The 56,790-nt window shown below is 58.7% G+C and carries 57 protein-coding genes, 1 tRNA gene and 1 pseudogene (1 of these 59 only partly in view); 50 read left to right on the top strand and 9 right to left on the bottom strand.

Translation table 11 applies throughout. The features are described 5' to 3' along the window. The 4 genes from prxU to U5K34_RS02035 all read left to right on the top strand — a co-directional run. Positions 1-369, top strand: partial view of a thioredoxin-dependent peroxiredoxin gene (gene prxU / locus U5K34_RS02050; RefSeq protein ID WP_322566854.1) — the 3' portion only. Its footprint begins 351 nt before the window's first position; only the last 369 of its 720 coding nucleotides appear in the window; its start codon lies beyond the left edge, outside the window; its stop codon occupies positions 367-369. Positions 370-498: 129 nt separating this feature from the next. Continuing rightward, entirely contained in the window at positions 499-1,920 is a 1,422-nt protein-coding gene (selA, locus tag U5K34_RS02045) for an L-seryl-tRNA(Sec) selenium transferase (RefSeq protein WP_322566853.1), read from the top strand. A gap of 10 nt (positions 1,921-1,930) precedes the next feature. Further along, positions 1,931-3,859, top strand: coding sequence for a selenocysteine-specific translation elongation factor (selB, locus tag U5K34_RS02040; protein WP_322566852.1), 1,929 nt, complete (start codon positions 1,931-1,933; stop codon positions 3,857-3,859). Positions 3,860-3,864: 5 nt separating this feature from the next. Next, positions 3,865-3,960: transfer RNA gene (locus U5K34_RS02035), tRNA-Sec, on the top strand. Positions 3,961-4,125: 165 nt separating this feature from the next. Here U5K34_RS02035 and U5K34_RS02030 read toward each other — a convergent pair. Next, a complete protein-coding gene (locus U5K34_RS02030; protein ID WP_322566851.1) occupies positions 4,126-5,439 on the bottom strand; it encodes a sigma-54-dependent Fis family transcriptional regulator in 1,314 nt (437 codons plus the stop codon). Between the two features lie 229 nt (positions 5,440-5,668). Here U5K34_RS02030 and U5K34_RS02025 point away from each other — a divergent pair, with 229 nt between their 5' ends. The 16 genes from U5K34_RS02025 (at position 5,669) to U5K34_RS01950 (ending at position 22,311) form a co-directional block, all read left to right on the top strand. Further along, a complete protein-coding gene (locus tag U5K34_RS02025) occupies positions 5,669-5,851 on the top strand; it encodes a hypothetical protein (protein WP_322566850.1) in 183 nt (60 codons plus the stop codon). A 370-nt stretch (positions 5,852-6,221) separates the two neighbouring features. After that, entirely contained in the window at positions 6,222-7,625 is a 1,404-nt protein-coding gene (locus U5K34_RS02020; protein WP_322566849.1) for a hypothetical protein, read from the top strand. Positions 7,626-7,628: 3 nt separating this feature from the next. Continuing rightward, complete coding sequence (locus tag U5K34_RS02015; RefSeq protein ID WP_322566848.1) at positions 7,629-8,849, top strand: hypothetical protein; 1,221 nt, start codon at positions 7,629-7,631, stop codon at positions 8,847-8,849. 13 nt (positions 8,850-8,862) lie between these two features. Beyond that, entirely contained in the window at positions 8,863-9,207 is a 345-nt protein-coding gene (locus tag U5K34_RS02010; RefSeq protein WP_322566847.1) for a c-type cytochrome, read from the top strand. Between the two features lie 9 nt (positions 9,208-9,216). Continuing rightward, entirely contained in the window at positions 9,217-10,521 is a 1,305-nt protein-coding gene (locus U5K34_RS02005; RefSeq protein ID WP_322566846.1) for an FCSD flavin-binding domain-containing protein, read from the top strand. Positions 10,522-10,531: 10 nt separating this feature from the next. Then, positions 10,532-11,242 (top strand): c-type cytochrome, encoded by a 711-nt coding sequence (locus tag U5K34_RS02000; protein ID WP_322566845.1) that lies wholly within the window; start codon positions 10,532-10,534, stop codon positions 11,240-11,242. A 296-nt stretch (positions 11,243-11,538) separates the two neighbouring features. Next, a complete protein-coding gene (locus U5K34_RS01995) occupies positions 11,539-12,516 on the top strand; it encodes an SLAC1 anion channel family protein (protein WP_322566844.1) in 978 nt (325 codons plus the stop codon). Between the two features lie 626 nt (positions 12,517-13,142). Beyond that, on the top strand, positions 13,143-13,682 hold the full coding sequence (locus U5K34_RS01990) for a macro domain-containing protein (RefSeq protein WP_322566843.1): 540 nt from the start codon (positions 13,143-13,145) through the stop codon (positions 13,680-13,682). Between the two features lie 124 nt (positions 13,683-13,806). Then, positions 13,807-15,873: a HelD family protein gene (locus U5K34_RS01985; RefSeq protein ID WP_416224000.1), complete on the top strand. Its 2,067-nt coding sequence runs from the start codon at positions 13,807-13,809 to the stop codon at positions 15,871-15,873. 48 nt (positions 15,874-15,921) lie between these two features. Next, positions 15,922-16,563 (top strand): methyltransferase domain-containing protein, encoded by a 642-nt coding sequence (locus U5K34_RS01980; protein ID WP_322566841.1) that lies wholly within the window; start codon positions 15,922-15,924, stop codon positions 16,561-16,563. 191 nt (positions 16,564-16,754) lie between these two features. After that, on the top strand, positions 16,755-17,666 hold the full coding sequence (locus tag U5K34_RS01975) for a D-hexose-6-phosphate mutarotase (protein ID WP_322566840.1): 912 nt from the start codon (positions 16,755-16,757) through the stop codon (positions 17,664-17,666). 268 nt (positions 17,667-17,934) lie between these two features. Continuing rightward, a complete protein-coding gene (locus U5K34_RS01970; protein WP_322566839.1) occupies positions 17,935-18,627 on the top strand; it encodes an ABC transporter ATP-binding protein in 693 nt (230 codons plus the stop codon). Further along, entirely contained in the window at positions 18,624-19,865 is a 1,242-nt protein-coding gene (locus U5K34_RS01965; protein WP_322566838.1) for an ABC transporter permease, read from the top strand. Before U5K34_RS01970 ends, U5K34_RS01965 begins: the two co-directional genes overlap by 4 nt. A gap of 10 nt (positions 19,866-19,875) precedes the next feature. Beyond that, positions 19,876-20,265 carry a NifB/NifX family molybdenum-iron cluster-binding protein gene (locus U5K34_RS01960; RefSeq protein ID WP_322566837.1) on the top strand — a complete coding sequence of 130 codons (390 nt, stop codon included), beginning with the start codon at positions 19,876-19,878 and terminating at the stop codon, positions 20,263-20,265. A gap of 44 nt (positions 20,266-20,309) precedes the next feature. After that, positions 20,310-21,026: an outer membrane lipoprotein-sorting protein gene (locus U5K34_RS01955; RefSeq protein WP_322566836.1), complete on the top strand. Its 717-nt coding sequence runs from the start codon at positions 20,310-20,312 to the stop codon at positions 21,024-21,026. Between the two features lie 7 nt (positions 21,027-21,033). Further along, entirely contained in the window at positions 21,034-22,311 is a 1,278-nt protein-coding gene (locus U5K34_RS01950) for a hypothetical protein (RefSeq protein ID WP_322566835.1), read from the top strand. On the opposite strand, the gene U5K34_RS01945 is transcribed toward U5K34_RS01950, so the two are convergent. Both U5K34_RS01945 and U5K34_RS01940 read right to left on the bottom strand, forming a co-directional pair. Further along, a complete protein-coding gene (locus tag U5K34_RS01945) occupies positions 22,299-22,493 on the bottom strand; it encodes a hypothetical protein (RefSeq protein WP_322566834.1) in 195 nt (64 codons plus the stop codon). The two genes, U5K34_RS01950 and U5K34_RS01945, sit on opposite strands and share 13 nt — an antisense overlap. Before the next feature lie 57 nt (positions 22,494-22,550). After that, positions 22,551-22,946, bottom strand: a complete 396-nt coding sequence (locus U5K34_RS01940; RefSeq protein ID WP_322566833.1) for a cyclic nucleotide-binding domain-containing protein — start codon at positions 22,944-22,946, stop codon at positions 22,551-22,553. A gap of 115 nt (positions 22,947-23,061) precedes the next feature. On the opposite strand from U5K34_RS01940, the gene U5K34_RS01935 reads away from it, so the two are divergent. From U5K34_RS01935 to U5K34_RS01895, 10 genes and pseudogenes are all read left to right on the top strand, one after another. Next, positions 23,062-23,559 (top strand): hypothetical protein, encoded by a 498-nt coding sequence (locus U5K34_RS01935; RefSeq protein WP_322566832.1) that lies wholly within the window; start codon positions 23,062-23,064, stop codon positions 23,557-23,559. 10 nt (positions 23,560-23,569) lie between these two features. After that, the gene (locus tag U5K34_RS01930; RefSeq protein WP_322566831.1) at positions 23,570-24,511 is read left to right on the top strand and encodes an MBL fold metallo-hydrolase; all 942 of its coding nucleotides are present in this window, start codon (positions 23,570-23,572) and stop codon (positions 24,509-24,511) included. A 45-nt stretch (positions 24,512-24,556) separates the two neighbouring features. Next, a pseudogene (locus U5K34_RS15995) lies at positions 24,557-24,778 on the top strand (ATP-binding protein); the annotation flags it as partial. 188 nt (positions 24,779-24,966) lie between these two features. Beyond that, a complete protein-coding gene (locus tag U5K34_RS01925) occupies positions 24,967-25,602 on the top strand; it encodes a Crp/Fnr family transcriptional regulator (protein WP_322566830.1) in 636 nt (211 codons plus the stop codon). A 98-nt stretch (positions 25,603-25,700) separates the two neighbouring features. After that, on the top strand, positions 25,701-26,738 hold the full coding sequence (locus U5K34_RS01920; RefSeq protein ID WP_322566829.1) for a porin: 1,038 nt from the start codon (positions 25,701-25,703) through the stop codon (positions 26,736-26,738). Beyond that, positions 26,719-26,859: a hypothetical protein gene (locus U5K34_RS01915; protein ID WP_322566828.1), complete on the top strand. Its 141-nt coding sequence runs from the start codon at positions 26,719-26,721 to the stop codon at positions 26,857-26,859. The genes U5K34_RS01920 and U5K34_RS01915 overlap by 20 nt, the downstream gene beginning before the upstream one ends. Positions 26,860-26,905: 46 nt before the next feature. Next, positions 26,906-27,808 carry a sulfurtransferase gene (locus U5K34_RS01910; protein WP_416223995.1) on the top strand — a complete coding sequence of 301 codons (903 nt, stop codon included), beginning with the start codon at positions 26,906-26,908 and terminating at the stop codon, positions 27,806-27,808. 513 nt (positions 27,809-28,321) lie between these two features. Beyond that, positions 28,322-29,233 (top strand): phosphate/phosphite/phosphonate ABC transporter substrate-binding protein, encoded by a 912-nt coding sequence (phnD, locus tag U5K34_RS01905; protein WP_322566826.1) that lies wholly within the window; start codon positions 28,322-28,324, stop codon positions 29,231-29,233. Next, the gene (locus U5K34_RS01900; RefSeq protein ID WP_322566825.1) at positions 29,227-30,636 is read left to right on the top strand and encodes a HAMP domain-containing sensor histidine kinase; all 1,410 of its coding nucleotides are present in this window, start codon (positions 29,227-29,229) and stop codon (positions 30,634-30,636) included. The genes phnD and U5K34_RS01900 overlap by 7 nt, the downstream gene beginning before the upstream one ends. Continuing rightward, positions 30,633-31,976: a sigma-54 dependent transcriptional regulator gene (locus tag U5K34_RS01895; RefSeq protein WP_322566824.1), complete on the top strand. Its 1,344-nt coding sequence runs from the start codon at positions 30,633-30,635 to the stop codon at positions 31,974-31,976. The genes U5K34_RS01900 and U5K34_RS01895 overlap by 4 nt, the downstream gene beginning before the upstream one ends. A 123-nt stretch (positions 31,977-32,099) precedes the next feature. Here the strand turns inward: U5K34_RS01895 and U5K34_RS01890 are convergent, their stop codons facing one another. The 6 genes from U5K34_RS01890 to U5K34_RS01865 form a co-directional block, all read right to left on the bottom strand. After that, on the bottom strand, positions 32,100-34,571 hold the full coding sequence (locus U5K34_RS01890) for an arsenate reductase (azurin) large subunit (protein ID WP_322566823.1): 2,472 nt from the start codon (positions 34,569-34,571) through the stop codon (positions 32,100-32,102). A 23-nt stretch (positions 34,572-34,594) separates the two neighbouring features. Next, positions 34,595-35,122, bottom strand: a complete 528-nt coding sequence (locus tag U5K34_RS01885) for an arsenate reductase (azurin) small subunit (RefSeq protein WP_322566822.1) — start codon at positions 35,120-35,122, stop codon at positions 34,595-34,597. Between the two features lie 29 nt (positions 35,123-35,151). Beyond that, positions 35,152-36,219, bottom strand: coding sequence for a porin (locus U5K34_RS01880; protein ID WP_322566821.1), 1,068 nt, complete (start codon positions 36,217-36,219; stop codon positions 35,152-35,154). 390 nt (positions 36,220-36,609) lie between these two features. Then, entirely contained in the window at positions 36,610-37,908 is a 1,299-nt protein-coding gene (locus tag U5K34_RS01875) for a sigma-54 dependent transcriptional regulator (protein ID WP_322566820.1), read from the bottom strand. Positions 37,909-37,910: 2 nt separating this feature from the next. Beyond that, positions 37,911-39,347: a HAMP domain-containing sensor histidine kinase gene (locus U5K34_RS01870; protein WP_322566819.1), complete on the bottom strand. Its 1,437-nt coding sequence runs from the start codon at positions 39,345-39,347 to the stop codon at positions 37,911-37,913. Beyond that, positions 39,344-40,222 carry a PhnD/SsuA/transferrin family substrate-binding protein gene (locus tag U5K34_RS01865; RefSeq protein ID WP_322566818.1) on the bottom strand — a complete coding sequence of 293 codons (879 nt, stop codon included), beginning with the start codon at positions 40,220-40,222 and terminating at the stop codon, positions 39,344-39,346. Before U5K34_RS01865 ends, U5K34_RS01870 begins: the two co-directional genes overlap by 4 nt. A gap of 263 nt (positions 40,223-40,485) precedes the next feature. On the opposite strand from U5K34_RS01865, the gene U5K34_RS01860 reads away from it, so the two are divergent. The 20 genes from U5K34_RS01860 to U5K34_RS01770 all read left to right on the top strand — a co-directional run bounded on the left by U5K34_RS01860 (position 40,486) and on the right by U5K34_RS01770 (position 56,715). Continuing rightward, positions 40,486-41,760 carry a 4Fe-4S binding protein gene (locus U5K34_RS01860; protein WP_322566817.1) on the top strand — a complete coding sequence of 425 codons (1,275 nt, stop codon included), beginning with the start codon at positions 40,486-40,488 and terminating at the stop codon, positions 41,758-41,760. Positions 41,761-41,838: 78 nt separating this feature from the next. Further along, positions 41,839-44,334: a molybdopterin-dependent oxidoreductase gene (locus tag U5K34_RS01855; protein ID WP_322566099.1), complete on the top strand. Its 2,496-nt coding sequence runs from the start codon at positions 41,839-41,841 to the stop codon at positions 44,332-44,334. A gap of 20 nt (positions 44,335-44,354) precedes the next feature. Continuing rightward, positions 44,355-45,113 (top strand): 4Fe-4S dicluster domain-containing protein, encoded by a 759-nt coding sequence (locus U5K34_RS01850; RefSeq protein ID WP_322566098.1) that lies wholly within the window; start codon positions 44,355-44,357, stop codon positions 45,111-45,113. Between the two features lie 11 nt (positions 45,114-45,124). Next, on the top strand, positions 45,125-46,261 hold the full coding sequence (gene nrfD, locus U5K34_RS01845; protein WP_322566816.1) for an NrfD/PsrC family molybdoenzyme membrane anchor subunit: 1,137 nt from the start codon (positions 45,125-45,127) through the stop codon (positions 46,259-46,261). A gap of 33 nt (positions 46,262-46,294) precedes the next feature. Continuing rightward, a complete protein-coding gene (locus U5K34_RS01840) occupies positions 46,295-47,113 on the top strand; it encodes a molecular chaperone TorD family protein (RefSeq protein WP_322566815.1) in 819 nt (272 codons plus the stop codon). 8 nt (positions 47,114-47,121) lie between these two features. Further along, a complete protein-coding gene (locus U5K34_RS01835) occupies positions 47,122-47,679 on the top strand; it encodes a hypothetical protein (RefSeq protein WP_322566814.1) in 558 nt (185 codons plus the stop codon). A gap of 10 nt (positions 47,680-47,689) precedes the next feature. Then, a complete protein-coding gene (gene moaA, locus U5K34_RS01830; RefSeq protein WP_322566813.1) occupies positions 47,690-48,679 on the top strand; it encodes a GTP 3',8-cyclase MoaA in 990 nt (329 codons plus the stop codon). Positions 48,680-49,099: 420 nt separating this feature from the next. Next, positions 49,100-49,453, top strand: a complete 354-nt coding sequence (locus U5K34_RS01825; RefSeq protein ID WP_322566812.1) for a metalloregulator ArsR/SmtB family transcription factor — start codon at positions 49,100-49,102, stop codon at positions 49,451-49,453. Positions 49,454-49,493: 40 nt separating this feature from the next. Further along, the gene (gene arsC, locus U5K34_RS01820; RefSeq protein WP_322566811.1) at positions 49,494-49,913 is read left to right on the top strand and encodes an arsenate reductase (thioredoxin); all 420 of its coding nucleotides are present in this window, start codon (positions 49,494-49,496) and stop codon (positions 49,911-49,913) included. Between the two features lie 44 nt (positions 49,914-49,957). Further along, positions 49,958-51,043 (top strand): ACR3 family arsenite efflux transporter, encoded by a 1,086-nt coding sequence (gene arsB, locus U5K34_RS01815; protein WP_416223999.1) that lies wholly within the window; start codon positions 49,958-49,960, stop codon positions 51,041-51,043. Positions 51,044-51,048: 5 nt separating this feature from the next. After that, complete coding sequence (locus U5K34_RS01810; RefSeq protein WP_322566809.1) at positions 51,049-52,008, top strand: permease; 960 nt, start codon at positions 51,049-51,051, stop codon at positions 52,006-52,008. A gap of 18 nt (positions 52,009-52,026) precedes the next feature. Continuing rightward, positions 52,027-52,488 carry a rhodanese-like domain-containing protein gene (locus U5K34_RS01805; RefSeq protein ID WP_322566808.1) on the top strand — a complete coding sequence of 154 codons (462 nt, stop codon included), beginning with the start codon at positions 52,027-52,029 and terminating at the stop codon, positions 52,486-52,488. 39 nt (positions 52,489-52,527) lie between these two features. Further along, on the top strand, positions 52,528-52,863 hold the full coding sequence (locus tag U5K34_RS01800) for a hypothetical protein (protein WP_322566807.1): 336 nt from the start codon (positions 52,528-52,530) through the stop codon (positions 52,861-52,863). Positions 52,864-52,895: 32 nt separating this feature from the next. After that, positions 52,896-53,018: a sigma factor gene (locus tag U5K34_RS15990; RefSeq protein ID WP_416223994.1), complete on the top strand. Its 123-nt coding sequence runs from the start codon at positions 52,896-52,898 to the stop codon at positions 53,016-53,018. Positions 53,019-53,047: 29 nt separating this feature from the next. Further along, a complete protein-coding gene (locus U5K34_RS01795) occupies positions 53,048-53,833 on the top strand; it encodes an arsenite methyltransferase (protein WP_322566806.1) in 786 nt (261 codons plus the stop codon). 103 nt (positions 53,834-53,936) lie between these two features. After that, positions 53,937-54,170 carry a thioredoxin family protein gene (locus U5K34_RS01790; protein WP_322566086.1) on the top strand — a complete coding sequence of 78 codons (234 nt, stop codon included), beginning with the start codon at positions 53,937-53,939 and terminating at the stop codon, positions 54,168-54,170. Positions 54,171-54,198: 28 nt separating this feature from the next. Continuing rightward, positions 54,199-54,624 carry an arsenate reductase ArsC gene (locus U5K34_RS01785; RefSeq protein ID WP_322566805.1) on the top strand — a complete coding sequence of 142 codons (426 nt, stop codon included), beginning with the start codon at positions 54,199-54,201 and terminating at the stop codon, positions 54,622-54,624. Between the two features lie 32 nt (positions 54,625-54,656). Beyond that, complete coding sequence (locus tag U5K34_RS01780; RefSeq protein ID WP_322566804.1) at positions 54,657-55,064, top strand: OsmC family protein; 408 nt, start codon at positions 54,657-54,659, stop codon at positions 55,062-55,064. Positions 55,065-55,067: 3 nt separating this feature from the next. After that, entirely contained in the window at positions 55,068-55,787 is a 720-nt protein-coding gene (locus U5K34_RS01775; protein ID WP_322566803.1) for an ABC transporter ATP-binding protein, read from the top strand. Beyond that, positions 55,780-56,715 (top strand): SufB/SufD family protein, encoded by a 936-nt coding sequence (locus tag U5K34_RS01770; RefSeq protein WP_322566802.1) that lies wholly within the window; start codon positions 55,780-55,782, stop codon positions 56,713-56,715. Before U5K34_RS01775 ends, U5K34_RS01770 begins: the two co-directional genes overlap by 8 nt. Positions 56,716-56,790 lie beyond the last annotated feature (75 nt).

The raw sequence follows: 56,790 nt of genomic DNA, 5'->3' as shown, positions 1-56,790 counted from the left end.
CATAAAGTCTGGAACGACGAGGAATTGAGCAAAATGGTGGATGGCGGGGTGCCATTCCATATGGTAGCTGATCAGGCCGGGAATGTCGGTCGCGCCTATGGCTGTTGGGACGAGACCCAGGGGGTCGAGCTCCGCGGACGTTTCATCATCGATCCGGATGGTGTGATTCAGGCGATGGAGGTGCTGACGCCGCCGGTCGGGCGCAAGCTTGCTGAAACGATCCGCCAGATTCAGGCCTATCAGCATGTACGCGCCACTGAAGGGAAGGAAGCCTGTCCCGCAGGCTGGGAGCCGGGCAAGCCGACTCTCAAACCTGGACCGGATCTGGTGGGGAAAGTCTGGGAGGTATGGAACCCTTCCATGGAATAGTCGAGTCCTTATCCGGCTATCTCAAACCCCGCCCTTCGTGGCGGGGTTTTTATTTTACGAGTGGGCAGGAAAAGACCACACAGCGGTTCGTCGCTTAACCTTGGGGATAAACAGTTGGATACTAAAATAATGAATCAACTCTCCAGACTCCCCTCTGTCAGTCGTCTGTTGTCTGACGCCGTGGTTGCGGAGCTGGTGGATAGCCACGGCCACGCGGTGATTACACAGATGATCCGTGACACGCTGGCCGAGGTCCGTGCGGCGGCCCAGGCTGGCGCCCCGATTCCCGATAACGAAAACCTGATCGAAAAAATCACCGCCAATGCAAAGGCGCTCGCTCTGCCCAGGCTGCGCCCGGTCTTCAATCTCACCGGCACCGTGCTGCACACCAATCTCGGCCGCGCCTCCCTGCCCGAAGAAGCTGTCGAGGCGCTGGTGACGGCCGCCCGCAATCCCTGTGCTTTGGAATACGATATCGAGGACGGCGGACGGGGTGACCGGGATGACATCGTCAGCGATTTGCTCTGCGAGTTGACGGGAGCCGAGGCGGCCACCGTGGTCAACAACAATGCTGCTGCCGTCTTCCTGTTGCTCAACACATTGGCATGGAAGAAGAAAGTTGTTGTCTCCCGCGGGGAATTGATCGAGATCGGCGGGGCCTTTCGGGTACCCGATATCATGAAGCGGGCCGGTGCCAAACTGGTCGAGGTCGGCACGACCAATCGCACGCATCGGAAGGATTTCAGCGAAGCGATCTCCTCACGCACGGCGATGCTGATGAAAATCCACACCAGCAATTACACGATCCAGGGGTTTACTCATGCCGTACCGGAAAAAGAACTGGCCGAGCTGGCACATCAACATGAACTGCCCTTTGTCGTCGATCTCGGCTCCGGTACATTGACCGACCTCGAGCGCTGGGGACTGCCCCACGAACCGACACCACGCGAGAGCATCGCCGCCGGGGTCGACCTGGTAACCTTTTCCGGTGATAAACTGCTTGGCGGCCCGCAGGCCGGGTTGCTGGTTGGTCGCAAAGATCTGATTGATCAGATCAAGAAAAATCCACTGAAGCGCGCACTGCGCGTCGGCAAGATCACCCTTGCCGCCCTCGAAGCGGTGCTGCGTCTCTATCGCGATCCCGATCGCCTGCCCGAACGCCTGACGGCATTGCAGCAACTGACCCGTCCCGAAGCCGACATCCATGCCGTGGCGCAACGCCTGTTGCCCGCACTGCAGCGTGCCCTGGCCTCGCAGCCGGTAACCGTGGAAATCGTGCCACTGCGATCGCAGATCGGCTCCGGGTCACTACCGGTCGATCGTCTGCCGTCTGCCGGGCTTGCTGTTCACCCGCAGAGCAGGAAAAGCGGCGTACTGCATCGCATCGAGGCCAGATTACGCGAGTTGCCGCGTCCGGTGATCGGCCGCATCGAGAACGACGCGTTGCTGCTGGATCTGCGCTGCCTTGCGACGGATGAGGAAAGTGAATTCGCTGCCCAGCTTTCGATCCTGGACACACGTCAATCGGATGCATCAGGTCGGATGGCATGAGATACGTGAGATGTTGATCGGCACTGCAGGGCATATCGACCATGGCAAAACCGCGCTGGTGAAGGCGCTTACCGGCGTGGATGCCGATCGGTTGCCGCAGGAACAGGCGCGCGGCATTACGCTCGATCTCGGCTACGCCTATACCCCCTTATCGGATGGTTCAGTACTCGGTTTTGTGGATGTCCCCGGCCATGAAAAACTGATCCGCAACATGCTGGCCGGCGCCACCGCTATCGATTTCGTTCTGCTGGTGATTGCCGCCGATGACGGACCGATGCCGCAAACACGTGAACATCTCGAGTTACTGGAACTGCTGGGTAGGACCCGGGGCACAGTCGCCCTTACCAAAATCGATGTGGTTTCAGCCGAGCGGCTCGAGGCGGTCCGCCAGGAAGTCAAACAACTTCTGGCGGATACCGGACTGTCAGGTAGTCCGATCTTTTCCGTATCGGGGCGAACGGGGGAGGGGATCGAGCCCCTGCGCATTCATCTGGAGACGATGGCGACTTTATTTCACCCGCGTTCAGCGACAGGGCGTTTCCGTCTCGCCATCGATCGCTGTTTCTCGCTCACCGGTGTTGGCACCGTAGTAACCGGTACCGCCCATGCCGGAGCAGTCAATGTCGGCGAGATGCTCACCCTGTCCCCGTTGGGGGTCAAGGCCCGTGTGCGTGAACTGCATGTCCAGGACCGCTCTGCCGAACGTGGTCAGGCGGGTGAACGTTGTGCCCTGGCACTCAAGGGTGATTTTGACAAACAGGATATTGCCCGGGGGATGTGGCTGGTCGATCCGGCGCTGGCCCTGCCCCTGTCCCGTTTTCAGGGTGAGGTGCGCATTCCCGCCGGTCAGAAACCGGTGACGCACATGCAAAACGTGCATGTGCATCTTGGTAGCGATGACATAGTCGGCCGGGTGGCGTTGCTCGATTGCAAGGAGATCAATGCCGGAGATACCGCGCTGGTAGAGATCCTGCTCGAACGCGAAACTCTGGCCCTGCACGGCGACCGATTCATCCTGCGCGATGCCGGTGCGCAACGGACTGTTGCCGGAGGCAGGGTGCTGGATATCTTTCCGCCTACCCGCCACAAGCGGACACCGCAACGGCTGGCCCTGCTCAACAAACTGCGTGACGTGGATCCTGCCGTTGCGCTTGAATGTCTGGCCGACCAGGTGGAAGCCGGCATCGATCTCAATCGATTCGCGATGAGCTGGAACCTCAGCGAGGCAGACGCCGAGATGCTCTGGCAACGGGTCGGCCTGCGCGTGATCCGCGAGGGCGAAACAACAACCGGTATTACCCCGGCGGCCTGGACCGCGTTGCGAAGTAAACTGCTTGAGGCGCTGACTGCGGAACATGAGCGTGCGCCCGATATGATCGGCGTGGAAGTCGAACGGCTGCGGCGCATGACCTCCAGCAGGCTGTCGCGTCCTGTTTTTCAGGCACTGAGTGAGGAATTACTGGCAAATGGTGCCATTGTACAGACGCGCTCCTGGCTGCATCTGCCGGAGCATCGCGCCACTGTCACTGCCGACGACCGGGAACTTTTTGCCGAGCTTAAGCCTTTGCTGGATGCCAGTCCCTATAATCCGCCGCGAGTGCGTGATGTATTCAGGGCAACAGGCACGCCCGAGCATGTGGTACGCCAGTTATTCAAGCGGCTCGCCCGGACGGGGGAGCTCTATCCGGTAGCCCATGATCATTATTTCACCGCCAGGGCGGTCGAGGAGCTGGCCGAACATGTCCGCCAGCTCAATGAGCAACAGGGCGCGGCGCGTGCCGCCCCGTTTCGAGACATTATCTTTCCCGATGGTAGCGGCGGTCGTAAGGTGGCGATTCGGATCCTCGAGTTCTTCGATCGTATCGGTTACACTCGACGGGTACGCGATGATCATGTCTTGCGTCACGACAGCGCTTTGCAGCACTGGAGCGCACAATGAACTCTGGAAGAGATCGTTCCCCGGTGGGGCGCCCGGTCTTCAAAACCGGGAGGGGCCGCCAGGCGGTCCCTGGTAGGTTCGACTCCTGCTCTCTTCCGCCATTTTCTCTGGTCGTTCCCGGACCACGATGAACCTGCTAATCACTGATGGGCTGTTGCTGTGCGTTTCACTCTGACGAGAGCTTCCCGGGGGCACTGCATCGAGATTGTTTAGTGAAATCTTACTGTCAGAGTTCAGATGCTCGTATGTTACGCAGGAACGTCACCTTATTTTTCAATGGCCAGTAACTTCAGCTTGCGGTACAGGGTCCGTTCACTGATCCCGAGCTGGCGAGCCAGTTCGCGTTTGTCCCCTTCGAAACGGGCGAGTACTCGCTGCAGGTACTGTCGTTCCACTTCCACCAGCGGAAGAATGTTTGTGTCAGTGACCTCTGTCAGCTTGCTGTCAGTGGGACAGCGACACTCGGCCGGCAGGTGATTGATGGTAATGGTCTCACCGTCGGCCATCAGGTTTGCCCGCTCGAGTATATTGCGTAGCTCGCGAATATTCCCCGGAAAAGCATAATTTCGCAGGCAGTGTAACGCCTGGCGATCCAGCCGGCGGGGTTTGTCCGAGGCGATGCGCTGTACAATGGTTTCGATCAGCAAGGGTAGGTCTTCGATTCGTTCGCGCAGGGACGGCAGGGCAATGGGAAAGGAACTGATCCGGTAATAGAGATCCTCGCGAAAGCTCCCTTCGGCCACCATCTGTTTCAGGTCACGGTGCGTGGCGCAGACCAGTCGAAACTCGGCCTTGTGCGATTCCACACTGCCAACACGCCGATACGTCCCGGTCTCCAGCAGACGCAGCAGTTTCACCTGCATGGCCAGCGGGATATCACCCACTTCGTCCAGAAACAGGGTGCCGCCGCGGGCGATTTCAACCAGCCCGGGCTTGCGCTGGGTGGCGCCGGTGAACGCCCCTTTTTCATGACCAAACAGTTCGCTCTCGAACAGGGTTTCTGTCAGGCCGGAGCATTCGACCGGGACGAATGGCCCGGTATTTCGATTGCTGGCCTCGTGTACAGCTCTGGCAACCAGTTCCTTGCCGGTGCCGGTCTCGCCCAGCAGCAGGACGGTGGTTTCAGCGGGGGCGGCCCGTTGTACCAGTTCCAGCATGCGCAGAAAGGCCGGGGCACGGCCGACCAGCCCCTCTCCGGCGGGGCGGGCGCTCGCCACCGTACTGTGGCGCATCACTTCAACAAAATAGAGAATCTCGCCGGCTTCATTGTGGATGGGATGAATTTCGACATCCACGTGTTCTTCTCCACGCGGGGTGTGGTGCAGGTGCAGGACCCGCTGGGTTTCTCCGGAGGTAAGGCTCGCTTTCAGCGGACAGCTCTCACCGGCCTGATCGCAAGGAACCTGGTAGTGATGAGAAACCTCGTAACAGTGCCGTGCCCGTAGTGGCTGTTCGTCGCCGTAAATGGCCCGGTATGGCTGATTGGCGGCCAGAATCAGGTAGTCCTGACTCAGCAATACCGCCGGTTCATCGTAGACGTCGAGCAGGGCAGCGATTTCGGCAGGAACGGGAGTCGGCATGGCGGTCCACAAGTTGTCATTAATGGCAGTATTATGGGTTAATTTTGACAAAAAGACAGTAAATTCGAATAACGTGAGTCTGGCTTATATTTTAAGCATGCAGAAAAGAATTAATAAAAACAGTAGGATAGAGATGAATCTCGATGAAAAGAAGGTGGAGCACAGTCTGGCACGTTACTTGCCATATATTTCATAACCATGTTTGATTCAGTTACTTGAGGAGACGACGATGAAATCATTAATGAATGTTCTGGCCTTTGTTTTCGCCATTGCCGCGCTGCCGGCGGGTGCCATGGCGGCAGAAGAAATCCCTGCCTGGACCTGGGATGATCAGATGATTGTTCCCCTGACTGTCCAGAACGCGGACACCGATTCGCAAGAAGACGAGGATGAACCTGACCTGGGCTGGTAACTCCGGCGTATCAGCTTGCCGTAACCTGTTCGAAGAGCAGGTTGCGGCATTTATTTGTAAATTTCGTAAATTCTTCTTTAATTATTCAGATAGTTCTGACGTGGAATAGAACAAGTATTGTATTTCCGCGCATTTCTTGGGTCTTTATTTGTGGATGGATTCATTGAGTTAATTCTATCAAGATTAGCGGACAATGATGTCCCTGCTTATCCGAACGCGTATTCAAGTAAAAAAGCAGAGGAAAGTGATCAGAAGGGTAAGGGTATTACCTGGCACCGCCAATTTGAGTAATTCATTGGTACCGCCACGGATTCAACACTGAACTACAGCAAGGTACTGGGGGAAAGATACTTCAGACGGGAGCCTGATTATGGATTTAATTGGTTTGTACCCAACATGGTATGAATCCACAGTAGGCAGTGGCTGGGTAGTCGCGATTATCGCGACGATACATGTATTGACATCGCATTTGTCAGTTGGTGCTGCAATATTTTTTGCCTACCTGGCTACCCGTGCCTACCGGGACAATCGGCCGGAATTGGTGGAATTTATCAAGCGCTATGGCCTTTTCTTGCTGGTTTTTGCTTACGTAGTCGGTTCGATTACCGGGGTGGGTATCTGGTATTCCACCACAGTAGCCAGTCCGCGCGGGATTTCGGCGTTGATCCACAGCTTCGTTTGGAAATGGGCCACTGAATGGGTTTTCTTTGTGATCGAGGTCGTCGGGGTATACATGATCGTCTACCTGGTGGGTAAGGTGGACCGACGCACCCACATGATGATCACCTGGGTGTTTGGCCTGGCATCTTACACCACGATGTTGATCATCATCGGTATTCTTTCTTTCATGTTGTGGCCGGGCAAGGAGGCATGGTTTACAGAAGGTGGTTATTTGAATGGCTTCTATGGTTCAAATACTTTTGCCCACCTGGCTATGCGCACCGCATTTATGTTCACGATCACTGCCGTGGTGGGCGGGATTATTATCGCCGGCACCAAGGATCAGGTCTTTAAGAAAGAGATGACTCGCAAACTCTCCTGGTTGGGTATAGCCTCGGTTCTGATTGGTGCTGCTTTGTTCCAGTGGTATATCCGTACCTTGCCGGACTCGGCCCATCTGGTCATGGATAATCGCTTGCCGAATTATTTTGTACCTTCACTGATTGCTGTTTTGAGCGCTTGTTTGGTCTATTTCATTGTTACCATGCTGCAACCACGTATCCTGGTGACTGCGCTGGCCAGCATTATGACCGTGGCCATTCTGGTATTCGGTCTCTGGCCTGAAGAAGTGGCACGTGAGTCGATTCGCAAACCGTATGTAGCCGGCCAATATCTTTATTCAAATCAGGTGATCGGGCGGGATGTGCCGGGCATGGGAATCCGGTCGGAAATTCCATTGTTGCAGGAGAAGGGGGTCCTCAAGACACACCCCTTCCTGCCCGAGGATTTGCGTGAAGTTACATCGGAGAACGTGGTTCGCGCCGGCAGGGCAATCGCGATTATCATGTGTTCCAATTGCCACAGTCTGGACCGGACCGGCATACGTCCCATGCATCACTATCTCGGCGGTAATTCGGATTACAAACGGATAAAAACCTACCTGCTTGGCGCTTTGGCGACAGGTAACACCCTGTATATGCCACAGATCCCGCTCACCGAGGAAGAGGCCGAAGCGCTTGCGGTGTATCTGGCAAGCATGAGTGACGAAACGGTGGCTGAGCGATATGCTCGGGACAAAAGCGCCCTGGCTCTGGTCGACGAAGAAGAGGAGTAGGGAATGGAAGCTGAAGCCTTGTATGCATTGCGCGATCCTGCCGGTATTCCATTTTATCCGGTGGTATTCATGATTCTCGGGGTGCTGACCTTTGCCATGCATATCTTTGCCGTCCAGTTGATGCTGGGGGCCACTGGCATGACCCTGTTTGGTAGCTTCGCCGGTCACGATCATTGGCGACGCTTGTCAGGGGCAATGCTGGATGTAGCCAAAATCTCGGTCTCGGTGGCGATAGTACTCGGGGTCGCGCCGTTATTGTTTGTCCAGGTAACTTATGATCCCTTCTGGTACACCTCCAACGTGCTTTCGGCATCGTGGGTAATTGGCTTTGTGGTGATCCTGATTGTCGGCTACTGGTCGATGTATCTCTATTATTTCCGCAACAAGGGCAGAGAACCTGGATCGATACCCCGTTCGCGCTGGGCGATGGCGGTGTCACTGGCGCTGTTACTGGTGGTGGGGTTTATCATGCATGTACTGACGGTGCAGATGTTATACCCGGAACAATGGATGCAATGGTATGCGCCGCAGGATCGGTTGGATACCAGCGGTAGTGGCCTGTATGCCTTTAATCTATTGCGTTTCCTGTTCTTTATCAGTTTTGCCGTACCGGTGGTCGGTTCCTGGCTCGTAGCCTATCGGCGCTACTTCAGTGTGCGCCAGGATGTGGATCGCGAATATCTTGAGTGGGTCGGACAACTTGGTGGACGTCTGATGCAATTCGGTATGGTGGTCACTCTGATTCTGGGTATTTTGTGGATGACATCCCTGCCGGATAAGGTGGCCGACTTTGCCACTTCACCGTGGGTATGGATTTCGGCACTGGCGCTGGTGGGTTTGCTTGGCATCGGTGCATTGATACGCCGACAACTGCATGCCTGGGGCTACTGGGCGATCGGTCTGACCGCCGTGGCGGGTCTGGTCGTCGCTGTTTCGCGTGAAGCATTGCGCTGGGTCAATCTCAAGGGCGTACATGGCTACAACATCCTGGACTACAAGGTGAATATGGATTGGTACAGTACCATTCTGTTTTTTGCCACCTTTGCCATTGTCGGTGGTTCGGTCCTGGCTTATCTGATAACCGTTGCCTGGCGGGCCGGTCAGACTGAAGGAGTGTATACACCGGGTCCGGTGGTAAGACGCATGGGAGCCATCAGTGCCGGTCTGATTGTGTTGTGGATCGTGCAGTATTTTGTGGTTGGCTTTGTGGTCTGGGCACGATGAAGGGAGGCTGGCGATGAACCGACAAGTAAAGCGCCTGTTACAGGACAGGTTCACGGTGATTGGTTTATTGGTCCTGATGTCGGTTGGCACAGTGGCCCAGGCGGAAAATCTGCCGCGTGCACAGTTGCTGGCGCAGAATTGCGCGGCTTGCCATGGCGTTAACGGCCGTGAGTTCAAGGAATCAATGCCGCCATTGGCAGGAATGAAGACTGAGCAGTTTATAGAAGCCATGAATTCTTTCAAGGATGGCACGCGGCCGGCCATTATCATGGATCGAGTTGCGCGGGGCTACAGTCAGGACGAGATCAAGGCGATGGCACAGTTTTTTGCTACACAACCGGCGACCCAGTACCGATAGAGGAATACCATGAGCAAGCTGACACGACGCGATTTCATCAAGCTATTTGGTGCGGGTGCCGCTGCAGGGACGGGATTGTTTGGTTTGACGGCCCGTGCTGTAGCGGCGAATGCGCCCCACGTCGTAGTGCTCGGCGGTGGTATAGGAGGCTCAACCTTCGCCAAATATTTACGCATCGCTGATCCTAATGTGCGAATTACCTTGATCGAACGAGATGCGCAGTATATTACCTGCCCGCGTAGTAATGATGTGATAGTCGGTTTTCACACGCTAGAAGATATAACCTTTGATCACGATACCATTCGCGATAAATATGATATTAATGTGTTGATCGACGAGGTGGCCGGCGTGGATGCCGATCGCCGACAGGTGCGTACCGCCGGCGGACAGAATCTGAGTTATGACAGACTGCTGGTGTCACCGGGCATCGATTTCCGCTGGGAGGCGATAGACGGTTATACGCCCGAGCTCGCGGATACCCGCATACCCCATGCCTGGAAGGCCGGCCCGCAAACCCTGCTGCTTAAGCAGCAACTGAAGAATCTGCCCCGGGGCGGTCGGGTCCTCATCGCGCCACCGGTCGATCCATTCCGCTGTCCGCCGGGGCCCTACGAGCGCGCCTCGATGATCGCCGAGTATCTGCAAAAACATAATCCGAGTGCCAAGGTATTGATCCTCGATCCCAAGGACCATTTCACCAAGGATGGTCCGTTCAAGAAAGGGTGGGAACGGTTGTACGGTTACGGGACTGATAATAGCTTGATCGAATGGGTAGCCGGTTCCGAAGGTGGACGAATACTCGCCGTTGAACCGAAGAATATGACAGTTGAAGCGGAGGCGGATCGTTTCCAGGCGGATCTGATTAACATCATTCCGCCGCAAAAGGCGGGCAAGCTGGCCTTTGCGATGGGCCTGACAGATTCCAGTGGCTGGTGCCCGGTGGATCGACAGACTTTTGAATCAAAAAAGATGCCGGGTGTGCATGTGATCGGTGATGCCTGTATCGCCGACGAAATGCCCAAATCCGGTTATGCTGCCAACACCCAGGCCAAGGTGGCGGCCTGGGCTATTTCTGATCTGCTCAATGGGCGTCAGCCTGGAGAGCCCACCTTGTCCAATACCTGTTACAGCCTGGTCGGCAGCCGCTACGGGGTGTCGATTTCCTCGGTTTATGAGCTGCACGAAGGCCACATACGTAACGTTCCGGACAGCGGTGGCCTGTCTCCCATCGATGACAATCCTGCAAGGCCGGTACTTGAAGCGGTGTATCAGAAAAACTGGCACAGAACGTTCGTCAAGGACGTGTTCAGTTGAGGGGGTAAGAATGAATTGCGTGTTGAAGACACTGGGAGCAACATTTGCCATGAGCCTTGTGGCGGGTCTGACCATGGCCGGTAGTGAGCCGACACTTGAAGCAGAAGCCTGGACTCCTCGCTCATTGCACCAGACCCTGGCCAGCATGCCCGCGGGGAATGCAAGCCGGGGTAAGATCATTCATCAGCGACTGATGTGCGTTTCCTGTCACGGCGAAGCCGGGGTAGCGCCGAGCCGCAACTATCCGAGTCTGGCCGGACAACGCGAGGCCTACACCTACAAGATGCTGCATGATTATCGCAGCGCCCGGCGCAATGAAAAGACCGGTCAGTCCAAAGTGATGTTGGAAATCGTTCGGCTCATGAATGACCAGGATATGGCGGATGTGGCGGCCTTTTATGCCAGGCAGCCGTTGCCAGCATCCGGCCAGAGCGGGGTACCTCTCGAGGATATAGTGCGTCTGGTGCGCAAGGGCGATCCTGCCCGTTTGCTCACACCCTGCGCCTCATGTCACGGTGCCACCGGTGCAGGTGGGAAAAACGAAACACCGGCACTGGCTGGACAGGTTGAAGCATACCTGGTTCGCACCCTGCAGGCATATAAATCAGGTGCGCGGGATAACGATGTGTACGAAGGCATGTCACAATTCGCTACTGTCCTGTCACAACATGAAATTGAAGCGCTCGCGCAATATTACTCTTCATTGCCGGCGACGAGGTAAACCTGATAGTCAAAGCGTGCTCGCTTTTGGTTCGGAAATGTTATTCAACCAATGTGGCAACTTGCAGTTTATCGTTACGATTATCTGATGGTCTCACTTTTATTGTCAGTGTTTGAATGCAGATGATGCTGTAATTTTCCATGGCATTTTCCTGAACAAAAAGCTGTTGTTGCGGTCGGTGAGTTTCTATCCGGAAATCCATCTCGATTTTTTGGTAGACAGATAAACGGGGTATTTTTCGTGCTTGATTATCTATGGCTGATGTTGCATGGGATACTTTAATGCGGGGTAGACGAATGAAGGAACAACAGAAAAAGATTCAGCCTGCGCGCCTGGAGAATTTTCCCATTTCCTGGTTTGCTACAGTGATGGGGCTGGCCGGATTTTCTATCGCCTGGCATCGAGCTGAAACTATTATGTCACTGCCGTTCAGGGTGAGTCATTTTATTTTGGGGCTGACAATCGTGATTTTTATTCTTCTAGGGGTGTTGTACCTTGGAAAGCTGATTAAATATCGTACACAGGTGTTTGTCGAAATAAGTCATCCTGTCAAACTGAACTTTTTTCCGACTATATCTATTGGGTTGTTACTAGTCAGTATCGCCTTATTGCATCATCAGCTCATGGTTGCCTACTGGCTGTGGGTTATTGGTGCGGTACTTCACTTGTTGATTACACTTTATGTGCTTTCAATCTGGATTCACCACTCCCGTTTTGAAATTCATCATATCAATCCAGCCTGGTTTATACCGATTGTCGGGAATATACTGGTGCCGATTGCCGGAGTAAAATTCGCCTCGGTCGAGATTTCCTGGTTCTATTTTAGTATTGGTCTGTTGTTCTGGCTTGTATTGTTTGCGATAATTTTTTACAGGGTCATTTTTCATCAGCCACTGCCGGGCAAGCTTACGCCGACTCTGTTTATCCTTGTTGCTCCACCCGCTGTCGGTTTCATCTCCTGGATTCAACTAACAGGCACTCTGGATTCTTTTGCCAGGATACTGTATTACACGGCATTGTTTCTTACTTTGATGCTGGCAACCCAGACAAGTCACTTTGTGCGGCTGAAGTTCTTTTTATCCTGGTGGGCTTATTCTTTTCCCCTGGCTGCGGTGACAATTGCCAGTCTGTTGATGTATCAGAATACTGAACTGGTTTTTTTTGCGGGGCTATCCTGGTTTTTGCTGGTAATACTTAGCCTGGTAATTCTGCTTCTGGTATACAAAACTCTGGCTGCAGTGTCGCGTAAAGAGATTTGTATCGAAGAAGACTGAAAATTCAGCAAGAAAGTTTTCGGAAAAAGTCGTTGCTTGACGGATATGACTCAGTCGCGATCAGCTTTCTTACACTTTATTATACAGGCTGGTCAGTACTTGATGCGTTTGGTAGGCCGCTGGCTATAAGTAGCTACAGGGTAATCAAACCTTATTTCTGACTGTCGAGTAACAATTCGGGTGTCTCGTCATCGTCGAGATGGCGCCTGGTGAAGAAGCCGGTAGTTTCCGTCGGAGAAATCTGATGGAAGCCCTGAGGGAGGAGTATGGATGCAGTTGCGTCCGCCCAGGATTATCTCAGGATCCTGAAAGAGTACTGTCCGTCGCCAATCATACAGGCATAGTCATGTTGTTACGCCCTCGCCAGCCCGGCCGGTTGCTGTATGCCGTCGAAGAACTCATCGAAATAGCTGTTGACGTTGCCGTATGAGGCCTGCCTGTTCCAGTGCCCCCCATGGCCCGCTACTCACGTTCGCTCTTATTGATCCCGCCGAAATTCCACACTCTACGGGTTGATATAAGGCATGTATAGCTGCGATTGGGCGCCAAAGAAGCCGCGCGCCCTACAAATTCCGGGTCAGACATGCTAGTTTTGCGCTGCGAACGACGAAGCGGTGGCAGGTGGTATGAGCGAACGGGTTCTACACGGCGTGCGCCTTGAATGTATTCAGGGCGATATTGCCAGCCAGTCGGATATGGACGCGGTGATCAACGCGGCCAATGCCGAGCTGCGCATCGGCGGCGGCGTGGCCGGGGCGCTGCACCGGGCCGCGGGGCCGGGGCTGGAAGACGAGGGCCGGCCGCTGGCGCCGATTCGCCCGGGGCAGGCGGTGATCACCGGGGCCCATAATCTGCCCAACCGCTATGTGATCCATTGCCTGGGCCCGGTGTACGGGATGGACGAGCCGGCCGAGGAATTGCTGGCGGCCTGTTACCGTAACGCCCTGGCCCTGGCCGAGGAACACGGTATCGCCTCCGTGGCGTTTCCGGCTATCTCCACCGGGGCGTTCGGTTATCCGCTGGAGGCGGCGACCCGGGTGGCGTTAACCACCGTCGCCGGGCAACTGCCGCAGCTGAGCGCCGTGCAGCACATCCGTTTCGTGTTGCACGAGCCGCACAGTCTGCAGGTGCACGAGCAGGCACTGGCCTCCCTGCCCGGGGCGTGAGCCGCGCCCCTGTCCCGGGTGGATGAATCCGGCGGCATTCGCCCGCCGATTACCGCAGGCGTATTATGAGTTTGACCGGTTGCTTCGGTAACCGGGCAAGAAAGTTGTAGTGTATTTGACAGACGTGATGATGATTCAGACCGAAGCCGACGAACAGGCCCATCTTGAAGAAGTAAAAACCCGCCTGCACCGCGCCCTGGCCGATATCGATGCCCGGGTGCAACGCTATGCCGAGGAGATCCAGACCCAGAAGGACTATTCCTGGGAGCATCGCGCCGAGATGGATCACGTGGAGAAGATCGCCAACCGCGAATCCATCGCCCAGGCGATGTTCACCGGAGAGGCGGCGCTGGATAAGAAAAAGCGTATCCAGAAGCTGCTCGCCTCGCCCTATTTCGGCCGCATCGATTTTATCGAGCAGGGCGGAGACAACCCGTTGCCGATCTATATCGGCATGCATTCCTTTTTTGATGAGGAGCTCAAACGTAACCGGGTGTTCGACTGGCGCGCGCCCATCGCCAGCCTGTTTTACGACTATGAACTGGGTGAAGCCCGTTACGCAGCCCCCGAAGGCGAGGTTGCCGGCGAGATCGCCCTCAAGCGCCAGTACCGGATCCGCCACGGTAAAATGGAATTCATGCTCGATACCGAGCTGAATATCGTCGATGACGTGCTGCAGGAGGCGCTGGGCCAGGCCGCCGACGATCGGATGAAGAACATCGTCGCCACCATCCAGCGGGATCAGAACGCCATCATTCGCAACGAACACTCCTCGGTGCTGATCATCCAGGGGGTGGCCGGCTCGGGCAAGACGTCCATCGCCCTGCATCGTATCGCCTATCTGCTGTACCGCTTCAAGGAGTCGTTAAGTTCCGAGGATATTCTGATCATCTCGCCCAATCGGGTGTTTGCCGATTACATCTCCAACGTGCTGCCCGAGCTGGGCGAGGAGCAGGTGGCCGAAACCGAGATCGAGACCCTGGCGGCGGAACTGCTCGAACACCAGTACAAATTCGAAAGCTTTCATGAACAAAACGCCCGGCTGCTGAAAAACGATGATCCGGCACTGCCGCAGCGCATTCGTGCCAAGGCCTCGCTCGATTTTCTCAAACAGCTGGATAAATATATCGCCCACCTGGAAGATAATCGCTTCACACCGCACGAACTGCGCATCAACACCAAGCCGGTGCCGGTCTGGTTTCTCGAGGAGTCTTATGAAAAACATCGCGCCTCGCCGGTGGCCGAGCGCATTAACCGCATTGCCCGGGATGTCGAGAGCAAGGTGGGGATTTACTACAACTACACCCTGAGCACCCGGGAGCGGCGCGAGCTCAAAGAGTCCCTCAAAGGCATGATGCAGACCACCACGTTACGCAATGCCTACAAGGACTTTTTCACCTGGCTGGGCGAGCCGGATCTGTTTCAGCCGGCAAAGAACGCGCGCCTGGAATACTCGGACGTGTTTCCGCTGATCTATATGAAGATGCGCCTGGAGGGGATCCGCAAGAATTACCGCAACGTTAAACACCTGCTGGTGGATGAGATGCAGGATTACACGCCGGTGCAGTACGCGGTACTGTCACGCCTGTTTCCGTGCAAGAAAACCATCCTCGGCGACGCCAGCCAGTCGGTAAATCCGTTCAGCTCCACCACGGCCGAGGGGATCCGCGAGGTCTTCACCCATGCCTTTTGCGCCAGTCTGAACAAGAGCTATCGCTCGACTTACGAAATTATCCAGTTCGTACAGCGTATCGCTCCCAACGCGGCGATCGAACCGATCGAGCGCCATGGCGAGGCGCCGCAGGTACTCGGTTTTGCCAGTCGCAAGAAAGAGCTGGAACAGATCCGCGCCCTGATGCAGGAATTCGATGCCTCCGAACATCATACCCTGGGGATCATCTGCAAGACCCAGCAGCAGGCCGATCGGTTATACAAGGCGGTACAGGATGAACTGCCCAACGTGTACCGGTTGAACCTGCAAAGCAGCCATTTTTCCCAGGGCGTGGTAATCTGTCCGGCGTCCCTGGCCAAGGGGCTGGAGTTCGACCGGGTGATCGTGCCCCAGGCCGATACCGACAACTATGCCGCCGAGATGGATCGAAGCCTGCTGTATATCGCCTGCACCCGCGCCATGCACCGGCTGACGTTGACGCACGTCGGTGAAGCCAGCCCGTTTATCGCCGCAGCGTAACCGGCATGTACCATTACGATTTATATTCAACCTTGAGATCGCGTATTGATGGACATTGATGCACTGACGGCCCCGTCGATGATGGGCCGCATGACCCCGCTGCACGAGACCCGGCTGGATCAGGTACTGCGCCGTCTCAAGGGCAGCGGCGCGCGCCGGGTGCTGGATCTCGGCTGCGGTTCGGGGCACCTGCTTTATCGCCTGGCCGGCGAGCCACAGTTCGAGCAGATCGTCGGGCTGGAGACCTGCGCGCACTCGCTGCGACAGGCCAGAGAGTTGCTGGCCGATCATCTGCAGGGTGATTTACCCCGGCTGGATCTGATCAACGGCTCCTATACCGAATCGCAGCATAACCTTGAGGGTTATGATGCCGCCGCCATGGTGGAGACCATCGAACATCTCAAGCCAGGTGCGCTCTCGGCGGCCGAGCAGGTGGTGTTTGGCCAGATGCGCCCGGCCGTGGTGTACATGACCACACCCAATCGGGAATACAATCCGCTGTATGGTTTACGCCCCGGGGAATTTCGCGAAGCCGATCATGAATTTGAATGGGATCGCGACAAGTTCCGCCACTGGTCGCAGGGCGTCGCCCGGCGCAACGGCTATCGCGTTACCCTGGGCGGGATCGGCGAGGCCGATCCGGAATTCGGCCAACCGACCCAGACAGCCTGGTTTACGCGCCTTGATTAACTCTCGCGGCGCAGCCGCTCCTACACATTTATATGGAATCTGCAGGAGCGCCTCTGGCGCGATTGTTGAAATTTATCGTGATCTTATTTGCTGTTATCACGGTACCCGGATGTGATCGGGTACACGCAAGACCTGTTCAGGCGTCGTTCAATCGCGCCATTTTTTAACTGTTAACCCGAGGAGCCCATTCCATGCTCGAAGAACTCAACCAGCGCTTTGCCCATCCCGATGTTCGTTTCAGCCAAAAAGATCAACTGATCATGATCGAGCTGAGCAATCGTCACGGCTCGGCCACACTCACCACCCATGGCGGTACCTTGCTCAGTTATCAGCCCGCCAACGGCGACGAGGTGATCTGGCTGAGCGAGACGGCGATCTATGATGGCAGCAAGCCGGTGCGCGGCGGTGTGCCGATCTGCTGGCCGTGGTTTGGCCCGTATGATCCCGACACCCTGGGCGCGGATCCGACCGATGCGGCCAAAAAAGGCCACGGCGTCGCCCGGTATGAACTGTGGGATGTGGCCGGCGTGCGCAGCGTGGATAACGAGGCCACCGAACTGGTATTGCAGCTCGAACCCAATGACTCGATTCGCCAGGCCTGGCCGCTGCCATTCATGCTCAAACTGATCGTGACCCTGGGCGAAAAACTGACCCTGGAACTGGTCGGCGAGAACCACAGCGAACGTGACTGGGTGGTGTCCGAGGCGTTTCATACCTACTTCAATGTCGCCCGGGCCGACGGGCTGACCATCGAGGGACTGGACAACACCGCGTATATCGACAAGGGCCGGGACGGCCAGCGCTTCACCCAGGAAGGGCCCTTGCCGCTGACCCTGCCGATGGAATGCATTTTTGTCGATCATAACAACGACGTGGTCATCGACGACGAGGGCCACGGGCGGCGGATCGTGATGGAAAAAATTAACAGCGCGAGCACCGTGGTCTGGAATCCGGGCCCCGAAGGCGCGAAAAGTTTCGCCGACATGCCCGACGATCAATACGACCACATGGTCTGCGTCGAGGCCGCCAATGCCCTGGACAACGCCTATACCCTCAAGGCTGGTGAATCGCATTCGATGAAAATGACGATCGCCGTCAACTGAAGCGAATGATCCCGCTGTGTGCTAAATAGCTGTTCAAAATTCGCGCACACCTTATACTCTGGCTAATCCGGTAGGTCACGCTGGCGTCAGCCTGCGTGACACCCCTGCCGATACGAAGCGTGTCAGGTAGCGCTGTGCGCAACCTGACCTACGCCTCTGTGCACCTTTTAGGGACAGTTATTTAGCCACCCGGCGGGCCTTGCATTCCGGCGTGCCGGGTATATGCTCTGATCGTGACGAACGGTCACGCAGGGAAGGTACCCGACTTATGAGCCTGATTGCGGCCAGCGGACTGGTCAAAACCTATCGCGCGGGAGATGTCGATGTCCCGGCGGTGTGCGGGGTCGACTTTACCATCGAGGCGGGGGCTTTCGTTGCCTTCGTCGGGCCCTCCGGCAGCGGCAAGAGCACCTTGCTGAACATGATCGGCGGTCTGGATCATCCGACCAGGGGCACGCTCAAGGTGCTCGATACCGATATCGCGCAACTGGATCGCAGCGCCGCGGCGGCATTTCGCGGTGCGAATCTTGGTTTTATCTTTCAGGATTTTAATCTGATCCCGGTGCTCTCGGCCTGCGAGAACATCGAATACCCGTTGCTGATGGTGCAGGACTGGCCGGCGGACAAACGCGCGGCGCGGGTTAACGAACTGCTCGAGGCGGTGGGCATGGCCGACCAGGCGAACAAACGCCCCGATCAGCTTTCCGGGGGACAGAAACAGCGCGTCGCTGTGGCGCGCGCGCTGGCCACCAATCCCAAACTGGTGCTGGCCGACGAGCCTACCGCCAATCTCGATCACGATACCGCCTTTCGTATCATCGATCTGATGAAAAAAATGCGCGACGAGTTCGGCACCACGTTCATCTTCTCCACCCACGATCCCAAGATCATGGACGCCGCCGAGATCACCTTCACCCTGGAAGACGGCCATCTGAGTGATCATCCGGGAGGTGCGCAATGATCCGCATCTTCAAACTCGCTGCGCGCAACCTGGCCCGTTACTGGCGGCGCACGCTGCTGACCTCGGGGTTGATCATCCTGGGCATTGTTGCGGTGCTGTCGTTCGTCGCGGTGTCCGGCTCGTTCAAGAACATCATGGTGGGGCAGATTACCGACTCGATGCTCGGCCACCTGCAGGTGCACCGCAAGGGCTATGTCGCCTCCATCGAGAACCTGCCGCTGAATCTCAACATCAAGCCCGCCGCGCTGGCGAAGATCGAACAGGCGCTGGACCTGCCCGAGGTCGAGGCGATCTCGCCGCGGCTCAAGTTCGGCGCCATGTTCAGCAACTTCACCGAGACCACTAGCATTCGCCTCAACGGCATCGTACCGCAGCGCGAGGCCGCCGCCATGCCGGCGCTGGCCGAACGGCTGGTGGACGGCACGCTGGCCAACGGACTGATCGAGCCGGGCAAGCTGCTGATCCCGGAATTGCTGGCGAAGGGCATGAAGATCAAACCGGGTGACACCGTGGTACTGGTGGCGACCAACGTCGACGGCTCGGTCAACGGCCAGACCTTCGAGGTGCAGGGTATACTCGAGGCGGTCACCGGCCCCGGCGGGCGCGACGGTTATCTGCACATGGACGATGCGCGCACGCTGCTGCGCATTACCGATAATGAAGTCAACGAGATCGCCGTGCGTCTGAAGGACATCGACAAGGTCGATCAGGTCGCGGCCCAACTGCGCAAGGCCCTGGCTGAGATTAAAAATCCCAAAGGCGAGGCGATGCTGGACGTGCACAGCTGGGATCAGCTCTCACCGTTCGCCAATATCGCGCGCATGATCGATCTGCTGGATCTGTTCATTCGCATCATGCTGGTGGGCATCGTGCTCATCGCCATCATGAACGTGATGATCATGGCGGTCTACGAGCGCATCCGCGAGATCGGCACCATCGCCGCCATTGGCACGCCGCCGCGGCGTATCCTCGGCCTGTTCGTCGCCGAGGGCCTGCTGCTCGGGCTGGTGGGCACGGTGATCGGTACTGTGTTGAGCCTGTTGCTGGTCTGGGCGCTCAACCTGCGGCCGGTGAGTTTCAATTTCGGTCGCCAGGTAATCGAACTGGCACCGGCGATCGCGTTGAGCGAGGTGTTGTGGATCGGCGCCATCGTGATCCTGGTGGCGGTGATCGCCAGCCTGCAACCGGCCTGGAAAGCGGCGCGCATGGATCCCATTACGGCGCTGCGTCACGTATAGGAGAAATAACATGCACCTGATTAAACGACTGACCCCCTGGCTGCTGGCCACGTTGTTGGCTGCAACAACCGTCCTTGCCGGGGCCGGTGAGGCGCGGATTGCCGTGGCCGCCGACGGGGCTGACGCCAACGCCACCGTGAGTGCGGTGGCCGCACGGGCGCCTTACATATTGATCTTCGATACGCATGGAACCTTGCTGGAATCGCATCCGAACCCGGTTGCCGCTAACCCCGGTAGCGCCGGTCCGGCCCTGGCTACCTGGCTGGGTGAGAAAAAAATCGACATGCTGATTGCCGGTGACTTCGGCGCCAAGCTGTCCCCGGCACTGGCCGAACAGAACATCAACACCGTCGTGGCCAGGGGGCCCGCCAATGAGGCGGTGAAAGAGGTCGGGCAATGACGACAGTGCGTAAAGAATGTAACAGGCCGGTTATCCTCGTAGCGATGCTATTTATATTACTGGGCGGCATTGCACCGGCGCTGGCCTTCGACGCTACCGCCATCCTCAAGGAAGTCGATGAACGCATGGCGCCGGCGTCCTACGAGATGTACCGCAAGCTGATCAACATCGAGCCCGACGGCAAGCGCAAGGAGTTTGTGCTCTACACGGTGAAAAAGGGCACGGACAAGATGGTCGCGCTGTTTCTCGATCCGCCCAGCGAGAAGGGCCGCAGTACCCTGCGCCTGGGCGATAACCTGTGGCTGTACATTCCCAACGTGGGCAAGCCGATCCGCATCACCAGTCTGCAATCGGTGGTGGGTGGCGTCTTCAACAACGCCGACATCATGCGTCTGGACTTCAGCGATGAGTACACTGCCAGCGCCGCCGGCGAGGAAGACGGCCGGTACATTCTCGAGCTCAAGGCGCGCGGCCCGGCGGTGGCCTACGACCGGCTGAAGATGTGGGTGGACAAACAGACCCGCGTGCCGCTGACCATCGAGGCCTACGCCGCCAGCGGGCTGCTGATCAAGACCCTGCACTACAACGACATCAAGGACTTTGGCCACGGCATCGTGCGCCCGGCGAAACTGATCACCGACAGCCCGTTATACAAAGGCTATCAATCGGTGATGCTGTTCGACGGGATCCGCCCGCGCGAATTCGCCGACGAGGTGTTCACCCTCGATTACCTGCCGCGGGTGGGCGAGCTGCGTCAATGAAGCGCTTATGCTGAGAGGGGCGTGGTTGGCGTTCTGGATCGCGGCGATGCCGGCCATGAACGTATCGGCCGCCGACGAGTTCAGTTTCGATCTCAGTCAGTACGGGAAAAAAGCGTACGAGTTCGGCGGCTACCTGCAGGGCAGTGCCGAGCACATCGAGGTCGACAGAGATGCCGCGCTCAGCGCCCTGAGTTTTCCCGACGGCGCCCCGGACAGTTATCAACGCTATCGCGGCGTACTGGAATTGACCGGCAAGTACCGCTGGGACAGCGCGAGCCTCAACGCCCTGTGGCACGGCGAGACCCTCGACGAGTACACCGGCAACCGCCATAACACACGCTTCTACGAACTCTACGTTGATGCTGATCCCGGCGAACGCTGGACGCTGCTGGCCGGCAAGCGCGCGCTGCGCTGGGGCAAGGGCTACGCCTTCAATCCCGTCGGCTTCCTCGAGCGGCCCAAGGATGCCACCGATCCGGAGCTGTCGCGCGAAGGCTTTGTGCTGGCCTCCGCCGAGTACGTGCGCAGTTTCGACGGACCGCTGCAGACCGTCTCGTTCACACCGGTGATCGTCCCGGTCAGTGATGACATCAATGACGACTTCGGCAGCGAGAAAGACACTAATCTCGCGGCGCGGCTGTACCTGCTCTACCGCGATACCGACATCGATATCCTGCTGCGCAGCGGTGACAGTCGAGCCGATGCGTTCGGAGTCGACTTCGCCCGCAACCTTACCACCAACTTCGAGATCCACGGCGAACTGGCCTGGTTCGATGAGCGAACCCAATCCGTGCTTGATGCCGGCAACACCCTGGTGACGCGCGAGACCGAAGCCTTTGACTGGCTGCTCGGCCTGCGCTATCTCACCGCGGCCGAGACCACCTGGATCACCGAGGTCTACCACAACGGCGCCGGTTACACCCGGGACGAGATGCAGCGCTTTTATGATCTGGCACGCGCGACGCCGACCACGCCCGCCCTGCGACCCACCGCGCTGGCCGCGCGCCAGGCAGGCTACGGCACACCCCAGCCGATGCGCGATTACTTATATATAAAGGTGTCACAAAAAGAGCCCTTCGAGGCCCTGTACTGGAATGCCGGCGCCACCACGATCATCAACCTGCACGACAGCAGCTATACCCTGATCCCCGAGGTTAGCTACTCCGGCATCACCAATCTGGAATTGCGCGGGCGGCTTTCGCTACTCGACGGCGGGCGCGATACCGACTTCGGCGAACGGCCCAATGACTGGCGGGCGGAGTTGCGGCTGCGCTATTTTTTCTGAGCCGGCTTCGGCGAAGCCGCGGTTATCAGCCACAGCCGCTGACCCTCCTGCCAGAGCATGCCGCTATCCTGCATCCGGCGCAGAGTCCGGTAGAGCGCTTCATGGGAGAGTCCCAGCTCGGCGGCCCAGGCCTTGCGCGACTGCTCCAGGATCACCACGCCATCGACGCCTTCTGATTCCATATAATGTAAAACCCGCTCGGTGGCGCTGTTGAGGCTGAGCCGTTCGGCGCGGGCGCGCTAGCGGCGCACCTCGGATGCCAGCAGCGTGATCCAGGTGCGGTTGAAGGCGGCGTCGTTTTGCAGTGCGTCGGCAAATGCCTTGCGGGGAAAGGCCAGTAGCTGGCCATCAGCGGCGGCGACCACGTCGCAGTGGTAATGCCGGGCGTCCAGACTCGCCTCGGCGATAAAACCACCCCGTGAACGTTGCAGGATGATCTCCTCACCACCGGCGCTGCGCCGCAACAGGCGGAGCTCGCCACGTAATACGAACAGCATGAAGCGGGGTTTGTCACCCTGATGGTAAAGCGCTTGCCCGCGGACAAACTGATCCAGCCGGGCAGCATTGCGCAATACAACGGGGATGGCCGACAACGCCGGGTGTTGCGGGTCGATGGTTTTCCAGTCTATAGCCATGGGGTGCTTTGTTTGTCGCGGTATTCCAGTGTAGAAAGTCGAATATGATTTGAATCATACCCGCTGTCCCGGCTGCCGGCTAGCATACCGGGAAAATGTGACAGGAGTGGATCCGATGTTCAAACCAATCCGATGGGGCTTAATGGCCGCCGGTCTGCTGGCCGTCGTGATGCTCGCTGCCCGTGCCGAGCCGACGCACCAGCACGCTATGCACGAGCAACACGAAGGCGACGCACAGGCCACAGACAACCGCACGCTGGTCACCTTGCCGCAGCAGATGCGTATCCACACCCTGGCCAACATGCGCGATCATCTGCTCAGCCTGCAGGAGATCCAGACGGCCCTGGCCGAGGGCCGCTTTGACGAGGCCGGCGAGATCGCCGAGCAACGCTTGGGGATGACCTCGCTCGAATTGCACGGCGCCCATGAGGTGGGGCAGTTCATGCCCGAAAAGATGCGCCAACTGGGTACCGACATGCATCGCGCCGCCAGCCGCTTTGCCGTGGTGGCTAAAGATGCCGGCGTGGAAGATGATGTAAGACCGGCGCTGGCAGCCCTGTCGCGGGTCACGCAATCGTGCGTGGCCTGTCACAGTACGTTTCGTTATCAATGAGGATGGGTATATGAAACTCATTAACCGGATGAGCCGTGTCGCCGGGTTGTTTTGTTTGCTCGCACTTGGCGGCACGGGGGTACAGGCCGACGAGGCCCCATTGCATCTGCAGCAGGTCAATGATCACGTTTATGCCATCGTCGGCCCCTTCGGCAATCGCACGCCGGCGAATCTGGGCAATAACGCCACCTTCGGTTTCGTGGTGACGAACGACGGCGTGGTGCTGATCGATTCCGGCGGCAGTTATCAAGGCGCGGCCGCCATCGAGACATTGATCAAACAGGTTACTGACCAGCCGGTGAAGGTCGTGATCAACAGCGGCGGGCAGGATCACCGCTGGTTCGGTAACGGTTACTTCAAGGAACGGGGCGCGCGCATTATCGCCAGTGCGGCGGCGGTGGCCGATCAGAAGGCTCGCCTGCAGGACCAGATGTTTATGCTGGGTAACCTGATGGGCAAAGCGGCATTGGACAGTACCGAAGCCGTGTATGCAGATGAGACCTTCACCGGCAAACACACCTTCACGTTTGGCGGCGTGACCTTCGAGCTGCGCAAGGTTGGCCCGGCGCACACCCCCGGCGACAGCCTTGTCTGGTTGCCCGGGGAGCGTATCGTATTTGCCGGTGATGTGGTGTTCGTGGGGCGATTGCTGGGGGTTTTACCCTATTCCGATAGTCAGGGCTGGATCGAGGCCTTTAACGCGATGGCGGCGCTGGAGCCGAAAGTGGTGGTCCCCGGTCACGGTCCGGCCACCGACCCGGGCCTCGCGCGCCGGGATACCCTGGACTATCTGGTTTTCCTGCGCGAGAAGGTGGGGACGTTCATGGACAGCGGCGGCGACATTACCCGGATCGGTACCCTGGAACAGTCGCGTTTCAAGTGTCTACAGGACTACGATGTGCTCAAGGGACGCAACGCCCAGCAGGTTTATCAACAAATGGAATGGGAGTAGCCACAGGTAGAAGGGACGCCGCCTGTCCGTACTGTCTGTGATTATTCAGGTCCGGGCATACGGTTAGTCCAACATGCAACATGTTACAGAGCCTTTCTATCGTGTCGAAAAATCCCGCTCGCGCGAAACGGGCGGGTCGGTCTGGGGCTTTCAATTGCCCGGAATATTGTTGATTTCCATGGGGGCGAGATGACGCTGCGTAACCACCCGAAAGGTGGGCTGGAAATCGTCATTCGACTTGCCCGCGAATCCGGAAACGGTGTGTAGCCAACCGTGGCATTTTGCCAGTGTCCTTGCAATTTGCCAGAGTCGTGGGCTGTTCCAGAGGCTTTATTCCCCATAAGTTATTGATTCTTTAATTGGCATGGGCCTTGTAAAGGATTGCTCTGCAAACAGCAAATCAGGGAATTTCTCCTGATCCTGACAACAAAGAGAATTAAACAATGTCCCAGCCCATGCCTCAGAAATTAATCAATGAACTGCCCGCCTATTTTCCGGAAAGTCTGGCCCAGCGTGGCAAGATCATGCGTCTCAGGCGCGGTGAATATCTGTTCCATCGTGGCGAGGCGGTTACCTGGCTGAGCTATATACTCGAAGGCGAGCTCAAGGCCGTACGCGCGCAACCGGAGGGCGCCGAGTGTGTGATGGTCCGGGGCGTCTCCGGCGAGTTCTTTGCCGAGTCCTCACTCGCAACAGATCGTTATGTGTGTGACGGTATCGCGGTCTGCGCCACCCGCCTGTTGCTGGTACCGGCCGATGAAGTTCGGCAAACCCTCTGTCAGTCGAATGATTTTGCGCTCGGTTTTGCCCTGGCCATTGCTCGCCAGGCGCGCAAGCAGTGCTCGCGCTACGAGCGGGTGCGGCTCAAACGGGCCCGCGACAGGGTCTTGCACTTTCTGGCCTGTGAATCCTCGCCGGAGGGCATTATCAACCTCTCGGCGCCGATGGTGGACCTGGCCTGCGAGCTGGCCCTGGAGCCGGAGACCCTGTACCGGACTCTGGCGGAGCTCGAAACAGAAGGGTTTCTCGAGCGCAACAACCGCCAGTTACGCGTGATCGGAATGCAAAGCCATGAGGTGGCCGGATCCTGATCGTAATCATGTTTTCCCGAGCATGACTTGCTTAAGGTTCGTAATCGGTGGATCGCGTCAGCGTTATCACCGTATTACTCAACCATTGGGAGGAAAACATGAAAAAGACAACAATCGCGACGCTGGTAGCAGCCATGATGGCAGTGCCGGCCATGTCGGCACAGGCGGCGGATAATGAAGTCAACGTCTACGGGCAGATTCGCCTGTCGGTCGATAACAACTCGGATGATTTTGGTGCTGGCAGCGAAGGTACCGGTATGAAAAGCAACTCGTCACGTCTGGGTGTGAAAGGCAGCATGCCGACCACACTGAGCGGGACCGATCTGATCTACAAGGCGGAAATCCGTTATGGGGCGGCGGATGAAAAAACTGCCGAGATCGAATGGCGTGAAGGTTATGGCGGCCTCAAAGGTAGCTGGGGCAAGCTGCGTGCCGGACGTCTGAGCGTGCATTACAAGACCAGCGGGACAAAAATCGATCCCTGGACGGATAATATTCCGCAGGGTCGGCAAAGCAGTAAACAGGGTATGTCTTCGTTGCATTCCAGTTATTTTAATAACGCACTGGAATATATTACCCCGAAATTCGGCAACCTGAGCGCCGGTGTCTGGCATTCCATGCAGTTTGATGGCGAGACTGGTGCCCCCACCGATAAAGTCGGCACGATTCATAATGCCGGCCCGATTAACAAATATAAGGGCGGCACGGCGTCCGGCGCCGGCGTGCGGTATACCGACAAGAACTGGTTCGTATCCGCGGATGTGCTGGATATCGACGCCGATAGCGTGACCTCGGCGAATATGGCCAATGGGTCGGGTTCGCAACTGGCTGTGCGCTACAAGTCCGGGCCGTTTTCCATTGCCGCATTTTATGAGGACGTGGAAGATCTGGGGTTGGGAACCAACACCTATCTGAACGGTATCTATCGGGTCGGTCACACACGCCTGATCGCAACGCTGGGCAGTAACAGCGATGCCACCCAGTTTGGTAACCAGGATATCGACACCTGGAGCCTGGGCGCCAAATACGATCTGACCAAAAAATCCGAGCTGTTTGCCGCATTCAACAGCCGCGATGAAGGTGCCAACACTTTCGATACGTTCACGGTTGGGTTGAATGCCAAGTTCGGCTATTGATGAACCGGGCATCATCCTGACCGCCAATGCGGTCTCCCATGAGCGGTGCGGCATCCTGTCGCGCCGTTTTTTTATTGCAGCACAGGGAAGAACATGGTTTTATGGAAAAATGTGGTTATGATATTAACTGGAGGTAACGAATAATGCTTTCTGGCGGTGCTCGTTTAATGTTCGGTGTTTTGCTTTTCGCATTGGCCTCGCTTTCTCATGCCGAACGCGATTTTCTGGTCGATTCGGTCTGGCTTGAATCAAATATCGACGATCCGGACATGGTCTTGCTGGAGGTGCGTTATCACCCGCATCGCTATTATACGGTAGGCCACATTCCCGGGGCGGTGCAGGTGCAGCGTTTCAAGGACCTGGGTGACAATCGTGCGGTTCCCCTGATGCGGTTTCCCTCAAAAGCCGATTTTCAGTCAACATTGCGTGGCTGGGGCGTGAATAACGACTCGCTGGTGGTTATCTACGACGATTCGCGCACGGCGCTGGCCTCCAGAGTCTATTTTCTGCTCGAGCTGTACGGTTTTGATATGTCCAGGGTGAAAATCCTGGAAGGCGGGACCATCGAATGGACGGCATTTAATGAGCTGAGCAAGGACAAAGCCAAAGTCAATCCAGGCAATGTGACACTCAAACCCGCCAATCCGCGACTTTTCGTGGAATGGGAAGATGTTTATGAAGATGTTCTCTCACGCCGTGATCCCGATGTGGTGTTGCTGGATGCCCGCCCGCAGGATATGTACACCGGCGAGGTGATTCGTCATTCGATCCGCGGCGGGCATATTCCCGGTGCTGTCAATATCGTCAGTCTGGAGGGTACCGACGGCCAGAGCCAGAAATGGCTTTCAAATGAAAAACTGGCATACCTGTATCGATCCATTCCAAAAGACAAGCGGGTCTATGTTTATTGTCATGATGGTTTTCGTATGAGCCTGGCGTATATGCAGCTCAAGAAACTGGGGTATAAGGATGTGAGACTTTACAATGGCGGCTGGTCTCACTGGGGGAACGCACTGACCTTGCCGGTTGTGGAAGGGGAGGAACCCTACGATGCCGAGTATGCCCTGTAGGCTAATATCGAGCTATAGGCTGATTGCCGGACACCGCTTGCGCTTTGTCCGGCCTACGCCCTGCTTGTCAGGTAGGCCCGATTAAGCGCAGCGGTATCGGGCAGATTGCCGGACACCGTTTGCACTTTGTCCGGCCTACGCCCTGCTTGTCAGGTAGGCCCGATTAAGCGCAGCGGTATCGGGCAGATTGCCGGACACCGTTTGCACTCTGTCCGGCCTACGCCCTGCTTGTCAGGTAGGCCCGATTAAGCGCAGCGGTATCGGGCAGATTGCCGGACACCGTTTGCGCTCTGTCCGGCCTACGCCCTGCTTGTCAGGTAGGCCCGATTAAGCGCAGCGGTATCGGGCAGATTGCCGGACACCGTTTGCGCTCTGTCCGGCCTGCTCCCCGCTCTAAGCCCCGGCCGGGCCTGGAAGTACCGATGGCTTTATCTTATTCTTGTTGACGGGAAACCTGTTGCTTTTAAGGTGTTATGTTTACGTTCTTGCACAAGGCCAAAAGCGTGAGTCGCGATGGGGTGGATTAAACGCCTGATAGTGATATTGCTGGCAACCGCCCTGATCGGTTGTGGCGACGAGACGGTTCCGCCGGTGAATGTCGGGGAGGTTTCTTCCGAAGCCGATCCGTCGGCCCTGGTCTTGATCGTACATCCTTATGATACCCCGAGCCGGATCATCAGTCGTTTTCAACCGCTGGCCGATTATCTTCAACAGCAGACGGGTCGCCAGGTAAAGATCGAGGTGGCGCTGTCCTACCGGGATCAAATCCGTCGGCTTGCCCGTAACGAGGCGGATCTGGCCTATATCGGTCCCACGCCCTATCTGCGGGCGCACGATCACTATCTGAAGGGCGCCGAGCGCAATCTTCAGCTAATAGCGGCCGAGGTCGGTGGGGACAAAACCGGCTACCACAGCGTGCTCGTGGTTCGCTCCGGCAGTGAGATCCGCGCAGTGGATGATGTGCGCCATCATACCGTGGCTTTTGGATCGCCCCATTCATTCAGCAGTCACTATGTACCACGCGTGATGCTGGCCCGAGCCGGTATACAACTCAGTGATCTGAAGGATTATGCCTTTTTGCGTCGCCATGAGCGGGTTGCCCTGGCGGTGTTACATGGTGATTTTGACATGGGCGGATTGCGCAAGGCGATTGCCGAACGTTACCTGGATCGGGGGTTGCGTATCGTGGAAGAGTCCCCGAGCCTGCCCGCCCATGTGATTGCCGCCGCGCCGGATTTTGATACAGAACTGGCAAAGCGCCTGCGGGAAATACTGATTTCGGCAAGCGAGGATATTGCAAAGGATTTTCAGCCCTTCGGTCAGCCGGTCCGGTTTATTCCTGTCGAGGACAGCGACTTTTCCCTGGCGCGCGCGGTGGTGCGTACCGTTGAAGACGGTTGCCCACAGGAGGCCTTGCCGTGGTAAGGCAACGCCGCATCACTTTGTCCGGGCTGATCAGCCTCTATGCGGGCGGGGCCCTGGTGGTTCTGGCCCTGATTTTGGGCGTGGTGATGCAACAAAGCATCAGTCGCGTACTGGACGATGCCTTGCGTGACAAGGCCGGCGCCCTGGCCCGGCAACTGGCGATCGTCTCCCTGGATTCGGTGCTGACCTACGATTACGGTACCCTCGAACGTTATGTCAATGATCTCGGTGCCGGGCGGGACATGGTTTATGTCCGGGTGCAACGCGAGGACGGTGAGTTGCTGGCCGAGGCAGGCAACCGTGAGCGGGCGGGGGATAGTTCGGTTATCACGATTGCCGAACCCGTCAACCTGGCCGGGCGCGATATTGGTGAAGTGCTGGTGGCCTATGATCGCCGGGCAGTCGATCAGACTGTCGGGCTGCTGACCCTGGCCGGTCTTGTCGGCTTGCTGGTATTGACGGTGATCCTGTTCTATTTGTTACGTCAACTGCTGCGCGAGCGACTGGTCGAACCGGTCCGCGCCCTGGCCAACAGTGTCAACCCGATGTACAGCGATGCACCCTTGGCCATGCCGTTGAAACAAAATGTGCCCGAGGAGATCGAGCAACTGGCGGAAATGTTTTCGCGCCTGCAAAGTGACATTCACCGTCATATTGACGAACTGGAACAGGCCAACCGCCTGGCCCGCAGCGCCACGGCGCGCTTGTGCCAGGAACAGCGGCTGGCCACTATCGGGCAGATGGCGGCCGGGCTGGCCCACGGGTTGAATACCCCGCTGGGTAATATCATCGGCTATGCCCAGCAGGGCAGCCGGGAAATTCCGGATGAACGCGGCGCGCATCGTTTCCAGGTCATCGAACGTCAGGCGCGTAAATGCTCGCAGATCGTCGGCGATCTGCTGGCTTCCGCGCGAGCGCCCAAGACGGTGATTCAGCGGCTGGATCTGGATAATCTGGTGCGTTCCACTGTTACCCTGATTCGTCCGGTGATTCGCGATCATGGTGTGACGACTGTCGAAATCAATAGCTATGGCCCATGCTGGGTCTATGGGGATGTCAGTGGGCTGGAGCAGATTCTTTTTAATTTATTTAACAATGCGGCCCAGGCCGGTGCCACGGCATTGCAGCTCACGCTGCAGTGTAACGAAGACGAAGGGGTACTGCTGGTACAGGATAACGGTTCGGGCATTGACAACGCGCACCGTAAAAAAATATTCGAACCCTTTTTTACCACCAAGGATGCCGGGACCGGAACCGGGCTGGGCCTGTATCTGTGCCGGACCCTGCTGCAATCCATGAACGGCAATATTGAACTGGTCGAGGATACCGCCGGCCAGACGCTGTTTCGTTTACAATTACCCGTCGCCGAAACCCGGACCAGCGAAAAGGCAAATCAGGCATGAAATTCGATATTCTTATTGCCGAGGACGATCCGGATATGGCCGACTTGCTGGAGGAACTGGCCAGTGAAGCCGGGTTTCGTGTCACTGTGCTGTATACCGGCAGCGAGGCGCGACAGCGTTTGCACCGTGATCTGCCTGATGTGTTGTTCACCGATTTGCGCCTGCCACAACCCGACGGCCTGCAGTTACTGAACGAGGCGCGTGGATTGAATCCCGGCATGCCGGTGGTGATGATCACCGGCTATGCCACGGTTCAGGATGCTGTTGAGGGATTTCGTAATGGTTTGTTTGATCTGATCACCAAGCCGTTTGATACCGAACAGGTGCGCGGCCTGCTGGAGCGGGTGCGAAACCTGCTGACCCACGAACGGCGTATCGAGCAGCTGGATGCCCGGCTGGCACAGCTGGACGAGGAACCCGCGCCGATCATCGAGAGCCGCGCCGCGCAGCGCATGCTGGAGCTGGCTGAACAGGTGGCGCAGCTCGAACTGCCCGTGTTGCTGAGCGGCGAGACCGGCACCGGCAAGGGCGTGCTCGCCCGCTGGATTCACGATGCCAGTCCTCGTTGCGAGGGCCCGTATCTGGCGCTCAACTGCGCGGCGGTACCGGAAACCCTGATCGAGAATGAACTGTTCGGTCATGAAAAAGGCGCATTTACCGGCGCCACGTCGCGTAAACGCGGCCTGCTGGAACTGGCCGACGGCGGCACCCTGCTGCTGGATGAGATCAACAGTACCCGCCCCGAAGTGCAGGCCCGTCTGCTGCAATTCGTCCAGGAGCGCACCCTGTTGCGGGTGGGCGGGGAGCGGCCGGTCGACGTGGATGTCCGGCTGGTTGTCGCGGCCAATGAGGATCTGGCCAAACTGGTGGAAGAGGGCCGTTTTCGGCGGGATCTCTTCTATCGGCTGAATGTCTATCCCATTGAATTACCCCCCCTGCGCGAACGTCGTGAAGATATCGCGCCGCTGGCCGAGCGTTTCATGCTGCGCTACGCGCGTGAGCTGGCGCGCGACGTGCGCGGTTTTTCCGCCGGGACGCTCGACGCCCTGCAGGGTTATGACTGGCCGGGGAATGTCCGGGAACTGGAGAATATTGTTCAGCGTGCCGTGGTTCTGGCCAACGGTGAACATATCGAGCGCCATCATTTGCCGCGGGAGTTGATAGCCGGTTCCAGCGCCAGTCCGTCCGAACCTTGGCCGATTCCACCGGATGCCACACTGCTCGAAGTCGAGCGCTACTGGATGGAGCACATGCTCAGGCGTTGCCAGGGGAACAAAACCGAAGCCGCCCGGCGGCTGAGGATCGACCCTTCCACCTTACACCGACGGCTACGGGATTAGCGGCAGTCGTACAGAATGCGGCAGTTCCCAGGTACCAATATAATATTACGCTCGGGCAGATAAAAAAGCCTGATCCAACTGGACCAGGCAATGCTATTCTCACTTACAATGAGGAGCGTGTTTTTAAATATACCGTCTGCGCTTGAACGAGACATTCTTCTTGTAGTATGGCATTGTTGAGACCTTTTGAATGTTGGCCCACGTTCCCTTGTAGAACGGAACCACGTTTCGATCTGTCCAGTCAGTAACAACGTCGCCAACGTTACCGTTATAATAACCAAACATCATAAAGGTATGACCGCGTTTCATGTCTGGTTCAACATAGGCCATGGCAAAGGTTGAGCCATAGTCGTTATAAACCTCAACGACGTCACCAGACTTGATGCCGAGGTCCGCGGCGTCATTCGGGTTGATCTCAATTGGCGCCATCGGATAGCGATTGGTTCGAAAGTCAATATGTCGATCATGGTAAGCGGTTTGCCATATGTGGTTGGTGCGGCCGTTGTTGATCCAGAAGCGGTATTTCCTGCGTTGTTCGGCTACGGTTTCAGGGAATCCGTTCCATGGGGCGGGAAGGAAATGCGCCTTGCCATCACCGGTATTGAATTTGTTGTCACTGTAGATAATTTCAGTGCCAATCAGTTTGTTATCCCTGTATTCCTTGACGGGTAGTTGCACGCCGTTATTGCCCATGTCGCGAAGTCGGGAATAGGTCACCAGATGACCGGTGGCGCCACCCTGACTATCGATCTCCTTTTTGTGCGCCATGCGGAAACCATCGTTGAAAGCATCTTCCTCTGTTTTCCAATCATAGCCTGAAAAACGCTCGGCCATTTTTTTGTTGCCTTCCTTTTCATACATGGCTTTGAGAGTGTTGGCAATATCAGCGGCAATCAAACAGTCCGGCTTGGCTACACCTGGTGGTGACATAAATTTTTCTGACAGGCGCATCCTGCGTTCACCATTCATTGACGTCAGGTTCATTTCCCCCGGATGCGCGGCGGGTAACATAAGAAGAGATGCTTCGGCGAATTTCGTCGGGTAGAGATCCACGGTAGTTGTAAACAGCCCACCATGGTTTCTTACTGCGTCGTAAATCGCGTCGACAAGCCGTTCCATTGAACCGCCGCGGACTCGGGACATGGCCTCACGAACGATATTTGCCCGGCGATATAATGTAGCCCGATATTCCTGTGCGTTGAGCGTTGTCTGAAAAGCATTGCAACCCCAGACTGTCAGGCTTTGTCCGTTATTGTTCATGATTTCCTGATCAATGAACGGTGCAGGGCGCGGTCCGGGATAAGGCGGGCGTGTGTACCCTTCCTGATGTCCGCCAAGCCGGCAAACGCCGGTGCCACGACGGCCAACATTATGAGTGGCGAGTACCAGATCGACCAATGCTGACTGGATTCGATAATTGTCATTGCCCCAGATGATGCCCTTCTCGTATAAATGGGCTGTACGAGGGCGGTGGCCGGAGGGCTTCGGTTTGTAGGCCCATTCGGCGGCTTTTTTCAAATCCTCGACGGATATGCCCGTGATCCGGCTGCATTCAGACAGACTCATTCGATTGGCATCCAGTGCTTCGTCAAAGCCCGATGTATGACTGGCGATAAACTCTTTATCATGCCAGCCTTGATCCACGACATAAGTCAGTAGGCCATTGAACAATGCGGTGTCCGTACCAGGTTCGATGCGCAAATGCATGACTCTGTCTTTCCCGACGGTCTCCTCACATACGGCGACAGTCAGGGAGCGGCGTGGGTCAATGAAAATAAACCGGCCTGGCGCGGCGGTTTCACCCTTGAACCACTGTTTTTTCTTGTCCACGGTGGCACCCCGGAGATTGGGCAAGGCGTGCGCAAGAAAGAAGTTGCTCTGGGTCTCGTAAGCGTTGGCGCCGATAAAAACAATGGTATCTGCGACTTCGCTGTCTTCATAGCTGTTGTTCAGCTCGCCAATACCCATGTCACGGGTTGCATGGCACTCCGAGTTGTATGCGGGGCGATTATGCATTCTGACCATCTTGGTGCCGATTGACGAGAACATCAACTTACCGGTTCCCCAGGTGTTTTCAAATCCGCCCCCCGCGCCGCCATGGTCGAACATGTTAAACATGATTTGATCCGGACCATCCTGATCGAGAATGCGCTTTGTTACTCCGGCATAGATCTGCAGTGCCTGTTCCCAGCTGATGTCGACCCAATCGTCGCCGGTAAACAGGCGGGGATATTTAAGCCGATCACGCGTGGCACCATCGGCTCGATACATGGCTGTTGCCATCTGTCCCCCTCGCGTGGAGGATAACCCCTGATTAACGACGCACTCCTTGTCGGGAACAATCATGATATTGTAGGTTCTGTTGTTTTCCTCGATCTGATTGACCATCGCTGGTGTCAACGTGGCCTCAAGGGGTGCCAACTGGCGACGAAAGTCGATGCCCAGTGCATTTTGATCGGGTGCCCGGCCACCCTCGTGATTGGCCGGCCATTTGTAGACATGGTAACCACAGCCCACGATACAGAAGTGACAGGTCATATTGGTTTTTTGGGCACCGACTGGCGGTAGCGGTATGCGATCAGTGAATTTGCTCATGAAACTTTCCCCCTCATTGAATTCTAGATGGTGTTTGCCTGACGACCATAGATCAGACCGTCGACCCCGACGGCCTTGATGTCTCCGGTCGCAGCATCATGGCTTAACAGGATACGCGGCAGATTTTCTGTTGCCTGGCCGGTGACCATTTGCCCGGTTTTTTCACTGTCAAACACACTGAAGTGGCAGGGGCATTTAAAATTCCGGCTGTCCGCGTCGTAGCTCACGGGGCAGCCCATGTGGGTGCACAGAGTGCTGTAGGCGACAATGTCCTTGCCGGGTCCGACACCGCCCGGTACCGCATGACCAATTCGTACCAGCATGCATGGCGAGGCCTTGTCCGGATAGGTGAAACTGACGGGTTTGTTGATCGCCAATTTGTTGGCATTGGCTACTGTGGTAATTGGATAATCCAGGGTGGTACCACCCGGCTGAACAGCCAGGGCGTCTTCAGGCGGGGCCAGACACCCCCCGGCCATGGTTGCTGTCCCGGCAGTCACCGCCCCGGCGCCGCCCAGTTTGAGGAATTCACGTCTGCTGAATTTTGACATAATTGATGACTCCCTGGGTTGGTGATGAATTACCTGATGAGGCCGGCATCGAACTTGTAAACCACGCCGATCGAGATCGAGGACGGATCATTTCCGGCGCCAGGGGTGACCGCCTGGCCGTGGCCGTAGTTATTGGCGGTGAAGGTCGCCAGCGGATCGTTGTCGGTACTGGCGTAGGCCAGATACAGCGTGGTCGCCTCGTCCAGGGCGTGGTCGTAACCCACGGCGATCTGACTGGCATCGCTGTTGGCCGCATCCGCATCGCTGCCGACATACTGGACCTTGAATACCCCGGTGCTCGTGGCCTGGTAGCTGAGGCCGAGCGTGAAGCTGTCGCGATCACTGCCTGCCGTTCCCCCTATATCCGACTCGGTCTGATAGCCGCCGCCCAGGGTGAGATTGCCCATGTGGTAACTGGCGGTGAGTGCGGTCGCGGTATGCTCCGGAGTGCCGGTTCCCTGGCCCAGGCTGGTATGCGCCGCGCCGAGCCTGAGGCCGCCATCAGAGGCATAGTTGAGTTTTACAACCAGATGATCCTGATTGTCAATGCCGCTTTCGGGAACATACGCCACCAGGGCATCGACGCCGTTGCCCAGATCGGGGGTGGCATAGGCCAGTACGCCGTTGGCGCGCCCGGGAATGCCGGTGCCGCCCCAGATGTTGCCCAGATCACCGACCTGGTCGGCAAACAGGTTGAAGTCATATACCCACTGGTTCAGTACGCCCAGGCGCCCGGCCAGGACAGTGCCGCCACTGCCGGACAACCCGACGTAGGAATCGCGCGCGGTGCTGAACAGATTATTGCCGGTGCCGCCGCCATTGCCGTCATTCGTCCCCCGCCCGGTCAGATCGACGCCGGCCTCGTACTGAAAGAGCAGGGTCAAATCGTTGCCCACGCCGTGCTGGCCTTTAAAGCCGAGCCGGGATGAATTGCTGGCCACATAGAGGTGGCTGTCGGCCCCGTCATCGTTGCTGTCCACCGAAAGATGGCCGACGCCGTAGATATCCAGTTCCAGTGCCAGGGCCGAAGCCGGGACCAGGCACAACGCGGCCAGCACCGCGCCGCTAATCGGTCTGCGAAACATTGTGGTATGCATAAGAGGGATCCCCTGTTGTTGTTCAGACAAAATTTTTTATCAGCGTGTTTGACTCAACGATTTGCTATAAAAATCGACCCGCCGGGTCACATCATTCCGGCTAGCAAGAGATAAACCAGAGAAAAACAGGCGGGAATTTGGCGGGGTGTTATCGTTATGCAGCTTATTGATAGCTGACGATAAATCTGTCAATCGTAAATCCCTGGTAAAACCGGTCAGTTTCAGCGGTGCCTTTTCGCCAATAAGATGTCACCTGTTTGTAACATCGAAAAAGACGGCAGGTTACCGACGGGTAATGCGTGAGCCGGATGTACGGTGTTGCTGCATCGCATCGGGTCGGCGGTCAGACCCGGCTGGGATTCTACGGATGATCAGACGACGCGTCGGCGCTCACAGACCGTATTTCTTGCGTTTTTGCCACAGGGACTTGCGGCTGATGCCGAGCCGCCGGGCGGCATCGCCGATACAGCCGTTGCATTCGGTCAATGCCGTGGCGATACGACGCTTTTCCTCCTGTTCCCGGCCCTGTCGCAAACTGTTTACGGTTTTGTTCGGGTGGGGTTCGTTGTCCAGGCCGAGATGCTCGACGTCGATGATCGGGGCGTCCGAAAGAATACAGAGGCGTTCGATGTGATGTTTGAGTTCGCGGACATTGCCGGGCCAGCTTCGCGCGGCCAGCGCGGCTCGCGCGGCGTCACTCAGCTGGCGCGGCGGTTCGTTATGGCGCTCGCCGGCCTGTTGCAGAAACCGTTCGGCCAGCCAGACGATATCTTCCGGCCGTTCGCTCAGGGGCGGAATAGTGATCTGGATGACATTGATCCGGTAATAGAGATCCTCGCGAAACTCGCCACTTTGCACCCGGGCGTGCAAATCCTGGTTGGTGGCGCAGACCACGCGGGCCCGAAAAGGGCTGGCGGTTTCACTGCCGACCCGGCTGAAAGTCCGTTCCTGCAGAACACGCAGCAGTTGCGCCTGCAGTTCCCGCGGCATATCGCCGATCTCGTCCAGAAACAGGATACCGTCGCCGGCGCGCTCGAAGGCACCGATGTGGCTTTTGATGGCGCCGGTGAACGCGCCGCGCTCGTGGCCGAACAGTTCGGAGGCGGCCAGCGCCTCCGGCAGAGCCGCGCAGTTGACCGCCTCGAAGGGGGCCCCGGGGCACTGTTGCGTGTGCAGCAACCGCGCGGCGATCTCCTTGCCAGCCCCCGATTCGCCCTGCAACAGCACGCTCGCTTCCGGGTAGCGCGCCACCCGGCTCAGGGTCGATTCGATCTCGCGCATTGCGCGGGACAGTCCCAGTTGCGGTTCGCCATCCCGTGGCGAGGCCGGCTGGCGGCACACGGCGGCCAGTTTGTCGAGAAAACGGGGGATGTCTAAAGGCTTGGTCAGATAGTCGGCGGCGCCGAGGCGCAGCAACTCCACCGCCTGATCGATGGTGCCGTAGGCGGTGATGAAAACGGCGGGCGGTATCGGTTTTAATCGTTGCGCGAGCTGGCGATACAGATCGGCGCCATTGATGTCCGGCAGCCGGATATCGCTGACCAGGGCATCGCAGGGCTGTTCGGTGAGCCCTTCCAGTGCCACCCTGCCGCTGGTGTACAGAGTCACCTCATAGCCTTCCAGTTTCAGGCGTTCGACCAGGGACTCGCCCATGATCGGGTCATCTTCGATCAGGCAGATGCGGGCCATTTTCAGGCCACCTTCGTGCGGGTTTTTGTCAGGGGCAGGCGGACCCGGAAGCGGGTCAGGCGTGCCTGGCTTTCCACGTCGATCTCGCCACCGAGCTGTGTCACTGTCTGATACGTCACCCACAGTCCCAGACCGGTGCCGTGGGGACGCTGGCTTTGAAACGGTTCAAAAAGATGGGCGAGTATCGCCGGGGGGATCGGCTCGCCCGGATTGCTGACCAGAATCTGCAACGCGTCATCATCGGCAGTCAGTTCGATGGTAATTTTATTTTTGGGAGGAGTGGCCTGGACGGCGTTCAACGTCAGGTTCAGCAGGATCTGGCGCACGGCGTTAGCCGGCAAGGGGAGTTCCCGGGGTAGCTGGTTGTCCCAGTGGATGGCTTTGTTGACCGTGGTCGCATCCGCCTGTACCAGGGTGGCCACGTCGTCGATGTCCTGGTGGGTCAGCGGGCGGGTTTCCAGCCGGCTTTCTACCAGCAGGGCGGAGACCACGGTATGGATCTGTTGCAGGCCGCGTTCGATCAGGGCGAGGGTCCTGTCCGGGTCCCGTTGTCGGGACGGGGTGTGACGATAAGTATCGATCGCGGCAAACAGGCCCCCCAGCGGATTGTTGACCTCGTGAGCGACGCCCGCCGCCATGCGGCCGATAGCGGCCAGGCGTTCCTGGGTTTTCGCCTGTTCTTCCAGCGCCTGCTTGTTGCGCAGATCCTCGAGCAAAAGTTTGAAACGTTGTCCGAGTTGCCCGATTTCGTCGCTGCCGGTATAGGTGGGGCATTGCATACGGGTGATATCGTCCCGGCCGATGCGTTCCATGCAATGGCTCAGGCTGGTCAGTGGCGCGATAATGCGTTGCCCCCAGACCCAGCCGATTCCGATCAGTGCCAGTAATACCAGGCCGATCACCGGTGCCGCGCCGATCAGAATTTCCCGGAAGCGGTTCCAGAAGACACCCGTGGAAAAGCCGAGCATCAGGGTGCCCACCTGCGCATCGGCCGAACGCACCGGCACGATCAACAGTTGGCCGTCACGCCACTGGACGACCGGATTTTCCCTGTTCGACTCACTACCGAGCCGGGCAAGCTCGCTGTGGAGATCGGCCAGGGCCACGCCCAGCGGAAAGTGTTCCGGCTGGTTACTGGCAAAGATATGCCGCTGTTCATCCAGCAGCACGAGAAACGGGGCGGGAAAACCGGTATTTATTTTTCCGGCGCCGGAAGGTTCACGCAACAGGCTGTAGGCCAGCCAGATATCGTCGTGCCGGATGGCGCGTGCCAGTACCGGTTCCATGGCGTGCGCCAGTCGAAAGCCGGTGCGTTGCTGTTCAATCTGAATATTGCGGTAAGTCTGGTAGGCGACCGCGAGCGAGAATGCCAACGCCGTGATAATGGCGACCACGGCCAGGCTCAGGGGAATCCGGAACCGGTAGCTGGTGAGATTCATGCCGCTGTGACCAGCCCCCGCTGGCGCAATTCCTTCAGCATCCGGTGAATGCCGGCATACTGATCCGGTTGACCTGCCTCGAACCGATCCAGCGCGAGCTGTTCGAGCAGGGCGCGGCCTTCGCTATCCTCGTGCATGCTTAACAGGACTTCGGCCAGGCGCTGATGGATCGGCGGCGGTGTATCGACGTGGGTTACCAGTGGCGGAAATCCGAAGGCCGGGGATCGTTCCACTACGACGGCCTGTTCCGCGTATTCAGGGTGACGCCGTTGCAGGGTCTCCCACACATAACTGTCCACCGCCCCGGCGTCGGCCAGGCCGGCGGCGACCGCCTCAATGGTATTGCGATGGCCCCAGGTGAAAAAAGTGCGCCGGAAAAAGTCCGGCTGGCGGGTGAGTGCCTCGCGCAGTCGGTACATTGGATAGAGGTACCCCGAGTTGGAATCGGGATCGGAGAAGGCAAACGAAGTGCCGGCAAGATCATCGATGTTCTTAATCGACTTGTGCTGTTGCGTCCGGATAATCAGCGAGTGATAACGGGGCTCGCCCCGGTAGACGGGAACGGCAAGCAGGCGCAGTTGCTCGGCATGCGCGATATACGGATAACCGCAGACCCAGGCCGCATCCAGTTCGTGGCGCAGTAATAACTCGGTGATATCCCGATAGCGCGGTCGCTGCACGAATTGCACTTCACGGGTGAACTGCCGTTCCAGCCAGTCGCGCCAGCGGCGCAAAAAACGGCTTTGATCATCGAGGATCACCGGGGTCAGGCCGATACGAATCGGCGCGGGGTTGCCCGGTGCCGCTCGCGCGCCGGTAGTGGCCAGCAGCAGCCCGGCCGTGCGGATCAGAAATTGTCGGCGCGACGCTGGCATCTGTTTTTGTCCCTCCGCAGCCCCGGTGAATCGATGTTACCAAAACGTAACTCTCCTCAGTGTAGCAAAGACAATCCGGATTTCCCGGTGGCTAGCAGGTTTATTTTTGTCCGCGACAAGGGTGTTACCAAAGGGTAATACCTGGCTTCCCATGACGTTACCAACCGGTGACTTCGCCGCTTTGTTAGACGATTAAGTTGTTGAAATAAAGGATAACTTTTGTATGGCATGGTTTTTGTGAACGGTCTGGGCAGGTTGCATCAATGCCATTGGACAAATGGCGACAATCTCAAGGTGCGGCCGGCGAGATAACAACAAATCAAGTCAGAAAAGGGGGACGCGATCAGGTGAATTTGCAGGCGACATTCCCCGGGCAGCAGGAGACCCGCCGGCCGGCGGTGATCTGGCGGCGGTTGCACCCGCGTCACGGTTTGCGTCATGCCCAGGCCGTTTGTCAGGCCCTGCGCAGTCGTGCCGGCGAGTGTCAGGCGTGCCGCAGCGCCTGTCCGGTGGAGGCGATACAGCCGGGGTCCGTCACGCTGGAACTGGGCGATCAATGCCTGGGGTGTGGTCGCTGTGTCCCCGCCTGCCCGATGGGCGCGCTGGCGTTACCCGTTCTGCCGGAGCAGCCCGTGACCGGTCGCGATGCCCTGGAGATCGATTGCCGGCGTGTCCCGTCACAGCGGCAGGGCGGCCAGACCAACCGGATTCCCTGTCTGGGGGCGCTCGCTGTGGCGGATCTGCTCGAACTGTTTACCCGTGCCGACGGTCGCCCGTTGCGCTTGCTGGATCGGGGCTGGTGCGCGGCTTGTCCCGCCGGCGGGGCGGGGGCCCATCCCGCGCAGGCGGCGCTCGATACCGCCCGGCAATGGTTGACCCAGATGGGCGTGCCCGCGGCCCGCCAGCCTCAACTTGTGAGTGCCCCTTTGAATCAATCCCGGGCCCTGCCGGCCACGGCGGAGGTGCTCGGCGAAGTGGTGCTGTCGCGGCGGGGCTTTTTTCGTGAGATCGCCCGTACGGCCCAGGACAAAAGTCAGCCGCCACCCCGGCAAGCCCCCGCGGCGCAGGTGGCGGCGCAGGCCTCGCTGGCTCGCGAACGCCAGCTGGCCGCGATCGAGCGGGTCGCCGGCATAACGGGCCAGGTGCCCCCCGCGACCGCCTGGCCGCAGCTCGCCGCCAGGGCCGATCGCTGTGGCAATCACCAGGGCTGCGTGCGGATCTGTCCGACCGGGGCGTTGCGCGCCTATCGCACCGCGCACGCATCGGGCGTGCGGTTCAATGCCGCCGCCTGTATCGCCTGCGACCGTTGTGTCGAACATTGCCCCCGGCAAGCCCTGCACTGGACGGCGGAAAACAGGGCTGAGGAGCCGGGGGCGATCCATACCCTGACATCACACAGCCGGCGCGAATGCGCCGGGTGTGGCGCCGAATTCAGTCCGCTTCCGGACGATACCAGCGGCGCCTATTGCCAGCCCTGCCAGCGGTCACGCCGGTTGGCGGCGGATGCCTTTACCCAATTGTTCGGTGCCCGGGAATGAACTCCGGCACCCGGTACAAACCGGCACAGCGGGCGATACCTGTGCCAATAAAACCAACCAGAGGAGAGAGCAAGCGTCATGAATATTTTTCAGAGTCTGATTAGCCGCCGGCGCTTTCTGCAGGCGACCGGCACCACGGCCGCCGCCGGCGCGGTCAGCAGCAGCGGCATGCTGTCGGGACTGCTCACCGAGGCGCAGGCCCAGGATACTGCCGGGGCCGCGACCGCATCGGGTAAGGCGGTGATTACCAAAAACATTTGCCATCAGTGTCCGGCCCGCTGCGGGATCGATGTGTACACCACCGACGGGCGGGTACATGCGATCTGGGGGAGTTCGGAGCATCCCATCTCCAATGGCAAGCTGTGTCCCAAGGGGCCGCTCGGCACTTACATTCTTTATGACCCGGATCGTTACAAGGGGCCGATGAAACGGACCAATCCGAAAAAGGGCCGTAACGAGGATCCGAAATTCGTGCCCATCAGCTGGGAGGAGGCGCTGGACACGGTCGCGGCGCGCCTCAACAAGCTGCGTGACGCCGGTGAATCGCATCGCTTTTCGCTCTGTTTCGGTCGCGGCTGGGGGGCCGCCGACGCCGGTATCCTCGGGACGTTTGCCGAACTGTATGGCTCACCGAATGTGGGGATCGGCCATTCGTCCATGTGTTCCGACGGCAGCGAGCTGAGCAAATACGCGACCGATGGCAACAATTCCTACAGCGCTTATGACTATAAGAATTCTAACATGCTGCTCATGTTTGGCGTGGGCTTTCTCGAGGCGTTCCGCCCTTATAACAACAATATGCAGGTCTGGGGGTATATCCGCGGGGAAAAGGTCCCCAAGACACGCATCACGGCGATCGATGTGCATATGAATACCACCCTGGCCGGCGCCGATCGTGCCCTGCTGGTCAAGCCCGGGACGGATGGCGCGCTGGCTCTGGCGATTGCCCACGTGATTCTGACCGAAGGGCTGTGGGAAAAATCGTTTGTCGGGGATTTTTATGACGGCGTCAACCGGTTCAAGCCGGGACAATACGTCGATCCCGGCAGCTTCAATGAAAAATGGGTGCGGGGTCTGGTCGACTGGTGGAACACCGAATTGAAGGATCGGACCGTCGTCTGGGCGGCCGAGGTTACCACCCTGTACGAACGCGACATTCTCGCCACCGCGCGCGAGTTCGGCAGCACGCGTCCCGCCATCGCTCTGTTCGAACGCGGCGTACACGCACATTCCAATGGCATCCTCAACGGCATGGCGGTGCACAGTCTCAATGCCCTGGTCGGCTCGCTGTTCGCCGAGGGCGGGTTGATGTACCAGATGGGACCGAGCTACGGCGCCCCGCCGGCCGATGCCGCCGATTACCTGGACGAGTATGCCAAAAACGGTCCGTGGCGCGACAAACCGCGTATCGATCTGCAGGGTCATGAAGACGGCTATCTGATGGCCAAGAACATGTTGCAGGAGCTGGGGCCCAATTCCCTGGCCGGCAAGCCCTACAAGCTCGATACCATCATGTTCTATCTGACCAATCCGATCTGGACCGCACCCAATGGCAAGGTCTGGGAGGATGCGCTGCGCGAGCTGTTCGTGATCGAGACCTCCCCGTTCCCCAGCGAGACGGCCATGTTCGCCGATCTGATTCTGCCCGAACACACTTACCTCGAGCGCCTGCAAGACGCGCCGACCTATCCGTTTCAGGGCTGGCCGATGGCGCAATTGCGGGTCCCGGCGATCAAGCCGCTGTACGACACCAGGTTCTTTGGCGATATGGTGTTTGAGATCGGCAAACGCATCAAAGGACCGATGGGTGACTATTACAAGGCGATGGATAGCTCGGAAAATCTGTTGCGCCATCTGGCCAAGGGGTTCGAGCAGGACCCGGGCGACAATGGTGTCAATTCCTTCGAAAGCTGGAAGGAAAAGGGAGTCTGGTACAAGAAGCGTTATCTGTGGCGTCAGATCGATGGCGATTTTTTCGAATGGGACGGCAGCGGTTACAACAAACCGATGCGCCCCGAAGCGGTCAAGGCGGAGTTGTTCAAAACCGTCTCGGGCCGGTTTGAGTTCCGTTCCTCCTGGCTGGAGCAACACGGCGACTGGATTGCCGACAAGACCGGACGCGATCAAAACAAGTTGATGTTCCCGCACTGGGAAGAACCAAAGCATCCCGGCGGCGGCGATCTGTATATGGTCACCCCCAAGGTCGCCCTGCATGCCGAGGGACGCGGCGGTAATCTGCCGGTGGCCATCGCCAACATGCAGCCGGCACTGGGGGGTCGCAATACCGTGTATATCGAAATCAATCCGGTGACCGCCAGGGAGCGGGGCATCGACGACGGCGATCGGGTCCGCATCAAATCGGCGATCGGCAGCATCGAAGGTTTTTGCAAGTACTTCGAGGGCGTACGCCCCGACACGCTGGTCTTCCCGATGGAACACGGGCACTGGGCACACGGTCGCTGGGCCAAGGGGCGTCTCCCCGGTCACAGTGGCGAGATTACGGTCAACCAGTCCGACCGCATTACCGGCCAGTGCAACTACTACACCACCAAGGTCAGCATCGAGCGGGCCTGACAAGTTAAGGAGATATGACGATGGCAAAATGGGGAATGGTCATTGACCTGGATAAATGCACCGGTTGCCAGGCCTGCACCACGGCGTGCGCCATGGAAAACAACCGGCTACCCGGCGAAAACTGGCAGGACGTGCTGTTCTACACCGAGGGGACTTATCCGAACGTCAGCATGAAGTGGTTTCCGCGCCCGTGTTTTCATTGCGAAAACCCGTCCTGTGTCTCGGTCTGTCCGACCAGGGCGACCTACAAGGATCCGGAGGGCGGCTTCGTGCTGATCGACTGGAACAAGTGCATCGGTTGCAAATATTGCCAGGTTGCCTGTCCGTACGGCGTACGCTTCTTTACCGACGAGAAAGCCGTGGTCCAGCCGGATATTCGCGACGTGTTTCCGGCGAAGGACGATCGGCAATGGGATCCGCCGTATAAAGGACCGCAGGACGATCCCTCGCGGGGTATTGGTATTCAGCCGCATGGCGTGGTGTCCAAGTGCACGTTCTGTTATCACAAGGTGTCCAAAGCGCCCGAGGGCGTGGCCGATCTCGATGAGGATATTCCGGAGCTGAAAGAATATGTTCCCGGCTGCGTGCGGGTCTGTGCGCCCAAGGCGCGGTTCTTCGGCGATCTGGATAATCCGGAAAGCTACGTCAACAAGCTGATCGCCGATAAACGCGGAGTGCGTTTGAAAGAAGAGACCGGCAACAAGCCCCAGGTGTATTACCTGAGTGGCGGGGCGGCCGCTGCCGTGCCCGGTCTGCGCAGCATGAAAGACAAATCCTGAGGGGCGTTATCATGATCAATACAAGCAAATCCAATCTTGTTTTCGTCGTTGCGATTATCGGCCTGATCGTGACGGCCGCGCTGGTGCTGTTCAATCTGGCCAGCCAGGGGCACGCGGCCTTCAATGGCAGTAATCTCGGTCTGCACTGGACCTTTCCGATCGTGGTGTATGACTACTTTCTGCTGACCTCAACCGGCCTGGCCATGATCGCCAGCCTGATGCTGATCTTCGGCGGCGCGCATTGCCAGCCACTGGTACGCCGCTGTCTGTGGCTGGCGGTGGCCGGGCTGGTCGGCGGTGTTTCGGTGCTGGCGCTGGAGCTGGGTTACCCCGTGCGCGCGATCTGGGCAATTCCCACCAGTTTTGCCGTCACTTCGCCGTTGTGGTGGAAGGTGATGTTTGTTATCGCCTATGTGGTGGTGTTGCTCATCACGGTCAATCTGTTGCGCAAACCCGGCGAGTGGCCGGCGGCAGCGCGCACTTCGGCGATTCTGTTGTTACTGGCCGCGCTGGGTGTGACCGGGATTGCCGGTGTAGTGTATGGCTCGATGACCATGCGTCCGTTCTGGTCCAGCGGGGATGTGCCGGTGGCGTTCATTTTCGAATCGTTGCTCGGCGGCCTGGCCTTTGCGATCTTTTTTTCCTATCTCGCGCACGGATTCAGTCAGGAGCGCATGAGCGCGCCGCTGCGTGATGTGCTGACCGGTATGTTGCCCAAAGTGTTTGCCCTGGCGATTTTCGTGCACCTGATGTTCGTCGGGGCGCGGGCGCTCATCGGCCTCTATAGCAATGCCGAGGGGCTGCAGGTCTGGCAATACCTGGCCGGGACATCGCTGTTTCATATCGAGCTGTGGGCCGGGCTGGTGCTGCCGCTGCTGTTGATGCTGAGCCCGGGGCTGCGCAGCAATGCGGGCAGCCAGACACTGGCGGCCTTGCTGGTGATGATCTCGCTGTTTATCGCCCGTTATGACTACATCATCGGCGGCCAGCTGGTGCCCATGTTCAAGGGCGCCTGGGCGCCGGAGCTGCTGAGCTATGCACCGTCGTTCACTGAGTGGATGCTGCTGTTAATGGCGATTTTCCTGGCCAATGCTATCTACGTGTGGGGTGAGAAGAAATTTGATCTTTCCTGGTGCAAACAGGCCTGAGCATCAACAGTTGAGATTTGAGGAGGGAATTGAATGAGTATAACCCATGCCGAATTCTGGCTGTGTCTGGCGCGCGCGTTTCTGCCCCCGACGGAGAGGGCGTTTCAAACCGCGTTGCGGGAGGATCTGGTCGACGATCTGGCCGCCCTGGCCGGTGAGCTGGATTACCCGCTCGACGAGGAACTGGCCGCGCTGCGCCGCAGCCTGGCCGGTATCGACGGCCCCGAGTTGCTGGTGAGTTACAGTCGCCTGTTTCTGGTGCCGGGCGAGGAGCACCCCAACATCAATGCCGGGGTCTATATCGACGGCACTCTGCACGGTGACACGGTGCGTCGTCTCACCGAACGTTACCGCGCGTTCGGCCTGGCCAGGGACGAGGCCTTTGCCGATCTGCCCGACCATGTGGCGGTGCAGCTGGAATTCGTGGCGCGGTTGTATGCCGGCGACGGCGATGGCGATGCGCCCGGGTTTCTCGCTGACTTTGTCCGGCGCTGGGCCCCGTTGCTGCACGAGGATCTGCGCCAGGCTGAAAGCCGCTTCGAACTGGCGGCCAATCCCTGGTTGGCGCTGGCGCAGGTGATCGACAAGGTCGCGGCCCTCGAAGCACCGGCACCGCAGCCCGCGCCGGCGGAGGAAGAGGACGAGATCCTGCGCCTGCGTCGCCAGTATGCCGGGCGCAGTCCGGATGCCGCCGATCTGGAAACTATCCGCGCGGCGCTCGAGGCCCAGGGTCTGGATACGGCGCACCTGGCGGTGCCGGTGGCGGAGCGTGATGCGCAGGAGGGATTGGCGAGATTACAGGTTCCGGAAGTGCCGCAACACAAGATCCGTTCTGGCGGAGCAAGACACTAACCGTCGTGATGACCCGGGGGGCATGCGCCCTGCTGGTCTGGTTATGCAGTCCTGTGCCGGTACTGGCCGAGATGGATGCGGAGCAGTACCAGTCACGCGAGGGGGCGCCAACGGCCGAAGAACGGGAACGCCTGCGGGCTGAAATCGCGGCCGAACGGGAGGCGGCCCGCCGGCGGGAAGCCGCCGAACAGGCCGAGCGGGAAGCGGCCCGGCAACGTCGCCAGGCAATAGAAGCGGCGCAACCCGCGGGGCGGCGCCTGTATGAGCGCCGTTGCCTGGGGTGTCATGCGCCGGAGGCGCTGGCGCGGACACAGCATACCCGTCCCGGCTGGTATCTGACCATCGCGCGCATGCGCTGGCTGAACGGCGCGGCGGTGAGCGCTAAGGAAGCCCGGGTGATCAGTGGCTATCTGACCAGACAGCAGCCGCTTGAGGGCTGGCAACGGCTGGCGGAATATGGATTGATCGCCCTGTTGCCGCTGGGCCTGGCGGGGGGCGGTTATGGCGGCTATCGCTGGTACCGGCGGCGCGTCAACCGACACAGGGCACCAACAACATCAACATAACGGGACAGCGATGAGCGAGACATTTCTGGAAGACAATTTTGGCAGGCGGATTGATTATCTGCGCCTGTCGGTGACCGATCGTTGCGATCTGCGCTGCAGCTATTGTCTGCCGAAAGGCTTCAGGGACTTCGGGGAACCCGATCACTGGCTGAATTTCGAGGAGATGACCCGCGTTGTGCAGGCTTTCACCGAACTGGGCGTGCAGCGGGTCCGCCTGACCGGTGGCGAGCCGCTGGTGCGCCGCGATCTGCCGGTGCTGGCGGGGCAACTGGCGCAACTGCCGGGGCTGACGGATCTGTCGTTATCGAGCAATTGCACGCGCATGGACAAACTGGCGGGCCCGCTGTATGAGGCCGGGGTGCGGCGTCTCAATGTCAGCCTGGACAGCCTGCGCGAGGAGGTCTTCGCGCGCGTGACCGGCGGCGGCAAGTTGCACAAGGTGCTGCGGGGCATCGAGGCGGCGCAGCAGGCGGGGTTTGCGCCCATCCGGATCAATACCGTGGTCATGCGCGGCGTCAACGACCAGGAGATCGAAACCCTGCTCGATTTTTGTGCCGCCCGCGGCTTCACCCTGCGCCTGATCGAGACCATGCCCGTGGGGTCGACCGGGCGCGACGCGCTCGAAGGTTTCGTCGATCTGCAGTCAGTCAAGCGGCGCCTCGAGCAGCGTTACACGCTGACCCCGGATGTGCAGCCGGGCGGGGGCCCGGCACGCTATTACCGGGTGGCCGGCAGCGACACCCGCATCGGGCTGATCACGCCCCTGTCGCAACATTTTTGCGACACCTGCAACCGGGTCCGCCTGAACGCCGAGGGGACCCTGCACCTGTGTCTCGGCCAGGAGCACAGCTACCCGTTACGCGACGTGTTGCGCCGGGGCGCGGGTGTGGAGGACCTGAAAGATCATCTGCGTGCCGCGATTGCCCGCAAGCCGCAGCGCCATGAATTTCGCGAAAAACCGTCCCAGGTGGTCCGGTTCATGGCGATGACCGGCGGTTGAGCCGGCTGGCACATTGGCACTGATCCTGTCGGGATCACGAAGACCATACACCATTGCCGGCAGCCGCTTCGCCGCGGGCCGGGACCTCCACCCCGGCGCCATGCATTTTCTTGTTCTATTCCTTTTATATTAATAGAAGTACCGAATACCAGCTCACTTTGAGGTGTCGAGCGCCGCCACGCCTCCCAGGACACGCAGCGAGTACATCCTTGTATGCTCGACGGCCGCATCCCTGCGGCCGACGGTCCTGGGAGGCGCGGCGGCGCCCACCACTGTACTGGTTTCGGATCACCTACTTTATGTCCCCAATCAGGCATGTCAGGGGGATTACCTGTGAACCCCATTCGGATTCTTGAAATCTATGACATGAATCAGTAATATATGGTTGACAATATATATGATTAGCCGTATATTTTGACCATGTCCATCGACGCCGACACCCTGTTCAACGCCCTGGCCCACCCCCTGCGGTTGCGCGCGCTTTTGCTGCTGCAGCAGGAAGGGGAGTTGTGCGTGTGCGAATTGACCCATGCCCTGGGCGTGTCGCAACCGATGATTTCACGCCACCTGGCCCAGTTGCGCCAGGCCGGAGTGGTCAGCGACCGCCGCCGGGGACTGTGGGTTTATTACCGGTTGCATGACGCCTTGCCCGAGTGGGCGCAACAGGTGTTGACGGCGACCAGCGAGGGGATTGCCGGGCAGGGGATTTATGCGGCGGATCGCGCGGCCCTGGCGGCCATGCCCGATCGTCCGGAGATTGCCTGCTGCGGCTGATCCTGATTCTTTCCACTTTTGTTTTGCCAGGGAGAATTGAATGAATCTGTTGTTTCTGTGTACCGGCAATTCCTGCCGTTCCCAAATCGCCGAAGGCTGGGCGAAACACCTTGCGCCCGACGGGTGGTCCATCGAATCGGCCGGTATCGAGGCGCATGGCAAGAACCCGCGCGCCATCGCGGTCATGGCCGAGGCGGGGATCGATATAGCCGCGCAGGAATCCACCAAACTGACCTCGGGGATGCTGGAGCGTGCCGATTACCTGGTGACGGTCTGCGGCCACGCCGACGAACACTGCCCCGTTGTACCGGCCGATACGCGTAAGGAACACTGGCCGCTGGATGATCCGGCCAAAGCCACCGGCAGCGAGGATGAAATCATGTCGGTATTTCGCGCGACCCGTGACGATATTCGCCAGCGGGTCGAAGAACTGATTCAACGTCTCAAGGCGGAACAATGAGTGCACAGTGCGAAACCACCGCGAAACAATCCGCCGGCGCCGGGATGGGTTTTTTCGAACGCTATCTGACCGCCTGGGTGTTTCTGTGTATTGTGGTCGGCATCGGTCTGGGCCACTTTTTCACCGACACGTTTCAGGCGATTGGCGCCATGGAGATCGCCCGGGTCAACCTGCCGGTGGCGGTGCTGGTCTGGTTGATGATCATCCCCATGCTGTTGAAAGTCGATTTGCGAGCTCTCAAGGGCGTGACGCAACACTGGCGCGGCGTGGGCGTGACGTTGTTCGTCAACTGGGCGGTGAAGCCGTTTTCCATGGCCTTGCTCGGCTGGTTGTTCATCGGCTGGTTATTTCGTGACTGGCTGCCGGCGGATCAGATCGACAGTTATATTGCCGGGCTGATCATCCTGGCGGCGGCGCCCTGCACCGCCATGGTGTTTGTCTGGAGCAATCTTTCCGACGGCGAGCCGCACTTTACGCTGTCGCAGGTGGCGCTGAACGATGTGATCATGATCGTCGCCTTCGCGCCGATCGTCGCGCTGTTGCTCGGCCTGTCCGCGATTACGGTGCCGTGGGAGACATTGTTGTTGTCGGTGCTGGTCTATATCGTGATTCCGTTGATTATTGCCAACCTGTGGCGCAGCTGGCTGCTGAACCATGAACACGGCTATCTGCGCCTGCAGCGGGTGCTCAATATCATGCATCCGGTCTCACTTGTTGCATTGCTTGCAACACTGGTACTGCTGTTCGGTTTTCAGGGCGAACAGATTCTGGCGCAGCCGTTGATCATCGCGCTGCTGGCGGTGCCGATTTTGATTCAGGTGTTTTTCAATTCGGGGCTCGCCTATCTGCTCAACCGCGCGGTACGTTCACCTCACTGCGTGGCCGGGCCCTCGGCGTTGATCGGGGCGAGCAATTTCTTTGAACTGGCCGTGGCCACCGCGATTGCGTTATTCGGCTTCCAGTCGGGTGCCGCCCTGGCCACCGTGGTGGGCGTGTTGATCGAGGTACCGGTGATGTTGCTGGTGGTCAATGTGGTCAACCGCAGCCGCCACTGGTACGAGTCGCGCGAAGGGGTAGTCCCGCATGAGCAATGTTGCCCGGCCGACCTGCATACGCACGGAGGACACTGATACCGATGTTTAATGCACTTGCTGATTTGATTGTTTACCAATGGTTCGGCCTGAGTGCCGACAGCCATGCCGGTGCGGCGCTGCATTTTTTCGTCATGGATACGACGAAGATCTTCGCCATGCTGATGATCATCATCTATATCATGGGCCTGCTGCGCGCGCTACTGTCGCCGGAAAAGGTGCGTGACTACGTGCGTGGCAAGCCCAAATGGATGGCGCGTTCCTCGGCAGTGGGCCTGGGCGCGGTGACGCCGTTTTGTTCCTGCTCCTCGGTGCCGCTGTTTATCGGTTTCGTCGAGGCGGGTGTGCCCCTGGGGGTAACTTTCTCGTTTCTGATCGCCAGCCCGATGATCAACGAGGTCGCCGTGGTGATCCTGATCGGGATCCTTGGCTGGGAACTGACGCTGATGTATGTGGCGGCGGGGCTCACCGTGGCCTACGTCGGCGGCATGATCATGGAGCGCTTCAAACCCGAACGCTGGGTCGAAGACTACGTCTGGAAGATCCAGATGGGCGAGACGGCGGAGGTCGAGGCCGACACCACACTCGCGGGTCGTCATCGCTATGCATGGAGCGAGGTAAAAGAGATCGTCGGCCGCCTGTGGAAATGGGTGGTGGCAGGGATTGCCGTGGGCGCGCTGTTCCACGGTTACGTGCCCGAAGGCTGGGTCACCGAACATCTTGGCGGCAAGGACAACTGGCTGGCCGTGCCTGGCGCGGTGCTGCTGGGCGTGCCCTTGTATTCCAACGCCACCGGCGTGATCCCGGTGGCCGAGGCGATGCTCGGCAAGGGCGTGGCCATCGGTACCACTCTGGCCTTTATGATGAGTATTGCGGCGTTGTCGCTGCCGGAAATGATCATCCTGCGCAAGGTGATCCGGTGGCCGGCGCTGGCGCTGTATGCCGGCGTGCTGGCCATCGCTTTCATGCTGGTTGGCTGGGGCTTCAACCTGTTCGCACACTGATCAAACAAGGAGCGTACCATGCGTTACACGATGACACTGCTGATATTGATACTGACGACCCTGAGCGCCGGCACCGTGGTGCACGCCGCCGAGCCGGGCCTGGAGAAATTCATCACCGGGTTCGACTATGTCACGCGCAAGGATATGAAGATCGACAGTAAAGAGCTGATTAAATTATTGAAAGAAGGCAAGGCGCAGTTGATCGACATCCGCTTCAGGGAGGAAAACGCGACCTGGAAGGTCAATCCCTCGCTCAGCATTCCGCTCAATGAGTTGCCGCAGCGGTTGAACGAGATCGACAAGAGCAAGATCGTCGTCACCGCCTGCCCGCACAAGGATCGCGCCGCCATCGCCATGGTGTATTTGCGTTCCAAAGGCATACCGGCCAGGTATCTCACCGACGGGCTGATCGGCATGATGGAGAACCTGCGCGGCGATAACGCCAGGGACCTGGTCGACGCGTTGGCCACGCACAAGTGAACACGACATCCTGATTCAAGCAAGCAAGAGGAAACCCAAATGCAAGAGAAAACCCAAATGCAAGAGAAAACCCAAATGCAAGAAGAACCGCAATTGCACTCATCCATCGTCGCCATGGTCTCGCTGGCGTCCGGTATCGCGTCCAATCACCCGGCCATGGGCCAGTGTCAGTTGCAGCGGCTGCGTGATATAGGCGTGCCGGAACACCAGATCGACGCGGTCATCGAGATCGCCCGACATATACGCGATGAGGCGGTCGAGAAACTCGATACCGCGTTCGACGAGCAATCCGCCCAGGCTAAAACCGCTGTTATAGCAGAGTCCGAAGAGAGTTGCGGCTGCACCCCGACCGCCAGTGGCCAGTCCTGCTGCTGAACGGGGCGCAAGATGATCGACGTCACTGCGGCATGGGAAACCACCGGGAAATTGTCGTACAGTTCCTGCGGCACCGCCTCGCCAGCGAGGCCGATGCCGAGGAACTGGCTCAGAAGACCTTTTTGCGTCTTTTTCGCTGCCATACCGTTTCATGAGATGAATCAACTTACAATGGAGACAGATTATGTCAGACAACAATCATGATGCGATTCGCAGCACAGTACGCGAGGCCTACGCAAGTGTGGCGGAGGGCGGCAGCGGTTGCTGCAGCGGCGACAATGGCTGCGGTTCGCAGCCCGAGTCGGTTGCCTCCCAACGCCTCGGCTATTCGGACGAGGAGTTGGACGCGGCTCCCGACGGGGCCGACCTTGGGCTCGGTTGCGGCAATCCCCAGGCCATCGCCGCCTTGCAGGCCGGGGAGACGGTCCTGGATCTGGGCAGCGGGGCCGGTTTCGACTGTTTTCTCGCCGCCCGGGCCGTCGGCGACTCCGGCCGCGTGATCGGCGTGGACATGACACCGGAAATGCTGGCAAAGGCACGGGAAAATGCCCGCAAGGGTGGCTATCGCAACCTGGATTTCCGCCTCGGCGAGATCGAACATCTGCCGCTGGCTGACGCCAGTGTGGAGGTGATCATTTCCAACTGCGTGATCAATCTTTCGCCCGACAAGGCGCAGGTGTTCCGCGAAGCCTACCGTGTGCTCAGGCCGGGTGGGCGTCTGGCCATCAGTGATGTGGTGGCAACGGCGGAGCTGCCCGAGGCGGTACGTCGCGATCTGGCCCTGTACACCGGTTGCATGGCCGGTGCCTCGTCTATCGACGAGCTGGAGAGGACGCTGCGCGAGGCCGGCTTCGAAGCTGTTCGTATCGCGCCAAAAGACGAGAGCCGGGAGTTTATCCGTGATTGGGCACCGGGACGCGGTGTCGAGGCATATGTTGCTTCGGCGGTGATTGAAGCCAGCAAGCCTTGAAGTCCGGTTCCCCGGGGCAGGGAGGCCCGACAATCCGCGCGGCGCACTTTCCGGGTGTTGTGCGTTCGTATAACCTCATCAATCAATCAGAGGAAACGCAATTATGAAAAATATCAAGGTACTCGGCACTGGCTGCGCCAACTGCAAGCGCACCCTGGCGCTGATCGAAGACACGGCCAAAGCCAAAGGTGTCGAGGTGGAGCTGGAAAAGGTCGAGGAGATCGGCGCGATCATGGGCTACGGCGTCATGTCGACCCCAGGCGTGGTGATCGACGGCAAGGTGGTGCATGCCGGCGGTGTGCCGGATCGCAAGACCGTCGAGGGCTGGCTGGGTTGAGTGCTGTCGGAACAACAAGGAATCTATCATGAACAATCCCGTTCGCGTGTTATTCGTTTGTGACGGCGGCTCGGCCCGCTCGCGGATGGCCGAAGGCCTGTTGCGCGCCGCCGCCGGCGATGAGTTCGAGTCCTGCAGCGCGGGGATCGAAGCCGAAGCAGTCCCATCGGAGGCCGGGGAGGTGATGAACGAGATCGGTATTGATATCGGTACGGAACCGACGCCGGCGCTCAATGACTTCGAGGAGAAGCAGTTCGATTATGTGATCGCGTTGTGTGACGAGGCGAACACTGCCTGCCTGTCATTCTCGCGTGACGCTCATAATCTGCACTGGACCTGTCCCGATCCGACCCTGAGGCAGGGCGACCGGGAACAACAGCTGGCGGCCTGGCGCGTCGCGCGTGATGAGCTCAAACGTCAGATCGACAACTGGCTGACGGAAGTCAGGCAATAATACCCTGCCCCCAGACGGCAAAGGAGACGCAGATGCTGGAATACGAAATCACCGCCACACGCATCGATGCCCACGGCAGCACGGTGCACTGCAAGGACGTCGAGCTGGTCATCGATACCGATCTCAAGGGCCGGGCCGATGCGTTGAATCCGGCCGAGTTGTTGCTGGCCGCCGTCGCCGCCTGCATCCTGAAGAACATGGAGCGCGTCGCGCCCATGATCGAGTTCGAATACCGGGGCGTGACCGTCAGGGTGCACGGCGTGCGTCAGGACTCGCCGCCGAAGATGCAACGCATCGACTACACGATCGAGATCGACACGGAGGAAAGCGACCGCCGACTCGAACTGATGCACGAGAACATCCGCAAATACGGTACCGTCTACAATACCGTGGCGCCGGGCACCGAACTGTCCGGCACGCTGCAACGCGCATCGCAATAACCCGTGCAACCCTTGCTGCAACTGGAGAATATTCACCTGACGCTCGGTGAACGCAAGGTGATCGACGGCCTGAACCTGTCGGTGGCGCGCGGGGAGGTACACGCCTTGCTCGGGGCCAACGGCGCGGGTAAATCCACTGTGGCGTTCATGATCATGGGGCGGGAGGGCTATCGGCCGGAGAATGGCGAGTTGCGGTTCGAGGGTGAGCCACTGCTGGACCTGCCCATGCACGAACGCGCCCGGCGCGGCATCACTCTGGCCTGGCAGGAGCCGGCGCGTTTCGAGGGCCTGACAGCAGCGGACTATCTCATGTTGGGCGACGGTAAAGTGAAACCGGCGCAGGCGCTGAAGCAGGTGGGGCTCGATCCGGCGGTCTATCTCGCCCGGCCGGTGGACAAGACCCTCTCCGGCGGCGAGCGCAAGCGTATTGAACTGGCGGCGGTGCTGGCCATGGGCACGAAGCTGGCCATCCTTGATGAGCCGGCCGCCGGTATCGACCTGTTGTCACTGGATGAAATCAGCCAGGTGATCGTGGCGATGAAACAGGCTGGCAGTGCCGTCCTGCTGATTACCCACCGCGAGGATATGGCTGTCCATGTCGACCGCGCCTCGCAGTTGTGCGGCGGACGCATCGTCTGTCATGGCGCGCCGGATACCGTCATCGCCAATTACAAGGCACGGCACTGCGGGCGTTGCGACGGGGAGACCTGCGGCTATGCCTGAACTTGATGCCTTATATGAAGTGTTTGCGCAGATCGGCGAGGATCCGGCACAGATCCTCACGCCGGAGACGGCCTATCTGGTGGCCTATGGCCAAGACGTGGTGGGCATGCAGAGCGTGCCGGGTGTCATCATCATCCCCGAGCGAACGAAGCACGGTATCCATGCCCGCGTGACCGTGCTGGAAAATTATCAACTCGAAAACCCGGTGCATCTGTGTTTCAGCCTGTTCGAACGCTTCGGCGTGCAGAACATCGATCTCGAACTGACGCTGCAAGCGCACAGCAAGGCAACGTTCTGGTCGCATTGTCTCTTTACCGTGCCCGAGGTGGCGCGCCATGCCATGACGGCGCAGGTTACGATCCAGGAAGGTGCCGAGCTGGTTTATAACGAAGTGCATTACCACGGGCTCTCCGGCGGCATCGAAGTCATTCCGCGTGCCACGGTGAAACTCGAACCGCATGCCCGCTACCGCGCGGACTTTTCCCTGGTGCAGGGGCGGGTCGGCAAGCTCGATATCGACTACGAAGTGACGGTGGCCGAGGAGGGCGTGGCGGAACTGACCAGCAAGGTCTATGGCCACGTCGCCGACGAAATCCGCATCCGCGAGACGGTGAGTCTCGATGGCGACAACGCGCGCGGGCTTATCAAGTCGCGCGTCGCGCTCGATGACGAGGCTACGGCGGAAATCACCGGCGCGACCTATGGCAATGCGATGGGTACGCGCGGCCATGTGGACTGTCTGGAGATCGTGCGCGGCAGCGCCAAAGCCAGCGCCATCCCCGAGGTGCGCGTCAGCCATCCGCAGGCCAAGGTCACCCACGAGGCGGCCATCGGCAGCGTCGATCAGGCGCAACTGGAAACCCTCATGGCGCGCGGCCTGTCGCCGGAAGATGCGGTGGATCGGATCATCCTGGGGATACTGCGATGAGGAAAGCAGGATTGCCGCGCATCAAGGCGGTCCCGTGCGCGGGTTATTCGTTTATGAGGGCGTGTCGGTCATCTC

It is taken from the genome of Thiohalophilus sp., from assembly GCF_034521165.1.
GTDB lineage: Bacteria > Pseudomonadota > Gammaproteobacteria > UBA6429 > Thiohalophilaceae > Thiohalophilus.
Note: the sequence above shows the minus strand (reverse complement) of the source record. Positions and strands in the feature narration are given on the sequence as shown.

Coding starts and splice junctions, on each gene's coding strand:
- U5K34_RS01795 (WP_322566806.1), top strand. CDS start 53,048: ATGTCAGACAACAATCATGATGCGATTCGCAGCACAGTACGCGAGGCC.
- U5K34_RS01785 (WP_322566805.1), top strand. CDS start 54,199: ATGAACAATCCCGTTCGCGTGTTATTCGTTTGTGACGGCGGCTCGGCC.
- U5K34_RS01945 (WP_322566834.1), bottom strand. CDS start 22,493: ATGGAATCAGAAGGCGTCGATGGCGTGGTGATCCTGGAGCAGTCGCGC.
- U5K34_RS01870 (WP_322566819.1), bottom strand. CDS start 39,347: ATGAATCTCACCAGCTACCGGTTCCGGATTCCCCTGAGCCTGGCCGTG.
- U5K34_RS01955 (WP_322566836.1), top strand. CDS start 20,310: ATGCTATTTATATTACTGGGCGGCATTGCACCGGCGCTGGCCTTCGAC.
- U5K34_RS02030 (WP_322566851.1), bottom strand. CDS start 5,439: ATGCCGACTCCCGTTCCTGCCGAAATCGCTGCCCTGCTCGACGTCTAC.
- U5K34_RS01940 (WP_322566833.1), bottom strand. CDS start 22,946: ATGGCTATAGACTGGAAAACCATCGACCCGCAACACCCGGCGTTGTCG.
- U5K34_RS01935 (WP_322566832.1), top strand. CDS start 23,062: ATGTTCAAACCAATCCGATGGGGCTTAATGGCCGCCGGTCTGCTGGCC.
- U5K34_RS01965 (WP_322566838.1), top strand. CDS start 18,624: ATGATCCGCATCTTCAAACTCGCTGCGCGCAACCTGGCCCGTTACTGG.
- phnD (WP_322566826.1), top strand. CDS start 28,322: ATGGGGTGGATTAAACGCCTGATAGTGATATTGCTGGCAACCGCCCTG.
- arsB (WP_416223999.1), top strand. CDS start 49,958: ATGGGTTTTTTCGAACGCTATCTGACCGCCTGGGTGTTTCTGTGTATT.
- U5K34_RS01980 (WP_322566841.1), top strand. CDS start 15,922: ATGGACATTGATGCACTGACGGCCCCGTCGATGATGGGCCGCATGACC.
- U5K34_RS01835 (WP_322566814.1), top strand. CDS start 47,122: ATGACCCGGGGGGCATGCGCCCTGCTGGTCTGGTTATGCAGTCCTGTG.
- U5K34_RS01990 (WP_322566843.1), top strand. CDS start 13,143: ATGAGCGAACGGGTTCTACACGGCGTGCGCCTTGAATGTATTCAGGGC.
- U5K34_RS01875 (WP_322566820.1), bottom strand. CDS start 37,908: ATGGCCCGCATCTGCCTGATCGAAGATGACCCGATCATGGGCGAGTCC.
- U5K34_RS01825 (WP_322566812.1), top strand. CDS start 49,100: ATGTCCATCGACGCCGACACCCTGTTCAACGCCCTGGCCCACCCCCTG.
- U5K34_RS01890 (WP_322566823.1), bottom strand. CDS start 34,571: ATGAGCAAATTCACTGATCGCATACCGCTACCGCCAGTCGGTGCCCAA.
- U5K34_RS01885 (WP_322566822.1), bottom strand. CDS start 35,122: ATGTCAAAATTCAGCAGACGTGAATTCCTCAAACTGGGCGGCGCCGGG.
- U5K34_RS01880 (WP_322566821.1), bottom strand. CDS start 36,219: ATGCATACCACAATGTTTCGCAGACCGATTAGCGGCGCGGTGCTGGCC.
- U5K34_RS01915 (WP_322566828.1), top strand. CDS start 26,719: ATGCCAAGTTCGGCTATTGATGAACCGGGCATCATCCTGACCGCCAAT.
- U5K34_RS01930 (WP_322566831.1), top strand. CDS start 23,570: ATGAAACTCATTAACCGGATGAGCCGTGTCGCCGGGTTGTTTTGTTTG.
- U5K34_RS01975 (WP_322566840.1), top strand. CDS start 16,755: ATGCTCGAAGAACTCAACCAGCGCTTTGCCCATCCCGATGTTCGTTTC.
- U5K34_RS02005 (WP_322566846.1), top strand. CDS start 9,217: ATGAGCAAGCTGACACGACGCGATTTCATCAAGCTATTTGGTGCGGGT.
- moaA (WP_322566813.1), top strand. CDS start 47,690: ATGAGCGAGACATTTCTGGAAGACAATTTTGGCAGGCGGATTGATTAT.
- nrfD (WP_322566816.1), top strand. CDS start 45,125: ATGATCAATACAAGCAAATCCAATCTTGTTTTCGTCGTTGCGATTATC.
- U5K34_RS01910 (WP_416223995.1), top strand. CDS start 26,906: ATGTTCGGTGTTTTGCTTTTCGCATTGGCCTCGCTTTCTCATGCCGAA.
- U5K34_RS02015 (WP_322566848.1), top strand. CDS start 7,629: ATGGAAGCTGAAGCCTTGTATGCATTGCGCGATCCTGCCGGTATTCCA.
- U5K34_RS01850 (WP_322566098.1), top strand. CDS start 44,355: ATGGCAAAATGGGGAATGGTCATTGACCTGGATAAATGCACCGGTTGC.
- U5K34_RS01800 (WP_322566807.1), top strand. CDS start 52,528: ATGCAAGAGAAAACCCAAATGCAAGAGAAAACCCAAATGCAAGAAGAA.
- U5K34_RS01810 (WP_322566809.1), top strand. CDS start 51,049: ATGTTTAATGCACTTGCTGATTTGATTGTTTACCAATGGTTCGGCCTG.
- U5K34_RS01920 (WP_322566829.1), top strand. CDS start 25,701: ATGAAAAAGACAACAATCGCGACGCTGGTAGCAGCCATGATGGCAGTG.
- selB (WP_322566852.1), top strand. CDS start 1,931: ATGTTGATCGGCACTGCAGGGCATATCGACCATGGCAAAACCGCGCTG.
- arsC (WP_322566811.1), top strand. CDS start 49,494: ATGAATCTGTTGTTTCTGTGTACCGGCAATTCCTGCCGTTCCCAAATC.
- U5K34_RS02000 (WP_322566845.1), top strand. CDS start 10,532: ATGAATTGCGTGTTGAAGACACTGGGAGCAACATTTGCCATGAGCCTT.
- U5K34_RS02010 (WP_322566847.1), top strand. CDS start 8,863: ATGAACCGACAAGTAAAGCGCCTGTTACAGGACAGGTTCACGGTGATT.
- U5K34_RS01970 (WP_322566839.1), top strand. CDS start 17,935: ATGAGCCTGATTGCGGCCAGCGGACTGGTCAAAACCTATCGCGCGGGA.
- U5K34_RS01860 (WP_322566817.1), top strand. CDS start 40,486: ATGCCATTGGACAAATGGCGACAATCTCAAGGTGCGGCCGGCGAGATA.
- U5K34_RS01855 (WP_322566099.1), top strand. CDS start 41,839: ATGAATATTTTTCAGAGTCTGATTAGCCGCCGGCGCTTTCTGCAGGCG.
- U5K34_RS15990 (WP_416223994.1), top strand. CDS start 52,896: ATGGGAAACCACCGGGAAATTGTCGTACAGTTCCTGCGGCACCGCCTC.
- U5K34_RS01950 (WP_322566835.1), top strand. CDS start 21,034: ATGCTGAGAGGGGCGTGGTTGGCGTTCTGGATCGCGGCGATGCCGGCC.
- U5K34_RS01790 (WP_322566086.1), top strand. CDS start 53,937: ATGAAAAATATCAAGGTACTCGGCACTGGCTGCGCCAACTGCAAGCGC.
- U5K34_RS01895 (WP_322566824.1), top strand. CDS start 30,633: ATGAAATTCGATATTCTTATTGCCGAGGACGATCCGGATATGGCCGAC.
- U5K34_RS01865 (WP_322566818.1), bottom strand. CDS start 40,222: ATGCCAGCGTCGCGCCGACAATTTCTGATCCGCACGGCCGGGCTGCTG.
- selA (WP_322566853.1), top strand. CDS start 499: ATGAATCAACTCTCCAGACTCCCCTCTGTCAGTCGTCTGTTGTCTGAC.
- U5K34_RS02020 (WP_322566849.1), top strand. CDS start 6,222: ATGGATTTAATTGGTTTGTACCCAACATGGTATGAATCCACAGTAGGC.
- U5K34_RS02025 (WP_322566850.1), top strand. CDS start 5,669: ATGAAATCATTAATGAATGTTCTGGCCTTTGTTTTCGCCATTGCCGCG.
- U5K34_RS01780 (WP_322566804.1), top strand. CDS start 54,657: ATGCTGGAATACGAAATCACCGCCACACGCATCGATGCCCACGGCAGC.
- U5K34_RS01925 (WP_322566830.1), top strand. CDS start 24,967: ATGCCTCAGAAATTAATCAATGAACTGCCCGCCTATTTTCCGGAAAGT.
- U5K34_RS01960 (WP_322566837.1), top strand. CDS start 19,876: ATGCACCTGATTAAACGACTGACCCCCTGGCTGCTGGCCACGTTGTTG.
- U5K34_RS01995 (WP_322566844.1), top strand. CDS start 11,539: ATGAAGGAACAACAGAAAAAGATTCAGCCTGCGCGCCTGGAGAATTTT.
- U5K34_RS01840 (WP_322566815.1), top strand. CDS start 46,295: ATGAGTATAACCCATGCCGAATTCTGGCTGTGTCTGGCGCGCGCGTTT.
- U5K34_RS01770 (WP_322566802.1), top strand. CDS start 55,780: ATGCCTGAACTTGATGCCTTATATGAAGTGTTTGCGCAGATCGGCGAG.
- U5K34_RS01805 (WP_322566808.1), top strand. CDS start 52,027: ATGCGTTACACGATGACACTGCTGATATTGATACTGACGACCCTGAGC.